The organism is Sphingomonas sp. CD22, from assembly GCF_034556155.1.
In the GTDB taxonomy this organism is placed as follows: Bacteria; Pseudomonadota; Alphaproteobacteria; order Sphingomonadales; family Sphingomonadaceae; genus Sphingomonas.
On record NZ_JAYDYX010000001.1, the window covers coordinates 165,941 to 223,611 of the forward strand.

Below are 57,671 nucleotides of genomic sequence, written 5' to 3' on the forward strand. Positions count from 1 at the left end.
CCCGAGGTGCTCGACACGCAATTGCGCGCGATTCTAGCCGTGCCCGAGGTCGAGCGCTGCCGGATCATGGTGCCGATGGTCGCGAGCATCGACGAACTGCTGGCGGTGCGCGAGGCGCTCGATCGGCTCCGCGGCGAGCTGGGCGTCGGCCCGGTGCAGCTCGGCGCGATGGTCGAGACGCCGGCGGCGGCGGCGACCGCCGACCTGATCGCCGCGCATGCCGATTTCCTGTCGATCGGCAGCAACGACCTCACCCAATATGTGCTGGCGATGGATCGCGGCAATCCCGCGGTCGCCGCGGGCATCGACGGACTGCACCCGGCGGTGCTGCGGCTGATCCGCATGACCTGCGAGGGTGCCGCGACGCGCAACGTGCCGGTCAGCGTGTGCGGCGGGCTCGCCGCCGATCCGCTCGCCGCGCCGATCCTCGTCGGGCTCGGCGTGCGCACGCTGTCGGTACCGCCGGCCCGCGTCCCCGCCACCAAGGCGCTCGTCGCCCGCCTGACGATGGCGGCGGTGCGCGACCATGCCGATGCCGCGCTCGTCGCGACGAATGCCGCCGGAGTGCGCGCGCTCGCCCGCCACTTCGCCGAGGAGATCAGCCGATGACCCGCCCCGCCTCCCGTTTCTCGGTGATGAGCTTCCTCCAGCCGCTCGGCCGCGCGCTGATGCTGCCGATCGCGGTGCTGCCGATCGCCGGGCTGCTGCTGCGGCTCGGCCAGCCCGACCTGCTCGACATCGCCTTCCTCAGCGCCGCCGGCGATGCGATGTTCTCCAACCTCGGCCTGCTGTTCGCGGTCGGCGTCGCCACCGGTTTCGCGCGCGATGGCAACGGCGCCGCGGCGATGGCGGGGATCGTCTGCTATCTCGTCTCGGTCAACGCCTCGCAAAGCTTCCTGGTGGTGCCCGCGGCGACGCTCGCCAACGTGCCCGAGGCATTGGTCGCCGGCGTCTCGGCGGCGTGGAAGACCGCGGCGGTCGACCGGCTGGAGGTGCCGATCGGCATCCTCTCCGGGCTCGTCGGCGGGCTGTTCTACAATCGCTTTGCGACGTTCAAGCTGCCCGATTACCTCGCCTTCTTCGGCGGGCGGCGGTTCGTGCCGATCATCGCCGGGATCGCCGGGCTGGTCATCGCGCTGGCGCTGGGGTTGAGCTACGCGCCGATCGACGCGGGCATGGACGCGCTCAGCCGCGGCGTCGTCGTCGCCGGCGGCTACGGTTATTTCGCGTTCGGTGTGCTCAACCGGCTGCTCCTCGTCACCGGCCTGCACCATATCCTCAACAACGTCGTCTATTTCGTCGTCGGCGATTACCACGGCAAGACCGGCGACCTGACCCGCTTCTTCGCCGGCGATCCGACCGCGGGCGGCTTCATGAGCGGCATGTTCCCGGTCATGATGTTCGGCCTGCCCGCCGCCTGTCTCGCGATGTACCACGCGACTGCGCCCGATCGGCGCAAAGAGGTCGGCGGCATGCTGTTCAGCCTCGCGCTGACCTCGTTCCTCACCGGCGTCACCGAGCCGATCGAGTTCAGCTTCATGTTCCTCGCGCCGGTGCTCTACGCGATCCACGCGCTGCTCACCGGCATCGCCGAGGCGATCATGAACGCACTCGGCGTAAAACTCGGCTACGGCTTTTCCGCCGGCCTGTTCGATTACATGCTCAACTACGGCAAAGCAACGCGCCCGCTGATGCTGCTGCCCGTCGGCGCGGCCTATGCGGCGATCTATTACGGCCTGTTCCGCTGGGCGATCGTGCGCTTCGACCTGCCGACGCCCGGTCGCGAGGCGCCCGAGGCGATACCGGCGGGGCCTGCGGTCGCCGCGGATGCCAAGGCGGCGGCGTTCGTCGCGGCGCTGGGCGGAGCGGCGAACCTGCGCGGCATCGATGCCTGCGCCACCCGGCTGCGGCTGGCGGTGGCGGACGCGCAGGCGATCGACGAGCCGCGGCTGCGCCAGCTCGGCGCGCGCGGCGTGCTGCGCCCGTCGCCGACCGCGGTGCAGGTGATCGTCGGCGGCATCGCCGACGGGCTCGCGATGGAGATGCGCGCGGCGCTCGACGCCGCCCCACCCGCCGCGGCGGCCCCGGCGGTGGCGCCACCCGTCGCTGCTGCGCCGGTCGATCTGTCCGACGCGCTGCTCGCCGCGCTCGGCGGCCGCGGCAATGTCGGCGCGGTGAGCCGCCACGGCGGGCGGCTGCGCGTCGTGGTCGGCGACCGGGTGCGCGTCGACGAGGCCGCGCTCGGCAGCGACGTGCGCGCCGTCGTCTGGCCCCGGCCCGACGTGGTGCATCTGCTGATGCCGGCCTGAGTCTGCGCGGCTCAGCCGATGATGCGATGCTGCCCCGGCGCCAGATCGGCGAGCGTCCATTCGCCGATCCGCCAGCGCACCAGCCGCAGCGTCGGATGCCCCACCGCCGCGGTCATCCGCCGCACCTGCCGGTTGCGGCCCTCGCGGATGGTCAGCGACAGCCAGCAATCGGGGATCTGCGCGCGGACGCGGATCGGCGGATCGCGCGGCCACAAGGCCGGATCGGCGATCTGCTCGACCTCAGCGGGGCGGGTCGGCCCGTCGTTGAGCATGACGCCGCCACGCAGTCGCGCCAGCGCGTCCTCGTCCGGTAGCCCCTCGACCTGCACCAGATAGGTCTTGGCGAGCTTGAACCGAGGATCGGCGATCCGCGCCTGCAACCGCCCGTCGTCGGTGAGCAGCAACAGCCCTTCGCTGTCGCGATCGAGCCGCCCCGCCGGATAAACGCCCGGCAGGTCTATATGATCGGACAGCGTCGCCCGCGTCGTCGGCGATCCGCGATCGGTGAACTGGCTGAGCACGCCGAACGGCTTGTTGAACAGCACGAGAGTCATGCGCGCGCGGTATCGACTGGACGCGCGCGTGTCGATGATCGCCGTTGCATTGCCCCGCCCGGCGGATTACGGCCTGTTGAGCCCATCGCTGCGGCCGACGCGGGTGTAGCTCAATGGTGGAGTAGAAGCTTCCCAAGCTATGGGAAATGGCAGATTTCGGCGGTTTTTGCTGAATGCGGCGATCCTGAATTCCACGACCTAGCGTCAGCGGTGTACCCCCCCCCACAAAGCGTTTTTCTTGTGTGCCGGAAAGCGGCTTTACCAAGCGCCATGCGGCAGCTCGGCCGATTGAATCACGATCCAATCGGCTGGAGCTTGCAAGTACGGCGGACTCGAAAAGATCGTTGCTGCATAGCCCGCTTGAACGTCCGCAACGGGGTCTGAACCGCTACCGACCTCAATGGCTGCCGATCCGAATGCGCCGATCGGACCCAGGGTCAGCCGGCGCCCGCTTGGAAGGTCGGCTCGCGCCGAGCGTAATCCGTCAGATGAGTACAATCGATGCGTAAATCGCCTGTTCGACGATGTTCCCGACTTTGAACACCGCCCGGCTGTCCGTATGATCCTGTGCGATGAATAGCTCAACGACCGCTCCCGCCGCCATTCCCCACGACGGCCGGCACTTCGCCGCATTCCTGTTCGACATGGACGGGACGCTGATCACCAGCATCGACTCCGCGAACCGGGCGTGGACGAGCTGGTCGCTGATGCGCGGCTTCGACCCGGCCCACGTCATCTCGATCATGCACGGCGTCCGGACGGTGGAGACGATGAAGGCGCTCGGCGTCGCTGATCCGGTGGCGGAGGCGGCCTGGATCACGCGAAGGGAAATCGAGGATACCGACGGCGTCGAGGCGATACCTGGCGTCTTCGCGTTCCTGGCCAATGTTCCGAAGGAGCGCTGGGCGATCGTCACCTCGGCCTCACGCGCACTTGCCGAGGCCCGTCTTCGTCGAGCGGGCATCGCCATTCCGCCGGTTCTGGTCACCTCGGAGGACGTGGAACGCGGCAAACCGGATCCTGCATGCTTCCTCCTCGGCGCGGAAAGGCTGGGGGTCGATGCTTCGGACTGTCTCGTGTTCGAAGACACGCTGGCCGGCCTTGGCGCTGCGGACGCCGCGGGCGCCGCCAGCCTCGCCATTACGTTCACCCATCACGATCCGATCGGCACCGTCCATCCGGCAATATACGACTATAAGGGCCTTACGGTCGCAGCGAAGGCCGAGGGGCTCCTGCTGACCAGAGCCATGCCAAGGTAGCGCCACTTCATGTCATGACGTGGAGCATCGCCGGAGCAACCTTATCCCGCCAATGGGATGTCCGGGCGCGGACCGGTTTTTCAACGCGGAAAGTCGCCACCGCATAAGCTCGACCGATGACCGACATCGAGCAACCAGCCCTCGCTCGCTGCAAGATTATTGAATTCTGTTCGGTCGATGTCCGAGCACCGGATCGAAAATCCGATACCGTGGAGCGGGGCTGGCGTGACCTGGCAGACCGCATTCCGCGAACGCGCAGACGCGGCCCGTCAGGCGCTAAACCAAGCCTAAATCAATAGCCCAGGTGCGAGAACGGGCCGCCGTATGAGCGTACAACACGATATGCCCGAGTCGGAGCCTCGTATCGGACATGCAGCCTTCGAGCCCGCCTCCCGCCCCCCCGTCGTAGGCGGGCTCCTTTTTGTAGCAGAGGTTGGCTAGGTGCTGATTGAACGACTGCGGTGCGGCTTCAGGCGGTACGCGAAGACGCCAGAGGTGCTTGCCTACAAGCTGCTCGTTCGCGGCCGGGTTTGTACGCTATCGTGCCAATCGTCAGCCGTTGGTCGCTTCACCGTTGCTAACGTTCGGTTTGTCGCCGAACAATCGCCGTTTCCATGAAGCGCAACGACCTTCCAGCTCGGCTTTCGGACCTCCCGCGTGACGAATGCATCCGGGCACTACATCAACGCGCGGCCGATGCTCGCGCAAGGTGGCAGGAGTTGCGCATCCAGCGACCATCATTTTGGGATCGACTGTTCGGCTGACATGCGGAAGGGCGTGGCGCCGGTCTGATCGAACTGTCGGCCGTCAATTGCGAGGTCTTCGAAGCCCTTCGAAGCTGGAAGAGAGCAAGGCCGATGTGTCTGAGAACCGGTGGTCGGCGTCATTCGGCGTCGCCGCTTACCGCTTGCATGATCGACTCGCCGAGGAGGCGGAACTCGCTTGTGCGTGGATGGCCTCCACGCCAGGCGAGCGCAATCTGTCGCTCTGCATGACGGCTTTGCGCCGGACGCGTTTCGACCCGCGTGCCACCGAGGATACCGGCGTCAATCGCCATTTGCGGTAGCAACGTGTAGCCGAGACCCGCATCGACCAGTTGAACCAGCGTGTGCAGCGTAGAGGCGACCAACAGGCTGTCGGCTTCGGCTGCCGTTCGATCGCACGCGGCGAGGGCATGCTCCTTGAGGCAGTGTCCGTCTTCAAGCAAAAGCAAACGGCTGTCGTCGGCATCACAGAGCGGCGATGCGAACGCATCCTGCCCTTTCGCCGTAACAAGGACCAAGGGGTCGACGGCGATGTCGATGCTTTCGATCTCGCCACATTCGATGGGCAGCGCGAGGAGCACGCAATCGATCTCGCCGCGCCCCATCGCTTCGCATGCGACGCCCGTCAGCATCTCACGCACATATAGCTGTAGCCGCGGCCAGTCGCGCGCGAGCGCCGGCAGGGTTCGGGAGAGCAGGAACGGGGCGATCGTGGGAATGACCGCGAACCGCAGCGATCCCACCAGCGGCTCGTGAGAGCGCTGCGTTACAAGGTGAAGATCCTCCGCAGCGCGCACCATCTGACGAGCGCGTGAGACGATTTCCTCGCCGATCGGCGTAAAGCGCACGTGGCGTTTGGAGCGCTCGACCAGGTTCGCCTCCAGCACCCGTTCGAGCTCGGCGATGCCCACCGAAAAGGCTGACTGCGAGACGAACAGGGCGGCAGCCGCACGCCCGAAATTGCCATGCTCGTGGAGCGCGAGGAGATACGACAACTGCCTGAGCGACGGGATCGGCTTCATCGACTCAGGTGATAGCAGAAATCGTTTCAATCCATTGGATAAATTTATCCGCCCTATTAGAATGCGGCGGATAGCATAAGAGGAGTGAGAAGATGGCTGACGAAGATCCCAGCGAGCGCTGCCCGATGGGCAGGAATGGCGGCGGCGCAGGCACGGTCCGCTCGCTTCTCGGCCGTACCAACAAGGATTGGTGGCCCGACGTTCTGCCGGTCGAGATCCTGCACCAGCATGGCGTGTCACCGAACCCGATGGGCGAGGATTACGACTATGCCGAAGCGTTCCGGACGCTCGACTACGATGCGCTGAAAGCCGATCTCACCGCGTTGATGACCGACAGCAAACCGTGGTGGCCGGCAGATTATGGGCATTACGGCCCCTTCATGATCCGCATGGCCTGGCACGCTGCGGGCACTTACCGGGTAACCGACGGGCGTGGCGGTTCGTCGTCGGGCCAGCAGCGGTTCGAACCGCTCAACAGCTGGCCGGACAACGGCAACCTCGACAAGGCTCGGCGCCTGCTGTGGCCGCTCAAGCAGAAGTACGGGAAGCATATCAGCTGGGCGGACCTGTTCATCCTGGCCGGCAACGTCGCCATCGAGAGCATGGGCGGCCCGACCTTCGGCTTCGCCGGTGGCCGCAAGGACGTCTATCAGTCGGAAGGCGACACTTATTGGGGTGCCGAGGAGCAGTGGATCGGACATGCGGAGCACAAGAGCCGCATTCGCCCGGACGAGGAGCTCGATCTGGAAGGCCCGCTCGCCGCGGACTCGATGGGTCTGATCTACGTGAACCCCGAAGGGCCCGGCGGCAATCCCGATCCGCTCGGCTCGGCGCGTGACATGCGGGCGACGTTCTCGCGCATGGCGATGAACTCGGAGGAGACCGTCGCGCTCACCGCCGGCGGTCACGCGTTCGGCAAGACGCACGGGGCGAAGCCCGCTGAGAATTTCGGCAAGGAACCCGCGTCGGAAGCCGTGCACATGCAGGGGCTCGGCTGGCTCACGGACAGCGAGGAGATCGGCAAGGGCCACATCACCACCTCGGGGATCGAGGGGTCGTGGTCGAACAATCCGACGAAGTGGACCGGCGACTATTTCCGCCTGCTGTTCAAGTACGAGTATGAGCTGACGTCCAGCCCGGCCGGTGCGAAGCAGTGGACGCCGATCAATCCCGAATGGGAAGACATGGCACCCGACGCACGCGATCCCAGCAAGCGCGTGCCGACGATCATGACGACCGCCGACATGGCGCTGAAGCTGGACCCCGAATTCCGCGCGATCTCCGAACGCTTTCGCGACGATCAAGCGGCGCTCGACGACGCTTTCGCACGCGCCTGGTTCAAGCTGACCCACCGGGACATGGGGCCGAAGGTCCGCTACCTCGGGCCAGAGGTGCCGGAAGAGACGCTCATCTGGCAGGATCCGGTGCCCGAGGGAACGGCGCCGAGCGATGCCGAAATAGCGGCATTCGCAGAGAGCGTGCTGAGCTCCGGCCTCAGCATCGGTCAGCTCGTCAAGACCGCCTGGGCCTCCGCCTCGACCTACCGCAAGTCCGACCATCGCGGCGGAGCAAACGGCGCACGGATCGCGCTGGAGCCGCAGAAGGACTGGGCAATCAATGAACCCGCGGAGCTTGAAACGGTACTTGCCAAGCTCAACGATCTCCGCGGTGCCATGTCGCTCGCCGACGCGATTGTCCTTGCGGGTTCGGTGGCGATCGAGAAAGCGTCAAAGGATGCCGGTTTCGAGGTCGAGGTGCCGTTTACCGGCGGACGCGGTGACGCGACGCAGGAGTGGACCGATGTCGAGAGCTTCGCATGGATGGAGCCGCAGGCCGATGGCTTCCGCAACTACCTGCGGACGCGGCAGACCGTGAAGACCGAGGAGCTGCTGCTCGACAAGGCTTCGCTGCTGGGTTTGTCTGCTCCTGAGATGACGGTCTTGCTCGGTGGTCTTCGCGTGCTTGGGGCCAATCATGGCGACAAGCCCGAGGGTGTCCTGACCGAGCGCAAGGGGCAGCTGACCAACGACTTCTTCGTCAACCTTCTCGACAACGAGACCTTCTGGGAGCTCGTCGATCCGTCGAGCGACGAGGAGTTCATCGGTCATGATCGCAGCGGAAAGGGCGAGAAGTGGCACGCCACCCGCACGGACCTGGTGTTCGGCTCGAACTCACAGCTGCGCGCGACGGCGGAAGTCTATGCCGAAAACGGCAACGAGGAGAAGTTCGTCAAGGACTTCATCAAGGCCTGGGTGAAGGTCATGGATGCCGACCGGTTCGACGTAACCGCCAAGCCGGTGAGCTCGAATATCGCAACCTGACCGAGGTTGTGTTTGGGAAAGAAGGCGGTCGCGAGAGCGATCGCCTTTTTTTATATGGAGGGCGTCGAGCGCCGCCTGCAGGATCACTGATCGTCGGCAGGTAGGGGGGTATGAGGTGCCCCCGTTTCCAATGCGCGATCGTTCGGTTTCTCGCGTCCTGGCGGCAGACGTCGTTCTCGCAGACGCCGCTGCCGCGAAGCTCACGATTGTAGACATGAACGAATGGCCGGTATCGGGCATCTTGTGTCAGGTCGTGGGTGTCGAGGTCCGGGTCAGCCGAACCGTATTAGCCGGGCCGGCAGTCAGGGTGTGACTTAAATCCGCAAGGGCGCCGTCACCGTCGTGCAATGTAGCCAACCTAGTGCGTCGCGCAGAGCCACGAAGGCCTGAACGTCCCTGGGGGAACAATGAAATTACTGAGTGTCAGCGTAGCCAGCGCGCTGCAGCTGCTCGCCTGTTCGTCTGCCTACGCCCAGACGCTTGCTCCTCAGCCTGTGGCAAATCCGTCGGCAAAGGGAATGTCTTCCACGGCACCGGACGATACGATCGTCGTCACCGGGACGCGTGACCGCGGGCGCACGCAGTTCGATACCCTCGCACCGGTGGACGTGCTGTCCAGGCAGGCGATCGGATCCACAATCTCGAACGACCTGTCGGACACGCTGGCGCAGTTGCTGCCGTCGTTCAACGTCCAGCGCCTCCCGGCAGCCGACGGGCAGGCCTTCGTCCGCCCGGCCACCCTTCGCGGCCTCTCCGCGGATCAGACGCTCGTGCTGATCAACGGCAAACGCTATCATCGTTCTGCCTTGCTGGGCACGCGCGGCGCGCAGGCTCCCGATCTTGCCGGCATTCCGCCGTTATCGATCGGGCGCGTCGAAGTGCTGCGCGATGGTGCGTCGGCGCAATACGGCTCCGACGCCATCGCCGGCGTCGTCAACATCGTGCTCGACGTCGAGTCTGGGATGGAGGCGTTCGGCCAATATTCCCGATACTACCGGGGCGACGGCAACGAGTATCAAACCGGCCTGCGCGGCGGGATCGCTTTGGGTGAGCGTGGCAGCGTGGTTTTCACCGGTCAGTATGATCATGCCGAAGCAACTTCGCGGTCGCGGCAGCGGCCCGATGCCATCGCCTTCCAGGCCGCACATCCGCAACTGACCCTGCCCAACCCCGTCCAACGCTGGGGGCAGCCCGACGAGGAGCGGGTCGAAGGTGCCGTCAACGCGCATTACGATTTTGAGGATGCCCTGACGTTGTACGCCTTCGGCACCGTCCAGCAGGGCGAGGGGCTGACGGACTTCAACTGGCGCAACCCCGACGGCACGGCGAGCGTGTATCGGGCGACACAGGCCTTTCCCGGTTTTTCCTTCAACAGCATCTATCCGCTGGGCTTCACGCCCCGGCTCGGCACCACCTTCAGCGACTTCCAGTCAGTGACGGGTGCCAAGGGTAACATCGCGGAGCCGCTGACCTACGACCTGAGCGCCTCCTTCGGCCGCAGCCGAATTGAATATACCTTGGGCGAAAGCCTCAACGCGTCGCTTGGACCCGTCAGCCCGACCAGCTTCTACCTGGGGCGGCTGGAGCAGCGCGAGTTCAACCTGAACGCCGACTTCGTCTATCGCCTGCCGGTCGGCACCGCGGAGCCCGTCAACGTGGCGTTCGGCGCCGAGCGGCGTGTCGAGACCTACCGGGTGGGCCTCGGCGATCCTGCCTCCTATGCGATTGGTCCCGGTGCAGCCTTCGGGCTTGCCCCGAGCGCAAACGGCTTTCCCGGCTTCGGCCCGCAGCGGGCAGGCGAGTGGGACCAGAAGAGCTATGCAGGATATCTCGATCTCGAATGGAAGCCGGTCACTGTGCTGACGTTGGGCGCAGCGGGGCGCTACGAGGACTTCTCTAATTTCGGCGATACCTTCAACTACAAGCTATCCGCGCGGGTCGAGCCGATCACCGGTCTGGCGGTGCGGGCGACCTACTCCACCGGCTTCCGTGCTCCCACTCCAGCGCAGCTCAACACCACATCCACAACGCAGGGCCTCGACACGGTCACGCTGCAGGTCTTCAACCAGGGGAGGCTGTCGCCATCCGATCCCCTGGCGATCGCGCTCGGTGCGAAGGCACTGAAGCCCGAGACGTCCAGAACGGCGACAGCGGGTATCACATTTCAGACCAAGATCGGGCTCAGCGGCAGCGTCGATCTGTATCAGATCGAGGTCGACGACCGGTTCAGCGAGTCCCGCACCTTCACGGTGCCGGCGTCTTTCGCCAATCCGCAGCGCTATACCTCGCTCAGCTACTTCACCAACGACTTCGACACGCGCACGCGCGGTATCGATGCGGTGCTCACCTACGTGCGCCAGATCGGGCCTGGTCGGGCCAACCTGAGCCTCGCCTACAACTACAACCAGACCAAGGTCACGAGCGGGGCGAGCGCGGCCATCGGCAACGACGCGCAGCGCCGCATCTTCGAGCAGCGTTTGCCGCAACACAATGGCGTGGCCACCGCCGGCTACGATATCGGCCCGGTCGGGCTGCTGGTACGCGGCCGCTACTATGGCGGCTGGGAAGACTCGACCGGCAACGCGACCGGCACGATCTTCCAGCGTTTCGGATCGATGACGATGGTGGACGTGTCCGCGATCATCCGGCTCGACGATCACTTCACGCTTCGCGGTGGGGCGGAGAACGTCTTCAACACCTATCCGGACGAAGCTGTGTTCCAGGCATCCCGCGGTCTCGTCTATTCCCGCAACGCGCCTTACGACACGGACGGCGGCAACTATTACGTCCGGATCGGAATGCGTTTCTGATGCGAGACCTGCGGATCGGACGCCGCGCCGTCCTGGGAGCGGGCTTCGCCTTGCCCGTCGTTCATGCCGCAGCGACCATGGCCCGGGTGGCACCGGCCGATACCGACGAGGTCTTCTGGAAAGGCATTGCGGCACAATACGATGTGCCATCCGACGTCATCCAGCTCGAGAACGGAAACTGGGGCGCCATGCCACGACCGGCGCTGGCCGAGTATTTGCGTCTCGTCGAACGGGTGAACCGCGACACCAGCTACTATGCGAGGCGGGGGTTGGTCGGGGATCTGATCGCCGCGAAGGCGGATCTGGCGATCGAGTTGGGGGTGCCTGCGGAGGATGTCGCTCTCACCCGCAACGCCACGGAAGCGTTGAAGGCGCTGATCCTCGGATATAACCGGCTCAAGGCGGGCGATGCGGTGCTCTACGCCGACCTGGACTACGATAGCATGCAGGCGTGCATGGAAAGCCTCCATGCCCGCCGCGGTGCGACGGTCATCAAGATCGCTCTGCCGGAGCCTGCCACCAGACAGTCGCTGATCGCCGCCTACACGGCGGCGTTCGACGCCTATCCCAGGATGCGGCTGGTGCTGCTGACGCATCTTAGTCACCGCACCGGCCTGGTAATTCCGGTAAGGGAGATCGCCGCGGCGGCTCGTGCACGCGGCATCGACACCATCGTCGATGCCGCGCACAGCTGGGGTCAGCTCGACTTCGTCCTTCCCGATCTCAACTGCGACTTCATTGGCCTCAACTGCCACAAATGGCTTGGCAATCCGCTCGGCGTCGGTGCCATGTACGTACGGCGCCCGGCGCTTGATCGCATCGATCCGGACCCCGCCAACGATGCCACGATGCGCGACGGCATCCATTCGCGGGTGCACACCGGCACCGTGGATTTTGCTGCGCAGCTGACACTGCCGGCAGCCCTGAGGTTCCAGCGCTCGATCGGCGCTGCACGCCGCGCTGCCCGGCTCAAAATGTTGCGCGACCGGTGGGTCAGTCGTGTGCGTCGCCTCTCGCAGATCGAAGTGCTCACGCCAGATGATGCAAATCTGCATGCGGGCATCACGTCTTTCCGCCTCCACGGCTTAACCAGCGATGCGGCGAACGCTGCGCTCGCGCGCCGACTGCTCGAGAGGTATCGGATCTTCACCGTCCACCGCAGCGGGGTGACGCGAGGCGCCTGTGTTCGCATAACGCCGGGCCTGTTCAACAATGCAGAGCAGATGGACGCGCTCGCAGCGGCGATCGAGGACGTCGCGAGCAAGCCGCCGACGGCCTGATCCGGCCAACAGCGATAAATCGCCATTGCGCTTTGAAGGCGAGACGGCGGCACTGGCGATGCGGAGAAGATCAACGTGAACAATGCCGGTCTTTGCTGAAACGCTCGTTTACAGCCATGCCATGACCAAGGCAGATGACGACCACGACCGACCTGGTCGACGAGGAGTTCGCCGATATCATGGGCTGGTCGCCCGACGAGGTCCGGCGAATCCGAACGATCTACGTTGACGACCACGCCAGGATTGTGGCACTCGGCCGTCGGATCGCATGCGGGATTGTAAACCGGAGCCCCGCAGGCGGTCAGATCAGCGCTAAGTCGTTGATATGCGGGTGTAGCTCAATGGTAGAGCAGAAGCTTCCCAAGCTTACGACGAGGGTTCGATTCCCTTCACTCGCTCCGCTCCCCCTCGTGCGAACCGGCTCAAGCCCGAAAGGTGCGGGCAATGGTCGCTATTCGGCGCTAGCGGATTGTTCCCATCTCGGGTGCTATTCACGTCCTCGACCGCATTAATGGAACTTGCCGACGCGCGTCCCGGTGCTAACCTCATGACGGTTCATCAAACCTTGTTCCCGCTTACGATGCGCAACCTCTGAGGTCTCGTCAGGATGCTTAATGTCTTTTCCGGCCTTATCTTAATCGCACTTTCATTGGGGATTGCCGCTAAGGACGAGAATGCGGCGCCCTGGCGAGAAACATCCATTGAAGATAGGTATTTCCACATTGAGGCATTCTACTGCGAAGCTCAGGAATGTGGAAAATCCCAGCCGAATTTTGGCGAGAATGTACAATTTGCAAAGGTTAACAGTCATAGCGTTTTTCGCGGAATACCAAGATTATCGCATGACTGGGGTCTGTCGCTTATATGCAATGTTGACAATCTTGGTTTCAAAAACTGTCGTGCCGCAAGGCCAAGAATGAGCACCAGTTTAGAAAAGGCAAGGGCACTCAGGATGCTGCAACGTGTCAAGCTGAGGCATTCACAAGAGTCTGTGAGGAATGCCTATGTAATAGTAATATATGAGCATTTAGGATGCCCGCAGTGGCTTTGTAATGGAATACCACCGGCCCCCAAACCAGTGCCTGAAATGTGAACTGCAAAAACAGCAATCGACGCGATGCAATCGGGTTAATCGGATAAGCCGACGTCCGCTATTGGTGGAAAGCGGATGTAACTTTACAGAAAGCCGAGGCATATCAACGCTGCGGAGGCGGCCGACCAGCTTAGTGCAAACAAAGCGACGTTGAGGCCGACGCTGTGCTTGGATAGCTTGAGACCAAAGAACAACGCCACCGGGGAGAGAAGGAGGCCGGTCTGTAAGGTCAAGCCAGCGACGTTTGACTCAGTCGTCCAAATCGAAAAGCCGGATGCCACAACGAGCATCAACCAAAAGAGCGCGATCACCGCCGCCGCAACCAGTAGCAGCCATAGGGACATTCTCATCAAGGGAACTGCGTTCACCGGCATAGTAGCAGACTACGGCATGCGGCGAGTGTCCGCAAATGGGGCGTAAGCGGCAGGTCCGCTTTTGGTGGAGAGCGGTCATACGGTCCAGTGACGAACCGCGATCGCAATTCCGAACACCCCGAAAAATGCCCACGATGCTGTGAACGCCCAGAATGTGGTTGGGGACGTCTCGCGGCTGGTATCCAACGCCTTATAGTTGAACGGCATTGCACCTGATGCAAATCCGGTCCCAAGCACAATGGCAGATATCAAGGTTAGCAGTATCCCACTCGCAGCCGCTTCGTTCATTCCTGGATGGTATCGCGTGCCCCGGTGTCTGCAAGTGGGCGGTAGCGGACGTCCCGCCCTCAGACGCGTGCCTTCAGGAATGTACGCTTATGGCGTGTTCCCTTCACCCGCTCCACCGCAATCTCCGCACAGCGCCGTCCGACCTCGGTGAAAAGGCATCCGGCGGCTTCTATGTGAGGCGGGCATGGGATACCGGCGGCTATGCTGTTTCTGACGCTGAAGGCCGTTGTCTCGGGGGCGTTGATCGCCGTCGCCTCGACGTTGGCGAAACGCCAGCCGGGCTTCGGGGCGCTGATCGCGTCGCTTCCGCTGGTTTCGGTGCTCGGCATGATATGGCTATGGAACGATAAGCCGGATGCGGACACCATGGCCGCCCATGCCTCGGCGACGTTCTGGTACGTCATCCCCTCGCTTCCCATGTTCCTGCTGATTGCGCCATTGTTGCGGCATGGCTTCGGCTTCTGGTCCGCGCTCGGGGCCGGGTGTGCGCTGACGATCCTGCTCTACGCCGCTTTGACCTGGTTCGGGCCGCGCTTCGGATTGCCCTTGTGATCGGTCGATGCCGGGGCGGAGCGGTTGCCGGGATCGGGTGAGCGCGGCTACCGCCTTCCACCCAGCATCGCCTGCCCCTACATAGCGGGCGTGGTCCGTGGCGTCGCCGGTGGCACCGGTATCGTCGCGACCGTTCGTCCTGCCGCGCGGCGGGGCATCACGCCTGACGAAAGCGGAACGTTATGACCGATACCTACGATACGCGCCTCGGCCTGTTCATCGACGGCGAGTGGGTCACCGCCGGTCGCGAGACGCAGCCGGTGCTCGATCCGGCGAGCGGCCGGACTTTGGGCGAACTGCCGCTGGCGACGCCCGCCGATCTCGATCGGGCGCTCGCAGCGGCGGATCGGGGCTTCAAGACGTGGCGCGCGACTGCGCCGCAGGAGCGGGCGGCGGTGCTGTCGCGGACCGCGGCGCTGGTGCGCGAGCGCGCCGATCTGCTCGCGCGGCTGGCGACGCTGGAGGAGGGCAAGCCGTATACCGAGGCCAAGGGCGAGGTGATGGCGACCGCGGCGCTGCTCGACTTCCACGCCGGCGAGGCGGTGCGCATCTATGGCCGCGTGCTGCCGCGGCCGACCGGCACGCGCTCGCTGGTGCTGCATCAGCCCGTCGGGCCGGTCGCGGCGTTCTGCGCGTGGAATTTCCCGGTGATGAACCCGGTACGCAAGCTGTCGCCGGCGATCGCCGCGGGCTGTTCGGTGATCCTCAAGCCGAGTGAGGAGACGCCGGGCGCCGCGGTCGAGATCCTGCGCTGCTTCCAGGATGCGGGGCTGCCCGACGGCGTCGCGCAATTGGTGTTCGGCGTGCCCGACGCGGTGTCGCGTCAGTTGCTCGCCTCGCCGGTGACGCGCAAGCTGAGCTTCACCGGATCGGTGCCGGTCGGCAAGCATCTGCTCAAGCTGGCGGCGGATACGGTGATGAAGTCGACGATGGAGCTGGGCGGGCACGGCCCGGTGCTGGTGTTCGACGATTGCGATCTGGAGCGGACGCTCGACACGTTGGTGGCGCACAAATTCCGCAACGCCGGCCAGGTCTGCGTCGCGCCGACCCGCTTCCATGTCCAGCAGGGCATCTACGAGCGGTTCGCCAAGGGCTTCGCCGAGCGGACCGCGGCGATCACGGTCGGCAACGGGCTGGAGAAAGGCATTCAGATGGGGCCGATGGCCAACCCGCGCCGGCCGGAGGCGATCGCCGGGATCGTCGCGGATGCGGTCGGCGCGGGCGCACGGCTGCTGACGGGTGGCGTACCGGGGGAGGGCGACGGCTTCTTCTTCGCGCCGACCGTGCTCGCCGACGTGCCGCTCGCCGCCAGCGCGATGAACGAGGAGCCGTTCGGTCCGATCGCGCTGATCGGATCGTTCGCCAACGCCGACGATGCGATCGCCGAGGCGAACCGCCTGCCTTATGGCCTCGGCGCTTATTGCTTCACCGAGAACGGCCGCCTGCAGAACCGGCTCGGCGACGAGATCGAGGCGGGGATGGTGGCGATCAACACCGTGCGGCTGAGCTGGGGCGATGCGCCGTTCGGCGGGGTCAAGGACAGCGGCTACGGGTCGGAGGACGGCCCCGAGGGGATCGCCGCGCATCTGATCACCAAGGCGGTGCATATCGCGTGAGGGGTGCGGGGGCTCGCGTGGCGAGCCCCCGTCTCCGGATTACCGCCCGCCGAGATCCATCGCGCAGGCGGAGGCGATGAGCACCGCGGCCAGCGGCAGGATGACGGTGAGCGCGGGAATGAGCGCGGCGGGAAGATCGACCATGGCCCCCGCTAGCCTTGCAACGTTAAATGTCTGTTACTGACATAAAAATTATCGTTGGGTCGCGGGCGTTTAGAAGAAGCGGATCAGCATCAGCAGCAGGCCGAACATCGCCGCGACCCAGGCGAGGCTGCGGACGTAGGGGATGCCGAGCAGGTAGAGCGGGATGTAGACGAGGCGCGCGACCAGCCAAAGGATCGCGCCGGCGGCACCGACCCCGCCGGTCTGGCCAGTAACCGCGAGGCCGAGCGCCAGCGCGATGAAGGCGGGATAGGTTTCCTGATAGTTCGACAATGCGCGTTCGGCGCGGCCGGCGAGCGGGCCGAGCGGCTTTTCGTCGGTGCCGTCGCGGGGGCCGGCGTTCCAGGCGAGGCCGCGCTCGCGGGTCGCCGTCTGGCCCTGCAGCATGATGTGGACGACGAGCAGGATGACGGACACGCCGAGGATGATGAGTTCGGTCGGCATGGGGCGGCTCCACTAGGTTGCGGGGGCAGAACGGTGGAGCGGGGTGGAAGGTCCGTGGGGACGGGAGGAGGATCGATCCACCCGTCACCCCGGTCAGCGCGAGAGCAGCGCGGCGATCTCGTAGAAGGCGGCACCGATCAGGCCGGCGGCGGGGAGGGTGACGACCCAGGCGACGACGATGCGGCTGGCGATGTTCCAGCGTACCGCGGACAGCCGCCGTGCGGAGCCGACGCCGACGATCGCGCCGGTGATGGTGTGCGTCGAGGACACTGGAATGCCGCCGACCGTCGCCACGAACAGGGTGATCGCGCCGCCGGTTTCGGCGCAGAAGCCCTGCGCGGGGGTGAGGCGGGTGATCTTCGACCCCATCGTATGGACGATCTTCCAGCCGCCCGACATCGTGCCCAGCGCCATCGCCGCCTGGCATGAGAGCACCACCCAGAACGGCACGTGGAAGCCGCCGTGGAGCAGCCCCTGCGAATAGAGCAGGACGGTGATGATCCCCATCGTCTTCTGCGCGTCGTTGGCGCCATGGCCGAGGCTGTAGAGCGCCGCGGAGACGAGCTGGAGCTTGCGATAGCGTTTGTCGACGCCCATCGGGGTGAGCCGCAGCGAGGTCCAGGCGACGACGAGGACGAGCAGCAGCGCGAGGATCATGCCGACGGTCGGCGACAGGAAGATCGCGCCGACGGTCTTGCCGACGCCCGCCCAGACGACGCCGTCGAAGCCCGCCTTGGTGATCCCGGCGCCGAGCAGACCGCCGATCAGCGCGTGGCTGGAACTGGACGGTATGCCGTAGCGCCAAGTGATGACGTTCCAGACGATCGCACCCATCAGCGCGCCGAAGATCACCTGCGGGTCGATCACCGTGGCGCTGACGATGCCCTTGCCGACGGTCTGCGCGACATTGTGGTCGAAGACCGCGAAGGCGATGAAGTTGAAGAAGGCGGCCCAGATCACCGCATGATGCGGCTTGAGCACGCGCGTCGAGACCACCGTCGCGATCGAATTGGCGGCGTCGTGCAGGCCGTTCAGGAAGTCGAACAGCAAGGCGACGCCGATCAGCGCGACCAGCAGCGTGAAGGAGATCGTCATGGATCAGGCGTGGTCGATGACGAGACCCTGGATCTCGTTGGCGATGTCCTCGAACCGGTCGGCGATGCGTTCCAGATGGCTGTAGATCTCGCGCTCGACGATGAAGCGCATCGGCTGATCGTTGCCGCAGGATTTGAACAAGGCGTGCAGCCCCTTGGCGTGATGATCGTCGACCTGCCCCTCGAGCTGCACCAGTCGCGCGGTGAGATCGTGCAGGCGCCCGGCATTGGCGTCGAGCTTGCGCAGCAGCGGGATCGCCTCGGCGGTGACGCGCGCGGCCTCGACGACGAGGTCGACCATCGCGCGCATGTCGGGCGCGAAGGTCTTCACCTCGTAGAGCGCGATGGTGGTCGCGGTCTGGTTCATCTGGTCGATCGAATCGTCCATGACGCCGATCAGGTCGGTGATCGCCGAACGGTCGAACGGGGTGACGAAGACGCGGCGCACGTCCTGCAGCACGTCGCGGGTGATATCGTCCGCCTCATGCTCGCGGTCGACGATCTCGGCGATATGGACCGCGATCGCACCGTCGCCGCTGAACAGCTTCTGCAAGGCGTCGGCACCGGCGACCAGCGTGGCGGCATGCGCCTCGAACTGATCGAAGAACCGACCTTGCTTCGGCATCAGCGCCTGGAACCAGGCTACCATAAGAGACCTTTCGTAGAGGGCGCGGCGCGCATGGGGCGGGACGCCCCGCCGCGCAAGCCGAAACTGGATGATGCACCATCCCGGGACGGCGACGCGCGACGGCGATGCGGACCGGCTCCGGACGAACGGCAGGAGATCGGGCGGTGCATGACGCTATCTTAGCATGCCCGGCGCAAAAGACGACACGGATGGGTGGTTAAGCGCATGGCGACGACTCAGGCGATGACGATGCGGTTCTTGCCGGCCCGCTTGGCGCTGTAGAGCGCGGCGTCGGCGGCGCGCATCGTCGCGGCGAGATCGTCGCCGAGCACCGCGATGCCCGCGGAGAAGGTGAGGCGGCCGATGCCGTCGCCGGAGGTCTGGTTGATAAGGCTGCGCGCGCCGACGCCGTCGCGCACCCGGTCGAGCGCGGCGAAGGCATGATCGGGCGGGCAATCCTCGAACAGGCAGGCGAATTCCTCGCCACCGTGGCGTGCGACGAGCACCTTGGCGCCGAGTCCGGCGGTCAGCTTGCGCGCGACCAGCTTGAGCACGCGGTCGCCGGTCTCGTGACCGTGGCGATCGTTGATCACCTTGAAATCGTCGACGTCGCAGAGCGCGACGCAATGTTCCGACCCCTGCCGACGCGACGCGACCAGCGCGACGAGCCGGCGGTCGTAGCAGCGGCGGTTGGGCAGGCCGGTGAGATGATCCTCGTCCGCCGCGCGCCGCGCCTCCTGCAGGTTGCGGCGCAGGCGGTTGGTCTCGCGATGCGTCTCGCGCAACTGGTCGGCGAGATGCCGGGTGCGGGCGATCGCGTCGTTGGTGAGCGCGAGCAGGCGCTTGATCGTGCCGTCCGCATCGCCGTCCATATCCGCGTCCGCCGCCGCGGCTTCGGCGGTGAGGGCGCTTTCATAGTCGGATACCGCCGCCTGACCCTGGCGGAAGGTCGTCTCCGATTCCGCCAGCCGCGCGGCGAGTGCGTCCGCCATTTCGGCGATCCGGTCAGGATGCAGCGGCCCCAGCAGCTCGCGGACCACCGGCAGCGCGAGGAAGGCGGCGTCGATCCGGCCGTGCTCGCGGATATGGTCGTCGACCGCGCGGGTCAGCGCGATATCCTCGCCGAGGATGTAGCAGCGGGCGACGTGGAAATGATCGACCGTCGGCGCGAGATCGTGATCGTCGAGGAAGGCGCCGACGCGTGCGAACGTCTCGCGCGCCGCGGCACGCCGGGCGCTGGTCGCCGCGGGCTCTTTCGCAGGCGGCACGGCGGGCGCGGCGGGCGCGACGGCAGCCGGAGCGGCCGAACCATGGCCCCACCACGCCGTCAGCCGCGCCCATCGCGAATCGGTTAACGACGTCATCGCCATCAGCCGTGGCGGCTCTGATGCATCGCCTTGTAATACCAAGTAAAAGTCATTCGAGCTGGTCCGCGATACATGATGTCGCGCACGGCCTAGCAAATGACGGTAAAGTTTTCCTTAGATTTCATTCCTTGGACGAAAACAACGTCCGGCACCGATCGTCAGACTTCCGCGATCGGCGCGGTCATGATCGCGCGCAGCCCGGGCGCGTTGTCGCCGAATTCAATGATCCCCGACAGGCGCTGGACCATGGCGTCCATCATCCGGCTGCCGAAGCCTTCGCCGTCGCCCTTGCCGCGGCCGTCGTCGGCGACGATCAGCCGCAGCTTGCCGCCATGCTGTTCCAGCGCGATCGCCACCGGCCCGGCGGCGCCGCCATAGGCATATTTGGTGGCGTTGATGACCAGTTCGGTGAGGATCAGACCGATGTTGACCGCGCGATCGGTCGGCACCAGCACCGGCGCGAGATCGAGCTTGATGTGCCGCCCCCATTCGGCACCCAGCGAGACGCGCATGTCGGCGATCAGTTCGTCGATGTAGCGCGACAAATCGACGCTCTCGACCTGATCGTCGCGGTACAAGCGGCGATGGACCAGCGCCACCGCGGCAAGGCGCGCCTGCGCCTCCGCCAGATGATCGGCGACGACGGTGCTGTTGGCGGTCTTGGCCTGCAGGCGCAGGAAGGAGGCGACCAGCTGCAGGCTGTTCTGCACGCGATGATTGACCTCCTTCATCAGGACGTCCTTCTGCGCGAGCAGCGCGTCCTTCTCCGCCAGCGCGCGATGATATTCGCGGTTGAGGATGCGGACCTGAAGGTGCTGGCGCGCCTCGTGGAAGCGGCGGCGCAGGCGATGCCCCGCCTCGACCTTTTCGAGCGTCCAGCGCTGCGAGCGGCCGCTCACCGTCTCGGTATAACTGGCGAACGAGGTGCGCGGGGTCAGCATCGCGCCCGGCGCGACCGCCACCGACTTGTGCGGATTGCCGGCCCATTCGATCGTCTCGATCGTCTCGGCGCGCAGCCAGAGCAGGATCGCATCCTCCTCGTGCAGAGGTACCGCGAGCAGGCCGCTCGCGGTCTGCTCGTGCCCGCGCGCGATCGGCAGCAACGCGCCCAGTTCGTGCGTCGCGATCGGCTCGCCGCGCTCGCGCACCCAGCGGGCGATGCCGCGCAACACATCATCCTCGGGGCAGCGGCCGAACCGCTCGACCTGATCGCCGGCGATCATCGCGAAGCCGTCGGCGTGGAGCATCGCGCACAATTCGTCCTTCACCGCGACGATCGCGGCACGCAATGGCTCCTCGCTGTTCAGCCGCGGCACGACGCTGTCCTCGGCGACGCGCAGCGCCAGCCGCTCGCGATAGGCCGCGGCCTCTTCCTTGGCGCGGATCTGGCGGGCGAGGCCGCTGGCGAGCGTCGCGCCGGTGCTGCGGACGTCGGGCGGCAACCGGCGCGGGCTGTTGTGGTGGCAGGCGACGAGGCCCCAGAGCAACCCGTCCTTGACGATCGAGATCGACGCCGACGCCTCGACGCCCATGTTGCGCAGATATTGGAGATGGATCGGCGAGACGTGGCGCACCGCGATGTCGCTGAGATCGACCTGCGCGAAGCCGGCCGGGCGCAGCGGCGCCGGATCGTAATCGATCGTCGGGATCACCCGCGTCCGGTTGCGAACGTACAGCGCCCGCGCCTGACGGGGGATGTCGGAGGCGGGAAAGCGATGGTTGCGGAAGGTGTCCAGCGCCGGGTCGCGATCCTCCGCCACCACCTGCCCGGCGTCGTCGTCGAGGAAGCGGTAGATCATCACCCGGTCGAAGCCGGTCAGGCGGCGGAAGGCGCTGGCGGCGCGATCGTAGAGCGTCTGCAAGTCGGCGGCGCGCTCGAAGCTGCCGGCGACCGCGTCGAGCCAGCCGAGCGTCGTCGCCACCGAGCTGGGCTCGTCGGCGACCGGCTCGAGTTCGACGAGCAGATGCGCACCCGCGCGGTGCAGCGTGGCGACGAACCGTTCGCCGATCCCCTCGACCGGCAACTGGCCGACCGCGTCGAGGCCGCCCGGAAGATGGTGGAGCAGCGGCGCGATATCCTGCCCGAGCAGCACGGCGAGCGGGCGACCCTGCCAATCCGCCGCCAGCCGCGACTCAATCGCCCCGGCGCCGGCCAGCACCGCATGGTCGCCATCCGCCGCAGCGACGAGCAGCAGGCCGTGGGGCTGGATCGCGCCGGGGATATGGATCGGTTCGCGATCGCAGACCGTCAGGTCCAGGGTCGGGTCGGTCTCGAGAGGAATCGCCATTGTCACCGTACAAATAGTCAGTCCGACATGACCCGACCCATGGCGCATTACAAATTAACGTGTGTTGATACAAATCAATACCATAATACGATCCGGCCGAACTAGCACCGGACCGATGGCCGCGACCGACGTTCGAGGTTCTCGCCGTCTCCGGATGATGAACGCTCGCCCAAGCCCCACACTTTCGTCACCGCGGGCTCGACCCGGGGTCCCGTTTCCTATGGCAAGCGCGAAGGACGCAGCGGAAACCGGTCTTGATCGGACCTCCGCAAAACTTACCAGTGCTCCTGCGAAAGCAGGAGCACAGGAGTCTTGATGGTCGTAAGACCTTGTTTTGCTTCGCCCTAGGCGGCGGCTGCGTTCGCAGGAGCATCGTGCTGCTCCACCAGGGACGTGCACTTTCGCAGAGGTCCCGACTTGATCCGCAGTCCCGCTACGTGCTTGAAGACGCCGATCGGGAGGAAGCAAGGCCAGTGTGACGACAGGGTGAAGTTTCGGCAACCATCATCGGCCGAAACGGCGGGGATATCGAATGTCGATCCGGCCCGGCAGCTTTCGGGCGACAGCAGCGTTCGGGAATCATGATCAAGTTATTCCACGTCAGCGACGTTCATTTCGGTGCCGAAGACCCGGAGGCGATAGCTTGGTTCGGCGAACGCGTCGCCGCGGAACGACCCGATGCGGTGATCATGACCGGCGACCTGACGATGCGCGCGACACGCGGCGAATTCCAGCGCGGCGGCGACTGGCTGCGCAGCCTGGGCGTGCCGGTGACGCTGGAGGTCGGCAACCACGACATACCCTATTATTGGGACCCGTTCCGCCGGCTGCTGGCGCCGTATCAGCGTTATGCCGCGGTCGAGAAGATGATCGAGCGCGAACTCGACCTGCCCGGGGTGACGATCGTGCCGCTCAAGACGACGGCGCGGGCGCAATGGCGCTGGAACTGGTCGAAGGGGCGGGTGAGCCCCGGCTCGTTGCGCAAGGCGCTGGCGATGATCGCCGCGGCGCCTAAGGACCGGCTGATCTTCGTCGCCGCGCATCATCCGCTGATCGAGGGTGGCACCAAGGGGACGGCGAGCACCCGGCACGGCGACAGCGCATTGACCGCGCTGGCCGAGGCGGGCGCGCATGCGGTGCTGTCAGGCCACGTCCATGACCCCTTCGACGTGCCCGTCGAGCGGGCGGGCCGGACGATTCGGATGATCGGCGCGGGTACGCTGTCGAAGCGGGTGCGCAATTCGCCGCCGGCGTTCAACGAAATCCGCATCCGCAACGGCGCCTTCGAGACGATCGCGCGAACGATGCCCGATGATGCGACGCCCGCGGTCGAGACGGCGCGCTTCGCGGACGTCGCGGAAGACCCCGCAAGCGTCTGAACGCCGCCCGCCGGGTGGCGGGCGCGTCGTTTAGTTGAGGACGCTCATCGTGCCCCAGGAATCCTGCCACAGCGGATTGCTGCCGTGCGGATCGCGCGCGACCATCAGCGCCTCTTCGATCCGGATCGCGGCAAGGTCCAGGCCGAGCGCATCGGCGATCTGGCATGCCTGGCTCAACAAGGCTTCCAACGTTTCGAGAGGCTGCGACTGCGAGGACATATCAGGGCACCGTATCCGTGATCCACGGCGGATGATCATCACCGCCTTCATAATCATATACGATATAATTGGAAACATCACCATAGTGGTGCAAGTTTTTATTGCATGTCGAAAAGTGGCTGGTCGCATCTGCAACCAATAACGTCCGTGCGGCATAGCCGCGGGAATCATGTTTAGCATTCGCGGACTCGGCGACGCGGTGGCGTCATTGCGATCAACATACAAGATCGACGCCGGTGCATGCGAAACCTTGATGTCGATCAAGGTCTCGCCTTGCGGCCGTTATGATGGCGGCGATCTCCTCTTCATTATAGTTGATGTCGAAGCATTCGATCTCGCAATACGCATCTTTCTTGCTACCGGCCTCGGCTCCTTCGCAGAGATGGATGTCGTCGCGATCTGGCGAATGCGAGCCTCGGCAAACCCTAACCGGCGGCTGCCGGGGTTCTCCCCGTCTACACGCCTGCCGACAACCGCCACCCCCCAACGAAAAACCGCCGCCCGGTGGCCCGGACGGCGGCTCTTCATTCGGTCAGGCCTGAACCCGAACCCGGAGATCACTCCTGGTTCAGATACTCGCCCGCGGCCTCGTCGCTGCCGTCGCCCGAGGGGACGACCTCGGCGAGCGGGTCGGGACCCGTGCCGACGTCCTCGCGCTTCGAGCGCAGCGCCTCGGCGGCGCGGAGCTCGGCGGCCGACGCCGGGGCGACGATCGCCGCGGCCATCGCACGCTGCTGGACGCGCATCGCCGCATCGCGCGACGAGGCCGCGACCCGCAGGCGGTTCATGCCCGCACCCGTACCCGCCGGGATCAGGCGGCCGACGATGACGTTCTCCTTGAGACCCATCAGCGTGTCCTGCTTGCCCTGGACCGCCGCCTCGGTGAGGACGCGGGTGGTCTCCTGGAACGACGCCGCCGAGATGAAGCTGCGGGTCTGCAGCGACGCCTTGGTGATGCCGAGCAGGACGGGCTTGCCCTGTGCCGGTGCCTGGTTCTTCTCCAGCTTCTCGTTGGTCGCGTCCATTTCCTCGCGATCGACCTGCTCGCCTTTCAGCAGCGTGGTGTCGCCGCCGTCGGTGATCTCGACCTTCTGCAGCATCTGACGAACGATCGTCTCGATGTGCTTGTCGTTGATCTTCACGCCCTGCAGTCGATAGACTTCCTGGATTTCGCTGACGAGATATTCGGCCAGCGGCTCGATCCCCATCGTCTCCAGAATGTCGTGCGGGTTGGGCGAACCGCCGATCAGATTGTCGCCACGCTTGACGTAGTCACCTTCCTGAACGTCGATCACCTTCGACTTCGGCACCAGATACTCGACGACGTCGCCGCCATCCTCGGGCTGGATGCCGATCTTGCGCTTCGCCTTATAGTCCTTGCCGAACACGACCCGGCCGGAAACCTTGGCGATGATCGCCGCTTCCTTGGGGATGCGTGCCTCGAACAGTTCGGCAACGCGCGGCAGACCGCCAGTGATGTCGCGGGTCTTGGCGGACTCGCGGCTGACACGGGCGAGGACGTCGCCGGCTTGGACTTGGGCATTGTCGTCGACGGAGAGCACCGCGCCGGTTGTCAGCATATAACGCGCCGCTTCGCCGTCTTCGGTCGTGGTGAGGGTCAGGCGCGGACGCAGATCCTCCTTCGACTTGGTCGAGGTGCGATATTCGATGACGACGCGCTGGGCGATGCCCGTCGCCTCGTCGGTCTGCTCGGTGAGCGTCTTGCCCTCGGTCAGGTCGACGTACTTCACGATGCCCGAATTCTCGGTGATCACCGGCATGGTGAACGGATCCCACTCCGCCATGCGATCGCCCTTCGACAGCACATGGCCGTCGTCGAACATCACATAGGCGCCGTAGGGGATACGGTGCGTCGACAGTTCGCGGCCGTCCATGTCGAGGATCGCGATCTCGCCCGAGCGCGACAGCGTCACGCGGCGACCACGCTGGTCGACGATGAGGCGCAGGTCGCGGAACTGGGCGGTACCGTCGACCGGTGCCTCCAGGTTCGACTGCTCGTTGAGCTGCGCCGCGCCGCCGATGTGGAACGTCCGCATCGTCAGCTGCGTGCCGGGCTCACCGATCGACTGGGCGGCGATGACGCCGACCGCTTCGCCGATGTTGACCGGCGTACCGCGGGCGAGGTCGCGCCCGTAGCACTTGCCGCAGACGCCGATCTTGCTCTCGCAGACCAGCGGCGAGCGGATCTTCATCCCCTGGATGCCGATCTTCTCGATCTGCGTGATCATCGCCTCGTCGAGCAACGTGCCCGTCGGGATGACGACCTCGCCGGTCTTGGCGTCGACCACGTCCTCCGCCGTCGTGCGGCCGAGGATGCGCTCGCCGAGCGAGGCGATCGTCGAACCGCCCTGCACGATCGCCTTCATCTCCAGCGCGCGCTCGGTGCCGCAATCCTCCTCGACGATGACGCAATCCTGCGACACGTCGACGAGACGGCGGGTGAGGTAGCCCGAGTTCGCCGTCTTCAACGCGGTGTCCGCGAGGCCCTTGCGGGCGCCGTGGGTCGAGTTGAAATATTCAAGGACGGTCAGGCCTTCCTTGAAGTTCGAGATGATCGGCGTCTCGATGATCTCGCCCGACGGCTTGGCCATCAGGCCGCGCATGCCGGCGAGCTGCTTGATCTGCGCCTGCGAACCGCGGGCACCCGAGTGGGCCATCATGTAGATCGAGTTGATGTCCTTCTCGCGGCCCTTGTTGGGACCGTCTTCGTAATGACGGACAGCCTTGATCTCGTTCATCATCGAGTTGGCGACCTGGTCGCCGCAGCGGCTCCAGGCGTCGATCACCTTGTTGTACTTCTCCTGCTGCGTGATCAGGCCGTCCTGATACTGCTGCTCGAAGTCCTTCACCTGATCGCGCGTCTCGTCGACCAGCACGTCCTTGTCGGGCGCGATGATCATGTCGTCCTTGCCGAACGAGATGCCGGCGCGGAACGCGTGACGGAAACCCAATGCCATGATCGCATCGGCGAACAGCACGGTCTCCTTCTGGCCGGTGTGACGATAGACCTCGTCGATCACGTCGCCGACGTCCTTCTTGGTGAGGAGGCGGTTGACGGTCTCGAACGGCACCTTGTGGCTGTGCGGCAGCGTCTCGCCGAGCAGCATGCGGCCCGGCGTCGTCTCGTAGCGCTTGAGGTACTGCTTGCCGCTCTCATCGGTCTGCGGAACGCGGCTGATGATCTTGGTGTGCAGCGTCACCGCCTTGGCTTCGAGCGCTTGATGCACCTCGGCCATGTCGCCGAGCAGCATGCCTTCGCCCGGCTCGCCTTCCTTCAGCATCGACAGATAATAGAGGCCCAGCACCATGTCCTGCGACGGCACGATGATCGGCTTGCCGTTGGCGGGGGACAGGATGTTGTTGGTCGACATCATCAGGACGCGCGCTTCCAGCTGCGCCTCGAGGCTCAGCGGAACGTGCACGGCCATCTGGTCGCCGTCGAAGTCGGCGTTGAACGCCGAGCAGACCAGCGGGTGAAGCTGGATCGCCTTGCCCTCGATCAGCACCGGCTCGAACGCCTGGATGCCAAGACGGTGCAGCGTCGGGGCGCGGTTGAGCATCACGGGATGCTCGCGGATCACCTCGTCCAGGATGTCCCAGACTTCCTTGCGCTCCTTCTCGACCCACTTCTTCGCCTGCTTGAGCGTCATGCTCAGGCCCTTGGCGTCGAGGCGCGCGTAGATGAACGGCTTGAACAGCTCGAGCGCCATCTTCTTCGGCAGGCCGCACTGGTGCAGCTTTAGCTCCGGACCGGTCACGATGACCGAACGACCCGAATAGTCGACGCGCTTGCCGAGAAGGTTCTGACGGAAGCGGCCCTGCTTGCCCTTCAGCATGTCGGACAGCGACTTGAGCGGGCGCTTGTTGGCGCCGGTGATCGTCCGGCCGCGACGGCCGTTGTCGAACAGGGCGTCGACCGCCTCTTGCAGCATACGCTTTTCGTTGCGGACGATGATGTCCGGCGCACGCAGCTCCATCAGCCGCTTCAGGCGGTTGTTGCGGTTGATGACGCGGCGATAGAGGTCGTTGAGATCCGACGTCGCGAAGCGGCCGCCGTCCAGCGGCACCAGCGGGCGCAGCTCGGGCGGGATGACCGGCACGACTTCGAGGATCATCCACTCGGGACGGTTGCCCGATTCGAGGAAGCTCTCGACAACCTTCAGGCGCTTGATGATCTTCTTGGGCTTCAGCTCCGACTTGGTCGTCGCCAGCTCTTCGAGCAGCGCGACCTTCTCGCCTTCGAGGTCGAGGCTTTCGAGCATGATGCGCACGGCCTCGGCACCGATACCGGCCGAGAACGCGTCCTCACCATACTGGTCCTGCGCCTCGAGGAGCTCGTCCTCGGTCATCAGCTGGAACTTCTCGAGCGGGGTCAGGCCCGGCTCAATGACGATATACGCCTCGAAGTACAGCACGCGCTCGAGCTGCTTGAGCTGCATGTCGAGCAGCAGGCCGATGCGGCTGGGCAGCGACTTCAGGAACCAGATGTGCGCGACCGGGGCGGCGAGCTCGATATGGCCCATCCGCTCGCGGCGGACCTTCGAGACGGTAACCTCGACGCCGCACTTCTCGCAGACGATGCCCTTGTACTTCATGCGCTTGTACTTGCCGCACAGGCATTCGTAATCCTTGATCGGACCGAAGATGCGCGCGCAGAACAGGCCGTCACGCTCGGGCTTGAACGTGCGATAGTTGATGGTTTCGGGCTTCTTGATCTCGCCGAACGACCACGAGCGGATCTTGTCGGGCGAGGCGATGCCGATCTGGATCTGGTCGAAGGTCTCGGGCTTTGCGATCGGGTTCGCGAAGTTGGTCAGTTCGTTCATGGGGATGAACCTCTCAGAATTCTTTTCTCCTCTCCCAGCGGGAGAGGAAGGGGCCCGCCAGCGAAGCTGGTGGGAAGGTGAGGGCAGGGCAGCGAACCGAACCGTCCTCACCCTTCCGCGGCCTACGGCCGCTCCCTCCCTCTCCCGACGGGAGAGGGAGAGTGGTGGCTTACTCCGCGGCGATCGCGATGCCGTCCTCGTCGACCTGGTCCTGCATCGTCTTGAGATCGACGTTGAGGCCCAGCGAGCGCATTTCCTTGACGAGCACGTTGAAGCTCTCGGGAATGCCGGCCTCGAACGTGTCGTCGCCCTTGACGATCGCCTCGTAGACCTTGGTGCGGCCGACGACGTCGTCGGACTTCACCGTGAGCATTTCCTGCAAGGTGTAGGCGGCGCCATAGGCCTGCAAGGCCCAGACCTCCATCTCGCCGAAGCGCTGACCACCGAACTGCGCCTTGCCGCCCAGCGGCTGCTGGGTGACGAGGCTGTACGGCCCGATCGACCGGGCGTGGATCTTGTCGTCCACGAGATGGTGCAGCTTCAGCATATAGATGATGCCCACGGTCACCTTGCGGTCGAACTTGTCGCCGGTGCGGCCGTCGAACAGCTCCGACTGGCCCGACGTGTCGAGGCCCGCCAGCTCCAGCATCGCCGACACGTCGCTTTCACGCGCGCCGTCGAACACCGGGGTGCCCATCGGGATGCCGGTGCGGATGTTGTGCACCAGCTCGACGATCTCCTCGGGCTCGCGGCTCTGGATGTCCTCGGCATAATGATCGCCATAGACCTCCACGAGACGCTCGCGCACCGCGTCGGGCATCTCGCCCGCCGTGGCATCGGGGTTGGCTTCGCGCCAATCCTCGAGCGCGGTCGCGACCTGCATACCCAGATTGCGGGCGGCCCAGCCGAGATGCGTTTCGAAGATCTGCCCGACGTTCATGCGCGACGGCACGCCCAGCGGGTTGAGCACCAGATCGACCGGCGTCCCGTCGGCGAGGAACGGCATGTCCTCCTGCGGCAGGATGCGGCTGATGACGCCCTTGTTGCCGTGACGGCCGGCCATCTTGTCACCCGGCTGCAGCTTGCGCTTCACCGCGACGAAGACCTTGACCATCTTGAGCACGCCGGGCGGCAGCTCGTCGCCACGCTCCAGCTTCTCGCGACGATCGTGGAACTTGTCCGTGATCCGCTTGGCGGCTTCGTCATACTGCTGCTTGACGGCTTCCAGATCGCCCTGGACCTTGTCGTCGGCAATCGCGAACTTCCACCATTCGTGGCGGTCGACGCTGTCGAGCAGGTCCATGTCGATCGTCGCGCCCTTCTTCAGGCCCTTCGGCACCGCCGTGGCGACCTGATCGAGCAGCATCTCGCGCAGACGCGACCAGGTCGCGCGGTTGAGGATGGTGCGCTCGTCGTCCGAGTCCTTCTTCAGGCGCTCGATCTCCTCGCGCTCGATCGCCATCGCGCGCTCGTCCTTGTCGATGCCGTGGCGATTGAAGACGCGGACGTCGACGATCGTGCCGGCAACGCCCGGCGGCAGACGCAGCGAGGTGTCGCGGACGTCGGACGCCTTTTCGCCGAAGATGGCGCGGAGGAGCTTTTCTTCCGGCGTCATCGGGCTTTCGCCCTTCGGCGTGATCTTGCCGACGAGGATGTCGCCCGGCTCGACCTCGGCACCCACGTAGACGATGCCCGCCTCGTCGAGGTTGCGCAGTGCTTCCTCGCCGACGTTGGGGATGTCGCGCGTGATGTCCTCCGGCCCGAGCTTCGTGTCGCGGGCCATCACCTCGAACTCGTCGATGTGGATCGACGTGAACACGTCGTCCTTCACGATCCGCTCGCTGATGAGGATCGAATCCTCGTAGTTGTAGCCGTTCCAGGGCATGAACGCGACGAGCGCGTTGCGGCCCAGCGCCAGCTCGCCGAACTCGGTCGACGGGCCGTCGGCGATGACGTCGCCGGCGTTGACCACGTCGCCCACCTTCACCAGCGGACGCTGGTTGATGCAGGTCGACTGGTTCGAGCGCTGGAACTTCATCAGCGTGTAGATGTCGACGCCCGACTTGGCCGAATCGACCTCGCCGGTGGCGCGCACGACGATGCGGCTGGCGTCGACCTGGTCGACGATGCCGGCGCGCTTGGCGGCGATCGCGGCGCCCGAGTCACGGGCGACCGTCTCTTCCATGCCGGTGCCGACGAACGGCGCTTCCGCCTTCACCAGCGGAACGGCCTGGCGCTGCATGTTCGAGCCCATCAGCGCGCGGTTGGCGTCATCGTTTTCCAGGAACGGAATGAGCGATGCGGCGACCGAGACGAGCTGCTTGGGGCTGACGTCCATCAGCGTGACGTTGTCGGGCAGCGCCATCAGGAACTCGCCCGCCTGACGCGACGACACCAGTTCCTCGGTGAAGCCCTTGTCGGGGCCGAGCTCCGCCGACGCCTGCGCGATCGTGTGCTTGGCCTCTTCCATCGCCGACAGATACACCACGTCGTCGGTGACCTTGTGGTCGACGACCTTGCGGTACGGCGTCTCGATGAAGCCGTATTTGTTGACGCGGCTGAACGAGGCGAGGCTGTTGATCAGGCCGATGTTCGGGCCTTCCGGCGTCTCGATCGGGCAGATGCGGCCGTAATGCGTCGGGTGGACGTCGCGGACTTCGAAGCCCGCACGCTCACGCGTCAGACCGCCCGGTCCGAGCGCCGAAACACGACGTTTGTGCGTCACTTCGGACAGCGGATTGGTCTGATCCATGAACTGCGACAGCTGCGACGAGCCGAAGAATTCACGCACCGCGGCGACCGCCGGCTTGGCGTTGATCAGGTCGTTCGGCATCACCGTCGACACGTCGACGGAGGACATGCGCTCCTTCACGGCGCGCTCCATGCGGAGCAGGCCGACGCGATACTGGTTCTCGAGCAGCTCGCCCACCGACCGCACGCGGCGGTTGCCGAGATTGTCGATGTCGTCGATCTCGCCCTTGCCGTCCTTCAGGCCGACGAGCGTCTTGATCACCGCGAGGATGTCCTCGCTGCGCAGCGTCGTCACCGTATCCTCGGCGTCGAGGTCGAGGCGCATGTTGAGCTTGACGCGACCGACGGCCGACAGGTCGTAGCGGTCGGGATCGAAGAACAGGCCGGCGAACAGCGCTTCGGCGGTTTCGAGCGTCGGCGGCTCGCCGGGGCGCATCACGCGATAGATGTCGGACAGGGCCTGCTCGCGCTCTTCGGCCTTGTCGGCCTTCAGCGTGTTGCGGATCCATGCACCGGTCGACACGTGGTCGATGTCGAGCAGCTCGATCGTGTCGATGCCCGCCTTGTCGAGCGCCTCGAGGTTCTCGGCGCCGATCTCGTCGCCGGCCTCGACGTAGATCTCGCCCGTCGTCTCGTTGATGAGGTCATAGGCCGAATAGCGGCCGAAGATCTCTTCGGTCGGGATCAGCAGCTGGGTGAGGCCGTCCTTGGCCGCCTTGTTGGCGGCACGCGGGCTGATCTTCTGCTGCGCGGCGAACACGATCTCGCCCGACGAGGCGTCGACGATGTCGAACAACGGCTTGACGCCACGCCAATTCTCGGGCGCGAACGGGATGATCCAGCCGCCCTGGCCGCGCACATAGGTGACGCGGTTGTAGAAATAATTGAGGATGTCCTCGCTCGTCATGCCGAGCGCATAGAGCAGCGCCGTCACCGGCAGCTTGCGCTTGCGGTCGATGCGGACGTTGACGATGTCCTTGGCGTCGAACTCGAAATCGAGCCACGAACCGCGATAGGGGATGACGCGCGCGGCGAAGAGATACTTGCCCGACGCGTGGGTCTTGCCGCGGTCATGATCGAATAGCACGCCCGGCGAGCGATGCATCTGGCTGACGATGACGCGCTCGGTGCCGTTGATGAAGAAGGTGCCGTTCTCGGTCATGAGCGGCATGTCGCCCATGTAGACGTCCTGCTCCTTGATATCGATGACCGACTTGGCCTCGGTATCCGGATCGACCTCGAACGCGGTCAGGCGCAGCGTGACGCGCATCGGCGCGGCGTAGGTGATGCCACGCTGGCGGCATTCCTCGACGTCGAACTTCGGCGGCTCGAGGACGTAATCGTCGAAATCGAGATAGGCGGTGCCGGCGAAATCCTGGATCGGGAAGACGCTGCGCAGCGTCTTTTCGAGACCCGACACGTGGCCGGTGCTCTTGTCCGAACGGAGGAACTGCTCGTAGCTCTCGCGCTGAACCTCGATCAGGTTCGGCATCTGGATGACTTCGTGGATGTCGCCGAAGATCTTGCGGATGCGCCGCTTGGCAGTGCTGCCCTGGATCGCCTTGCTGGCCATGGTGTTATGCCCTCAGTCGTGGCCGGCCAGTCGGGAAACTGGCGCGGGCCGGAATATCGTGCCCGGGAACCCCCGGAGCGGGACGCGAGGTGCGACGCAAAAAAGCCGAGCGCATCACAGTGCGTCGGCCTTCAGCGTCTATGAACCAGAACCCTCTATTCGTACGATGCACTGCGCGACGGCGCATCATGTCCCGAAAGCTGTGGTGAGACGCGGATATAGGCGCAGGAGCGGGCACTGTCAAAGGGGGTGTATCCAACACGTCCAAACCCCGTGCCTTCGCCCCGTCGCCGCGCCGGGGCGGTTCGTCGCAGCGGGGGTGGCGGTCGCGAACCGTTCACTAAGGAACGCCCAAGCGTTTTGGGTGAGATCAGGGTACATGAACATGAAGCGGGGCGCGCGGCTCAGCGCGATCGCCCTTTTGGTGGCGGGCGCGGCTGCGGCTCCCGCCGTGGCGCAGACGTCGAACACGACCGCGCCGCAGACGATCCCGGGGCTGGACAATTTCAGGCTGGCGCCATCGCAGCAGACCCCGCTTCCCGTACCGGAGCCCGAACCGATCCCCGTGCCGGTGGTGACGCCGACGCCGCGGGCGACGGCGACGCCCGCCGCGCGGCCCACGCCGCGACCGAGCGCGACGCCGACACCGCGCGCCACGCCGAGCCCGGCGCCCACTCCCGACGTAACGCCGACGCCGGCTGTCGAACCGTCGCCGACGCCTGCACCGACGCCGACGCCGACCCCGGTTCCGGTGGCGACGCCATCGGCGGTGCCGGTCGATGTGGCGGCGCCCCCGTCGGACTCATCCACCGGCTGGTGGCTGGGCGGGGCGGCGCTGCTGGCCATCGCCGCGGCGGTCGGCTGGTGGCTGTTGCGGCGCCGGGCGAGCGGCGGGGCTGCGGAGGTCGCGGTCGCCGAGCCGGCGCCGCGGCCCCGTGCCCCCGCGCCCGTACCGGCAGCGCCGCAACCGACGATGCCCGCTCCCGCGCTGCCGCCGGCGGATCGCGCGCGGCTGGCGCTGACGCTGAATCCGCGCCGCGCCGGGCTCAACCTGCTCAGCGCCACGGTCGAGGCGGAGCTGGAGGTGCGCAACCTCGGCACCGTGCCGGCCACGGCGATCCGCGTCGGCGTCGCGCTGACCGGAGCCGGTCCGGGGCAGGAAAGCGACGTCGCGGCGGTGTTCGCGGCGCCGGTCGGGCGCACCGCGGTGCCGCCGTTCGCGCTCGCGCCGGGCGAGACGCGGCGCGTACGCGTCGTCGCCGCCTTGCCGCGCACCGAGATCCGGCCGCTCGAAGCGGGTGGCCGGGCGATGTTCGTGCCGGTCGTGGCGATAAACGCGCTCTACGATGCGGGCGGCATCGACGCGCAGACCGCGGCGGCATTCGCGGTCGGTGTCGAGCGCGTCGATTCCGCCAAACTGGTCCCGTTCTGGTTCGATCAGCCCGCGCGGATGTACGATGCGCTCGGCGTTCGCCCCTATGCTGCTGCGGTGGAACGATGATTTGCGCGGGTTGCATAATGGTCGGGAGCGGTTAACGGCAGTCGGCGTGTCCACTTTGGTCCGATCCTCGGGCCGGGAGAATATATGGCAGCCGAACGTCATGGTGCCGAGATCTGGGCAGCGGTGTGCCGTGCGACCAACGTCGCCCAATTCGACCATGTCGGTCACGTCATCTGGGCCAGCGAGCGGTTCTGTACGACGATGGGATATAGCCTGGTCGAGATGAAGGGCCTGCATCATCGCGCCTTCTGCTCGCCGCAGGAGCAGGTCTCGCCCGGCTATCGGCGGCTGTGGCACGATCTCGAACGCGGCCGCGCCGCCTCGGGCGAATGTACGCGGATCACCAAGGACGGACGCGAGGTCCGCCTGCATGCGGCTTATGATCCGCTGACCGACGACGACGGCGCCATCTCAGGCTTCGTCAAGGTCGCCACCGACGTCACCGAACGCCGGCGCGGCGAGGCGGAGCGCAGTGCGCGGCTGGCGGCGCTCGACCGCAGCCAAGCGGTGGTCGAATTCGCTCCCGACGGCATCCTCCTCCATGCCAACGAGCGGTTCCTCGGCCTGACCGGCTATCGGCTGGAGGATGTCGTCGGGCGGCATCATCGCAGCTTCTGCGATCCGGCGTATGCTGCGTCGGCCGACTATGCCGCCTTCTGGTCGCGGCTGGCCGGCGGCCGGATCGACAGCGGCGTCCGGTGCTGGCGTGCCCGCGACGGCGAGGAATGCTGGCTGCAGGCGAGCTATACGCCGGTGTCCGATGCGATGGGCCGGCCGTTGCGCATCGTCGCGATCGCCAGCGACGTCACCCGGCAGGTGCGGCTGGAGCGCGCCGTCGCCACCCGGCGCGACGAGCAGCAGCGCTTCCAGTCGGCGCTCGAGGCCAAGACCGCGGAGGTGCAGACGGCGATGACGCAGCTCGCCGGCGTCGTCGACACGATCAGATCGCTCTCCGCGCAGGCCGATCTGATGAAACTCAACGCGGCGATCGATGCGGCGCATGCCGGCGAGGCGCCGTCGGGCGTGATCGGCACGGGCGCGTGGCGCGCGCGCCGACGCGGCTGACCGCAGCGGGCGCGGACACGAAAAAGGGCGGCCTCCCTGCGGGGGCCGCCCTCTTCCTGTCGCTGGCTGGCCGATGGTCGGCCGGCCCTGTGGAGGAGCAGGCAGCGTGCTGCCCGTCTCCTCCGCTGCGGCTTACTTGAGCTCGACGGTCGCGCCGGCGTCTTCGAGCTGCTTCTTGACCTTCTCGGCCTCGTCCTTGTTCACGCCTTCCTTGACGGCCTTCGGCGCGCCTTCGACGAGCGCCTTGGCTTCGGTCAGGCCGAGACCGGTGATGGCGCGGACTTCCTTGATGACGTTGATCTTCTTGCCACCGTCGCCGGTGAGGATCACGTCGAACTCGGTCTTCTCTTCGGCGGCCGGAGCAGCGGCGCCACCGGCTGCCGGGGCAGCGGCGACGGCAGCGGCGGCCGAAACGCCCCACTTCTCTTCGAGCAGCTTCGAGAGCTCGGCGGCCTCGAGGACGGTCAGTTCGCTCAGCTGGTCAACCAGCGCGTTCAGGTCTGCCATGATACTTCCTTCATATGTCGGGGCCGACGGCCCCAAGTGTCAGTTGAAAATTCGCTTGTCCAAAAGCGCCTGAAGTTCAGGCGGCTTCCTTCTCGGCGTAAGCCGACAGCACGCGCGCGATCTGCGCCGCGGGAGCCTGGGTGATGGTCGCGAGCTTCGTTGCCGGGGCAACGATGAGGCCGACGATCTTCGCCCGGAGTTCATCCAGCGAGGGCAGGGTGGCGAGCGCTTGCACGCCGGCAACGTCGAGAGGGGTCGCACCCATCGCACCGCCCACGATTTCGAACTTGTCGTTCGTCTTCGCGAATTCGACCGCTACCTTGGCAGCGGCGACGGGGTCGATCGAGGTGGCGAGGCCGACGGGGCCGGTGAGCATGTCGCCCACGGAGCCGTAATCGGTGCCATCGAGTGCGATCTTGGCAAGCTTGTTCTTCGAGACCTTGTAGGTCGCGCCGGCATCACGCATCGCGTTGCGCAGTCGGGTGGACTGGGCAACCGTCATTCCGTTGTTGCGGGTAACGACTACCACGCCGACTTCGGAAAAGGTGCGATTCAACTCGGCAACGGCCGCGGCCTTTTGAGCACGATCCATGCCATTCTCCACGTTTTGAGAGTGCCGCACGAAGCGACCCTCCCGGTTACAAACCGGAGGGGAAAACCCCGCCGGGGTTGTCCATCGATGGGGAAGGCACCCGTGAAGGGCGGCAGACCGGCGCACCACGAGGCGGACCGATCGTCAAATTCCTGTCCCCGTCTCGGCAGGACATTAAGCCGCGGCAAATCCGTGGCACCTGCTGTCTTGGACGGATGCACGACGGGCGAACCCGCCGGCAAGCGCGTGCCAGTAGTGGAATGCGGGGAGGAGTCAAGAGTCGTCCTGCATTGCTCCACCCGCTGGGTGGTTGGGACATCCGTCACAATCCTCCCCCGCCAGGGGGAGGTGGCATGCCGAAGGCATGACGGAGGGGGAGGTAAGTGACACGTCCGTTCCGTGTCCTCCCCCTCCGTCACGGCTTCGCCGCGCCACAGTGCCGGGTCGGTCATGCCCCCGGCATGACCTTGAACGGCCGGGGGCCGTTCACCCCGGCACTCCCTGGCGGGGGAGGAATTAGCGATGTCATTTTCATGTCATCCTCGTTTCATCTTCCCGTCACCGCGCTGCAACCCCGCTGCCGCTTTTGTCGGCCAATGACAGCCGCATAGCGGCACGGCGCCGCGTAGCGGGGGAACCAATATGACGATCGAGAGCCTGTCCACCATCGGCTATGACGATGGTGATATCGACACAAACGTCAGTGCCAATCCGCATATCGGCGAGCTGATCGCCAGCCGCTATTCGCGTCGCCAGACGTTGCGCGGCGGCATCTCGGCGATGACCGCGGCGGTGTTCGGGGCCGGCATGCTCGCCGGCTGCGACCAGGACGACGAGCGTCGCGCGACCACGGTGACCGCCGGCGGGGCGATCACCACCTCGGTCGGCAAGACGGTGACGCTGAACGGCGCGGTGACGAGCGGCAATTCCGCCTCGACCGCATGGACGCAGACCAGCGGTCCGATCGTCAGCCTGGCCAATGCGACGGGCGCGGCCGCCAGCTTCACCGCACCCGCGGTGACCGCCGCGACGCCGCTCGCCTTCCAGTTCACCAGCACCTCGACCGACGGCATCCGTTCGGTCGCCGACACGATCGTGACGGTGGCGCCCGCGACGCTCGACTTCACCGCGGTGCCCAAGAGCCTCGCCGACGTCGTCGCGGTGCCGTCGGGCTATCAGGTCACCGTGCTCTACCGGCTCGGCGATCCGATCAACGGCAGCGTCGGTGCCTATGCCAACGACGGCAGCGACACGAATTTCTCGGCACGCGCCGGCGATCATCATGACGGCATGAGCTTCTTCGGCCTCGCCGCGACCGGCACCACGCCCGACCCGACCAACAGCAGCCGCGGGCTGCTCGTGCTCAACCACGAGAACATCACGCAGAGCTATCTGCATCCCAACGGTCCGACGACGGTCGCCGGCGCGCGCCCGACCGCCGAGGTGCTCAAGGAGATCGAGGCGCACGGCGTCAGCGTGGTCGAGATCAACCGCGGCACCAGCGGCTGGAGCTACGTCAACAGCAGCAGCCTCAACCGCCGCATCACGCCGTTCACGCCGATGGACTTCTCCGGTCCGGTGAAGGGCAATGCGCTGCTGTTCACTGGTTATTCGCCGACCGGCGTCGCGGCGCGCGGCACGATCAACAATTGCGCCAACGGCACGATGCCGTGGAACACCTATCTGACCAACGAAGAGAATTGGGCCGGCTATTTCCGGCGCGAGGCCGGCGACAACGCCCGCCGCACCGCCGCGCTCGGCGCCCGGTCGGTCGTCGCGTTCAGCCGCTACGGTCTCAACACCGGCAGCAACGATGCGCTGAAGGCGGGCAATTACAATTGGGCGACCGCCGCCGCACCGGCGGCCGGCGACACCCGCATCGCCAAGTTCAACGCCACCGTCGACGCGACCAAGGCCGCCAACGGCACCGGCGACTTCCGCAACGAGCCCAATCAATATGGCTGGGTGGTCGAGATCGACCCGTTCGATCCCGCCTCGACGCCGCGCAAGCGCACGGCGCTCGGCCGGATGAACCACGAAGGCTGCGTGATCGGCCGGACGATCGCCGGCGTGCGACCCGCCTTCTACATGGGCGACGATGCGCAGAACGAATATGTCTACAAGTTCGTCTCGTCGGCGACCTGGTCGGCGGCGGATGCGAGCGCGACCAACCGGCTCGCGATCGGCGACAAATATCTCGACACCGGCACGCTCTACGTCGGCAAGTTCAACGCCGACGGCAGCGGCCAGTGGTTACCGCTGGTGTTCGGCCAAGGCGCGCTGACCGGCGCCAACAGCGCTTATGCCTTCACCGATCAGGCCGATGTGCTGACCCACGCCCGGCTTGCCGGCGACGCGCTGGGCGCGACCAAGATGGACCGGCCGGAATGGACCGCGGTCAATCCGGTGACCGGCGAGATGTATCTGACGCTGACCAACAATTCGTCGCGTACCGTCGCCACCACCGATGCCGCCAACCCGCGCGCCTATAGCGACCCCAAGACCACCGGCGGGGCGAGCAACGGCAATCCCAACGGACATGTCATCCGCCTGCGCGAGACCGGCGACAGCAGCGAGGCGCTGGCCTTCACCTGGGACATCTATGCCTTCGGTGCGGGCAGCGATCTCAACCCGGCCAACATCAACCTGTCCAACCTCGATGCCACCAACGATTTCTCCTCGCCCGACGGGCTGTGGTTCGCCCGGCCGAGCAACGTCGCGGGGCAGGGGACGCCGCTCCTGTGGATCGAGACCGACGACGGCGCCTATACCGACGTGACCAATTGCATGCTGCTCGCCGCGATCCCCGGCACGGTCGGCGACGGCGGCACGCGCACCTTCACCAACAGCCTCGGCGGCCAGACCGCGTCGCAGACCACCCGGATCGGCAAGGCACCGGGCACCGCGCTCAAGCGCTTCCTGGTCGGCCCGAAGGAATGCGAGATCACCGGCATCGATTCGACGCCGGACGGCCGCTCGATCTTCGTCAACATCCAGCATCCCGGCGAGGGCGGCGGACCGTCGGGCATCACCAGCAACTGGCCGCAGAGCCAGGCGAGCGGCACCGGCAGCGGCCGGCCGCGCTCGGCGACGATCGTCATCATCAAGACCGACGGCGGCATCATCGGCCTGTGATCCATCGGGTGCCGCGCCACGCACCGGCGCGGCACCCGCTTGGTCGAAAACGGATTTGTCGATTACGGACGTTTAAGATTTCGCGGGCATAACGATCGTCATGCCCGCGACCGCTTCCTTTCCGATTGATCGGTCCCGGCGATGAAGACGCGGGAGCCGCGGGTGAAGGTGCTGGTCCGCGCGCGGATGCGCGCCGGCGCCGACTGGACCGACGTGGTGATCCACAACATGTCGTCGCGTGGCCTGCTCGCATCGTCCAGTCCGGTGTGCCGGCCGGGTACGGTGGTCGAGATCCGCCGCATCCATCATGTCGTCGTCGGTCGCGTGGTCTGGCAGAACGGCGCCTTCTTCGGGGTGCGGACGCAGGACCCGATCGATATCCAGGGTATCGTCACCGCGCAGCCGCCCGCACACAAGCCGCAGCGGAGCGACGCGGGCGACGACGACCGTCGCGCGGTGCGCCGCGTGCCGGCCGCCGAACGCGAGGCGCAGAGCCGGCGCTTCGCCTCGGCGTTCCAGTTCGTCGTGTTGATCGTCGCGGTCGGCGCCGCCGCCGTGTTCGCGGCGCAGGAGGTCGGATCGGTGCTGTCGCGGCCGTTCGCGGCGGTGGGCGTGGCGCTGACGGGCAATGCCGATGCGACGGGAAGCACCGCGGGAAACTGACCGCGGCGAGGAACCGGGACCGGGCTGCGGCATTGCCGATGTTCAATCCTTTCTTTTGGTCCAAGGCTTTCCGCTCATGACGCTGCCATCCTCCCCCGTCTGGTTCATCACCGGCTGTTCGACCGGCTTCGGCCGCGATCTCGCGCGGCTCGTCCTCGATCGCGGCTGGCGCGTCGTCGTTACCGCGCGCGATGCGTCGCGGGTCGCCGATCTGGTCGAGGGTGCCGAGGATCGTGCGCTGGCGCTGGCGCTCGACGTCAACGATGCCGGACAGGTCGACGCGGCGGTCGCGGCGGCGCAGGAGCGGTTCGGGCGTATCGACGTGCTCGTGAACAACGCCGGCTATGGCTATCAGGCGAGCGTCGAGGAAGGCGAGGAGGCGGCGATCCGCGCGCAGTTCGACACCAACGTCTTCGGCCTGTTCGCGCTGACCCGGGCGGTGCTGCCCGGCATGCGCGCGCAGCGGGCCGGCCACGTCATCAACTTCACCTCGGTCGCCGGGCTGATCGGCTTTCCGGGATCGGGCTATTACGCCGCGTCCAAACATGCCGTCGAGGGCTGGTCGGACAGTCTCGCCGCGGAGGTCGGGCCGCTCGGCATCGCGGTGACCTGCGTCGAGCCGGGGCCGTTCCGCACCGATTGGGCGGGGCGGTCGCTTCAGCAGACGCCGGTGCGGATCGCGGATTATGCCGAAACCGCGGGCAAGCGGATGGAATCGACCAAGCAGATCAGCGGCGAACAGGCCGGCGACCCGGTGCGCGCGGGCGAGGCGATCATCGCCGCCGCCGAAGCCGAAACGCCGCCGCGCCATCTGGTGCTCGGCAAGTTCGGCTTCGACGCGGTGACTGCCAAGCTGAAGGCGCGACTGGCGGAGATCGAGGGTCTGCGCGAGCAGGCGCTGGGGGCGGATTTTCCCGAGTAATCGCCGGTCCGCTTTCCCGAGGCTCGTTCGAGGCTTTTGCGAAAGCCAGCCGGATATCCTCCCAGGCTGTACCCCGGCGGAGGCCGGGGCCCAGTCGGGTGGAGGTTAGCGACGACGTACTACCGCCTTCTCACCTCGGCCCGGTCCGGGGCGACCAAGCCATCCGCACCAACAAAAAGGGCCGGGATTGCTCCCGGCCCTTTTCGTATTCGCGTGTTGCGAAAGGCTTACGCGCCCGCGACCTCGGCGGTGTCGACGCGGATGCCCGGGCCCATCGTCGAGCTGACGGCGACCTTGCGGACATATTTGCCCTTGGCGCCCGACGGCTTGGCACGCACCACGGCGTCGACCAGCGCGTCGAAGTTGCGACGCAGGTCTTCCTGCGTGAACGACGCCTTGCCGATCCCCGAGTGGATGATGCCGGCCTTCTCGACGCGATACTCGACCTGACCGCCCTTGGCGGCCTTGACCGCTTCGGCGACGTTCATCGTCACGGTGCCGAGCTTCGGGTTCGGCATCAGGCCCTTGGGGCCGAGCACCTTACCGAGGCGCCCGACGACGCCCATCATGTCCGGGGTCGCGATGCAGCGATCGAAATCGATCGTGCCACCCTGGATCGTCTCCATCAGGTCTTCCGCACCGACGACGTCGGCCCCGGCGGCGAGCGCCTCCTCGGCCTTGGCGCCGCGGGCGAAGACGCCGACGCGGACGGTCTTGCCGGTGCCGGCGGGCAGCGTGACGACGCCGCGGACCATCTGGTCGGCGTGGCGCGGATCGACGCCCAGGTTCAGCGCGACCTCGATGGTCTCGTCGAACTTGGCGGTGGCGTTCTGCTTGGCCATCGCGATCGCCTGATCGACGCCATGCAGCGTCTCAGGGTTCACGGCGTTGGACTTCTGCTTCTTGGTCAGCTTGGCCATGATCTCAGCCCTCCGTCACTTCGAGGCCCATCGCGCGGGCGGAGCCTTCGATGATCTTGGTCGCAGCCTCGATGTCGTTGGCGTTCAGATCCTTCATCTTGGTCTGGGCGATCTCGGCGAGCTTGCTGCGCGCGATCTTGCCAGCGACGACCTTGCCCGGCTCCTTCGAACCCGACTTCAGGCCGGCGGCCTTCTTGATCAGGAACGACGCCGGCGGCGTCTTGATCTCGAAGCTGAACGAACGGTCGGCATAGACGGTGATCTTGGTGGGCAGCGGCGTGCCCTTGTCCATGTCGGTCGTCTGCGCGTTGAACGCCTTGCAGAATTCCATGATGTTGACGCCGCGCTGACCCAGTGCCGGGCCGATCGGCGGGGCGGGCTTGGCGTCGCCTGCAGGAACCTGCAGGTTGATGTAACCTGTGATCTTCTTTGCCATGTCACTCTCGTTTCAAGTTTAGCGGTCCAAGCGGGCGTCTCCGCCCTCCCGCAAGCATCCAGCCAAAGCGTGGAAGCGGCGGCCGTTAGCGGAAACGGCGACGCAGGGCAAGCGCGGCGGGTATCGAACGATCGTATACGGCCGCGGATTCGTGCGATACCACGTCCGCAACAGCAAAAGGGGAAGTTCGAAGACGATGCGCAAAGCCCTGATCCTCGCCGGCCTCGCGACCCTGTCGCAACCCGTCGCCGCCGCGATCCAGTCGGCGCCGCTGACGCTGGAGCGCATCTTCGGCGACAAGGCGATCCCGATCGACCAGGTCGAGGGCGGCGAGTGGACCGCCGATGGCAGCGGCTATGACGCGATCGAACCGTCCAAGGCGGTCGCCGGCGGCACCGACCTCGTCCGCTACGACGTCGCGCGCAACGCCCGCACCGTGCTGGTCGCGGCAGGCGACCTCGTCGTGCCGGCGACGGGCAAACCGATCGCGATCCAGAGCTATGCCTGGTCCGCCGACGGCAAGCGGCTGTTGATTTTCACCAACGGCACGCGCTTCCGCCGCACCCGGGCGCTCGGCGATTACTGGCTGTTCGATGTCGCGGCCAGGACGCTGCGCCGGGTCGGTGGCGACGCGCCGCCCGCCAGCCTGATGTACGCGGCATTCTCACCCGACGGCAGCCGCATCGCCTATGTCCGCGCCAACAATCTGTACGTCGAGCCGAGCGCGGGCGATGCGCCGCCGCGGCAACTGACCCGCGACGGCAACGACCTGATCGTCAACGGTCTGGGCGATTGGGTGTATGAGGAGGAATTCTACCTCCGCAAAGCCTGGTCGTGGAGCCCGGATTCGCGGACGATCGCCTTCTGGCGGTTCGACACGTCCGGGGTCGGCACCTTCTACATGATCAGCAACACGATGGGGCAATATTCCAAGCCGATCCCGCTCCAATATCCCAAGGTCGGCACCACCAATTCGGCGGTGCGCGTCGGCACGATCGACGTGGCGAGCGGCGCGACACGGTGGATCGGCCTGACCGGCGATCCGCGCCAGAATTACGTGCCGCAGATGAGCTGGGCGGGGACCAGCGGCAAGGTGTTCCTGCAATATGCCAACCGGCTGCAGAACACGTATAACCTGCTGCTCGCCGATCCCGCCAGCGGGACGACGAAGCCGGTGTTCGTCGAACGCGACGCCGCCTGGGTCGAGGCGAATGGCGATCCGACCTGGCTCGACGGCGGCAAACGCTTCACCTGGCTGAGCGAGCGCGACGGCTGGCGGCATCTGTACGTCGCCTCGTCCGACGGCAAGACGCCGAGCCTGCGCACCCCCGGGCGGTTCGACGTCGTCAGCCTGCTCCTCGTGGACGAGGCGCGGGGCTGGGCGTGGTTCACCGCCTCGCCCGACAATCCGACGCAGCGCTACCTCTACCGCGCCACGCTGACCGGCAAGCCGCGGGTCGAGCGGGTGACTCCGGCGGGGCAGGCGGGGACGCACGGCTATGACATCGCCCCCGGCGCGCATTGGGCGCGGCACACCGTCTCGGCGATCGACCGCGCACCGGTGACCGAGATGATCGACCTCACCACCCAGGCCCCGGTGCGCGTGCTCGCCCGCAACGCCGCCTTGCAGGACGAGATCGCGCACGAACCGATCGGGCCGACCGAATTCACCCGGCTCGACCTCGGCAAGGGCGTGTCGGTCGACGCGTGGATCATGAAGCCCGCGGGCTTCGATCCCGCCAAACGCTATCCGGTGCTGTTCCAGGTCTATGGCGAGCCGTGGGGGCAGACGGTCGCCGACGCCTGGGGCGGCAACACCGCTCTGTGGCATCGCATGCTCGCCGAGCGCGGCTATATCGTCGCCAGCATCGATCCGCGCGGCACCAACACGCCGCGGGGGCGCGACTGGCGCAAGAGCATCTATCGCCGGCTCGGCGTCGTCGGGCCGGAGGATTATGCCGCCGGCGTGCGCAAGCTGATCGCCGAGCGGCCCTATATCGATCCGGCGCGGATCGGCATCTGGGGCTGGAGCGGGGGCGGATCGAGCACGTTGCACGCGATGTTCCGCTTCCCCGAGCTGTTCAAGACCGGCATCGCCGTCGCCGCCGTCTCCGACCAGATGCTCTATGATACCATCTATCAGGAGCGCTACATGGGTCTGCCGGCGGACAATGCGGCGGGCTACAAGGCGGGGTCGCCGATCACGTATGCCGCGGGGCTGGCGGGCAATCTGCTCGTCATCCACGGCACCGGCGACGACAACGTCCATTACCAGAACCTCGAACAGCTCGAGGATCGGCTGATTGCCGCCAACAAGCCGTTCACGATGATGGCCTATCCCGATCGCACGCACGGCATCTACGAAAAGCCCGGCACCAGCCTGCACCTCTATTCGCTGATGACGCGCTACCTCGAGACCAATCTGCCGCCGGGTGGCCGGTGATCCGCGCTCACAGCGGCAGGCTGGGCTGAACCTCCTCCGCGTCGGCGGCGTCGCGCAGGATGCCCGACAGCGTCAGGCCGAGCAGCCGCACGCCGTCGGGCACGGGCAGCTGCGCATCGAGCAATTCGTCGCCGATGCGCAGGAAGTCGGCCTCGCTCGTCACCGGCAGCGCGAGCGAGCGCGCCCGCGTCATCGTGCGGAAGTCGGCGTGGCGGAGCTTCAGCGTCACCGTCCGGCCCCGCACCCCCGATCGTTCGATCCGCACCCAGGCCGCCTCGGCGACACGGGCGAGCGCGGCGTGCAGGTCGTCGGGCGCGGACAGATTGGTCTCGAACGTCCGCTCGGCACCGACCGATTTGGCCTCGCGATGGGCGCGCACCGGGCGATGATCGACGCCGCGCGCCGCCGCGAAGAGATAGTCGGCATAGGAACCAAAATGCGCCTGCAGGAAGGGCAGAGGGCGGTCGCGCAGGTCGGCGCCGGTGAGGATGCCGAGCTGCTCCATCCGCTTGGCGGTGACCGGTCCGACGCCGTGGAAACGCTTGACCGGCAGCGAGGCGACGAACGCCGCGCCCTTGTGCGGCGGGATGACGCAGAGCCCGTCGGGCTTGTTCTGGTCGGAGGCGAGCTTGGCGATGAACTTGTTGTAGCTCACCCCCGCCGAGGCGGTGAGGCCGGTATCGGCGCGGATGCGGGCGCGGATCTCCTCGGCGATCGCGCTCGCCGAGCCGAGGCCGCGCACGTCGGTGGTGACGTCGAGATAGGCCTCGTCGAGCGACAGCGGCTCGATCGCGTCGCTGTAATCGGCGAAGATCGCGCGGATCTGCTGCGAGACGGCATGATAGACGTCGAAGCGCGGCCGGACGAAGACGAGGTCGGGGCAGCGGCGCAAGGCGGTGACCGACGGCATCGCGGATCGCACGCCGAACGCGCGCGCCTCGTAGCTCGCCGCGGCGACGACGCCGCGCGCGCGCGACCCGCCGACCGCGACCGGCTTGCCGCGCAGCGTCGGGTCGTCGCGCTGCTCCACCGACGCGTAGAAGGCGTCCATATCGACATGGATCACCTTTCGCTGAGGAGGCGTCTCGCCATCGATCATGATCCCGTTTCGTTCCAAACGCATCACAGATCAAGGCGCTGCTGCGGCAAAAACGGTACGAAGGTTTCATGGCGCAACAGCAGCTTCCTCCTGCCGCGGGGCATACCGCGCTCATCATCATCGACATGGTCAACGCCCTCGACTTCGACGGCGGCGATCGGCTGAAGGGGTCGGCTGAGGCGACGATCGCGCCGATCCTCGCGCTGCGCGATGCGGCGGACGCTGCCGGCGTGCCGGTGATCTACGTCAACGACAACAATGGGCAATGGCATTCCGATCGCGACAAGCTGATCGAGGAGACGCTGTCGCGCGCGACGCCGGGGCAGGCGCTGACCGAGGCGCTGCGGCCGCGCGAAACCGACTATTTCATCATCAAGCCGCAGTTTTCCGGTTTCTACGCGACCAATCTGCCGGTGCTGCTGCCGCAATTGGGTGCGCGCCGGCTGGTGCTCACCGGGGTCGCCGCCGACATCTGCGTGCTGTTCACCGCGGCGGAGGCGCATATGCGGCAATACGATCTGTGGGTGCCGTCCGACGGGGTGGCGGGCGACCATGATGCGCGGACGCGCTGGGCGTTGGAGATCATGGCGAACAGCATGCAGGCGGACATCCGGCCGACCGGCGAACTGACGCTGGCCGAATGGATCGACGCCGCCGGTTAGGACGGATCGGCATAGCGGTTTGAGAGAATTCCTTCCCCTGGCGGGGGAGGAATTTGGCTGAATGTCGGTTCCAGCAACACGATTGCTCGCGCTGCAACCGGCACGACCGAGGTTGCAATTGTCGACGCGGGCGGCGCGGCACATAGGCGCGCCACCGAGCCGCACCCCTGCGGCATTGCCGAGGTGTTCCGTGCTGAGCCTGATCGTCCACATCATCGCCTACCGTCGCCAGCGCGCGGCCTGATCGGCGGGGCAGGGGCCGTCAGTCGGTCTCCGCGAGCGCCGCCTCGACCTCTTCCACCGAAATGCCGAAGGCGCCGGCGAGGCCGGTGAGCGAGGCGCCGCGCTTGGCCAGCTCGCGCATCCGCGCGATATCGACCACCGTCGCATAGCCGCGCGTATCGCGTTGCTCGCGCACCACGTCCTTGCGGCCCGAGCCGCGGCGGCGCTGCGCGGCGGCGGCGTGGGGATCGCCCTCCGCCAGTCGCTGCTCCTCCTCGCGGCGGGCTTCGCGGGCCTGTTCGCGCTCGCGCATCTCGACCTCGCGGCTAGCGAGCCGCTCTTTGAGGCGCTGTTCGGTGTCGCCGGCCCGCTCGCGCGTCCGCGCCTCGCGGGCTGCGGCACGTTCGGCGGCGCGCTGTTCGAGGGTGAGGTTGCTGCGGACGCGGAAGTCCGCCGATGGCGAGGGCGTGCCCCAGCTCTTGTCCACCACGATCGTGGCTCCGGCTTGCTATGGAAAGGCTTGGAAAAGGTGGTGCACCCAGAGCGATTCGAACGCCCGACCCTCAGATTCGTAGTCTGATGCTCTATCCAGCTGAGCTATGGGTGCATATGCCACGGCGGGAGCCGTAGCGGATATATATGGTCGGGAAGAGAGGATTCGAACCTCCGGCCCCTGCCTCCCGAAGACAGTGCTCTACCAGGCTGAGCTACTCCCCGACGGAGTACGTCCAGGCCCTTCAAGGGTCCGTCCGTGCTTGGAGGCGCGCCTATACCCACGCCGGATAGCGGATGCAAGCACCGGAATCGTGCACTTGCGAAATCCTCGTGCAACGTCCTAGGCAGAGGCGGTGAATATGGTCGAAGCGCTCGCCGCCGCACTCGTCATCGTCAACGTCGCGCTGGTCGCGGCGCGCAGCGTGTGGAACTATCCGGTCGCGCTCGCGGCGGTGGCGATCTACGGCTGGGTGTTCCTCGGCGCGCACCTCTACAGCGATGCGCTGCTGCAGGTCTTCTTTTTCGCCGCCAATCTCTACGGCTGGGCGAATTGGGCGCGCAGCCGGGCGAGCGCGGGCGAAGTGGTGGTCGAGCGGCTCGATCCGCTCGCCCGGCTGACGTGGCTGGGCGGCGGCGTCGCGGCGTGGCTCGTCTGGAGCGCGCTGATGCATCGTTATACCGACGCGTCCTATCCCTGGTGGGACGGCGGCATCGCGATCGCCTCGGTCGCGGCGCAGGTGATGCAGGCGCGGCGCGCGATCGAGAGCTGGTGGGTGTGGATCGCGGTCGATGTCGCCAGCGTGCCGCTCTATGCGGCCAAGGGTTTGGTGTTCACCACCGGCCTGTATCTGGTGCTGCTCGGCCTTTCGATATGGGGGCTGATCGATTGGCGGCGCGCACGGGGGCGGCAGGGCAGGATGGCATTGGCATGACGTTGCGTTCGATCTGCCTGCACGGGCCGGAGAGTACCGGCAAGTCGACGATGATGCCGCGGCTGGCGCAGCATTTCGGCGGCGTGCCCTGCGTCGCCGAGTTCGGCCGCGCCTATTGCGAGGCGTTCGGCACCGACCTGACGATGGCCGACCTCGTCGAGATCGGGAAGGGCCACGACGCCAAGGTCCGCCACGCGCTCGCCGAGCGCAGCTATCCGGTGATCATGGACACCGATCCGCTGATGACCGCGGTATGGGCCGACATGATGTTCCGGCGGCGCGACGCGTGGTTCGCGACGTGGAACAACACCGCCGACATCTATCTGCTGTTCGACATCGACCTGCCGTGGGAGGACGACGGCACGCGGATGTTCGGCGGCGAAGCGGCGCGGCGGCGCTTCTTCGAGCTGAGCAAGGCGGTGCTGGAGGAGCGCGGCGTGCGCTGGGCATTGGTGTCGGGGCAGGGCTCGACGCGCTACCTCAACGCGCTGCGCGCGATCGAGACGCTGAGCCGCGATTGAGGGGACGGCCTGCCGCGTGGCGGGCCGTCCCCCGGCGCATCAGCTCGACGGCGCGAGCTTGGTGTTGAGCACCCAGCCGACATTGTCGTTCTCGTCGGCGACCTCCCACCACAGGCCGTCCTTCTTGCCGGTCGGATAGACGATCGCGCCGGTCGGCAGTGTCCGCAGCACCTTGCTCGTCGCGAGCCCGCTGACGCGCAGCGCGAGCGGCGCCTGGGCGGTGAAGGTCTTGGCGGGGGCGGCCTGCGCGGTGCCGGCGTCGCCCGGGGTGACGAGGCCGAGGCCGGTGACCATCTTCGAATAGGCCTGGATGAACGACAGGGTCACGATCCGGCCGATCTCGGTATTGTCGTAGCCGCCGCCCGCCGCGCCGGCGACCGACAGGAAGCCGCCGCCGCCGAAGGCGAGGTTGTTCTTGGCGGCATAGCCTTCCTCGGTGGCGAGCGTCTCGGTGGTGCGGACGTTGGTCAGCGAGAGGACGGTGTTCGCCTCCATCTTCTTGCTCTTGAGGCCGCCGATCAGGCCGCCGACCGCGCCGCCGAGCAGGCCACCGGCGACGCCGGCGACGCCGTTGCCGCTGACGTTGCTGTTGGCGCCCTGGATTTCGGCGACCATCACGTAATCGGCCGCCTTGATCTGGCCCTGGCCGACGTTGGCGCCGCGCTGCAGCCCGAGGTTGCCGCCGATGTTGCGCTCGATCTGCGCGGCGTTGAGGCCGGTGCCGCGATCGACGAGGTTGAAGCAGCCCGATCGCTGGACGAGCACCTTGAGCAGCTTCGACGGCGGCGCGAGATTGTATTGCGTCCACCAATGCGGGTCGTCGCCGTCGGCGATCGAGAGCGTGCCGAGCTTGCGGACGCAATGCGGCACCTCGGCGGCCAATTGCGTCTGGAGCTTCTGCCCGCTCGACTCGCGGGCGAGCTTCTGCGCGTCCGCCGCGCCGGACACGACGAGCGCCGCCCCCGCCAAAGCGGCGATAAATGTCTGCTTTCTCATTTCCACTGTTCCTCCCAAGCGATCCGCTCGTTCGGGACGTCGTCGCGGAAGCCCCCTCGATCGGGGTCCCGGAGCCGTCGGCATCTAGCACCCGGCCCCTGGGTGCGCTAGGCGCGTGGCGATATGGCTACTCCTCCCGACACGATCCGTAACTTCTCGATCATCGCGCATATCGACCATGGCAAGTCGACCCTCGCCGACCGTCTGATCCAAAGGACAGGGGGGCTGACCGACCGTGAGATGTCGAGCCAGGTGCTTGATAACATGGACATCGAGAAGGAGCGCGGGATCACGATCAAGGCGCAGACGGTGCGCCTGTCCTACCCCGCCAAGGACGGCATCACCTATACGCTGAACCTGATGGACACGCCCGGCCACGTCGACTTCGCCTATGAGGTCAGCCGCAGCCTCGCCGCCTGTGAAGGCGCGCTGCTGGTGGTCGACGCGGCGCAGGGGGTCGAGGCGCAGACGCTGGCCAACGTCTATCAGTCGATCGAGCACGATCACGAGATCGTGCCGGTGATCAACAAGATCGACCTGCCCGCCGCCGAACCCGAACAGGTGCGCAAGGAGATCGAGGACGTCATCGGCATCGACGCCTCGCAGGCGGTGCTCGCCAGCGCAAAATCGGGGATCGGCATCGACGAGATCCTGGAGGCGATCGTCACGCGCATCCCGCCGCCCAAGGGCGATGCCGATGCGCCGTTGAAGGCGATGCTGGTCGACAGCTGGTACGACCCGTATCTCGGCGTCGTCATCCTCGTCCGCGTGATGGCGGGCGTGCTGAAAAAGGGGCAGCAGGTCAGCTTCATGCAGGCCGGCACGACGCATCTGGTCGATCGCGTCGGCTGTTTCCGCCCGAAGATCGAGCAGCTCACCGATTTAGGCCCCGGCGAGATCGGCTTCATCACCGCACAGATCAAGGACGTCGCGCAGGCGCGCGTCGGCGACACGCTGACCGACACCAAACGCCCCGCCGCCGAGGCGCTGCCGGGGTTCAAGGAAGTCCAGCCGGTGGTGTTCTGCGGCCTGTTCCCGGTCGACGCCAACGACTTCGAAAAGCTGCGCGAATCGATCAGCAAGCTGCGCCTCAACGACGCCAGCTTCAGCTTCGAGATGGAGACGTCGGCGGCGCTGGGCTTCGGCTTCCGCTGCGGCTTCCTCGGCCTGCTCCACCTCGAGATCATCCAGGAGCGGCTGACCCGCGAATACGACCTCGACCTCATCACCACCGCGCCGTCGGTGGTCTATCAGATCGAGCTGACGCATCCCGATCCGGCGGGGATCACGCAGATCGACCTGCACAATCCCGCCGACATGCCCGACGTCAACAAGATCAAGACGATCAGCGAACCGTGGATCAACGCGACGATCTACGTCCCCGACGAATATCTCGGCTCGATCCTCAAGCTCTGCCAGGATCGCCGCGGCATCCAGAAGAACCTGACCTATGTCGGCGGGCGGGCGCAGGCGACCTACGAACTGCCGCTCAACGAAGTCGTGTTCGATTTCTACGACCGGCTGAAATCGCTGTCGAAGGGCTATGCGAGCTTCGACTATCAACAGATCGGCTATCGCGAGGGCGATCTGGTCAAGATGAGCATCCTCGTCAACGAAGAGCCGGTCGACGCGCTCAGCATGATCGTCCATCGCGGTACCGCGGAGGTGCGCGGGCGCGGCATGGTCGAGCGGCTCAAGGAGCTGATCCCGCGGCATCTGTTCAAGATCCCGATCCAGGCGGCGATCGGCGGCAAGGTAATCGCGCGCGAGACGATCAGCGCGATGCGCAAGGACGTCACCGCGAAATGCTATGGCGGCGACGCCACCCGCAAGCGCAAGCTGCTCGACAAGCAGAAGAAGGGCAAAGCGAAGATGCGCGAATACGGCTCGGTCAGCATCCCGCAGGAAGCGTTCATCGCCGCGCTGCGGATGGGCGACGAGGGGTAGGCGGACTCGCAGTGATCCTGCCCGCCTGTGATCTCGCGGCGGGTCGGACCTTGGTGGAAGGCCGTGCGCTGCGCCCTATGTCGTACCCCGGCGGAGGCCGGGGTACATCGGGCTGCGGCGTTGCGCCTTGAGCCTCGACTCCGCCTCCTCGATACCTTTGCAAAGTCCGCATCACCGGGGGAGCACTGGGGTAGCTTTGCAGAGGTCTCGAACAGGTCAGGGGGCGGCGGGACCTTTGGGGTGGAGGCGTCCCTTGCCGCGAGGCGTCACGAGGCCGTCCTATCACATATAATTCGCGGGGTTCGGGCTCGGCATGCGGCAGGCGCGGGTGCGGCCGCGTTTGCAGGCGGCGACCTGATCGCGCCAGTCGGACATCGCCATCGCATAAGCGCGCTCGCGGTCGGCCTGAAGCGCCGCATCGGCGGCGATCGTGCGTCGGTGCGCCCGCATCGCGGCGCGATAGCGGCGGACGTCGGCCTGATACCGCGCCTGATTGGCGGCGTTGACCGCGGTGACCGCGCCATTGTCGAACTGTGCGACCGCGCCGACCTCGCGGTTGGCAGCGACGACTTCGGGTGCGGTCTCGGCGGCGACGGCATCGTCGCGCTGCGCGGCGGTGGGGGCCGCAGGCGCCGAGGCGGTGGTCTGCGCGAAGACCGGCGCGGCGATCAGCGCGGCGCCGATCAGGATGGGGCGAAACATGGCATACTCCTCGTTACGGTCGCGACAATGGGCGGGAGGAGTGATGGTTCCGGAACGGGAGAGGCCGGTCAATCATCGTGGCCTTGACCCTGTCACGCTCCTGCACCGAAGGCGGCAGCGGCAGACTTTCGAGTTCGGCGAGCGTTTGCCGCCAAGACATGTGATCTTCGATGGGGCAGTCGTCGCCGATCGTGCGGACCAAGGACAAGGGCGCTACGCAGTTGCTCCGATGGCTTGACCAGCAAATTCTGCAATTCTCCTCGCAATCTGATCTTCAAGTTTGTAGATGTCGGTTACCGCTTGCACCGAATGCCTAGTTTCAGCTTTCCCGTCAAATGTCCCGACGTATCGAGTTGTCGGGCTGTTAAAATGCAGGCGAACCAGCGTCCGGCGGTTGTTATCATCCAAAAGTACGGCGCAATAAGACTTGGAGTCGCGGATGACCACGCGCTTAGGATCAACATGCCGGGAAGCGATGGCCTGTACGATCCTGAACCCAGCGATCTCGTCTTCGGTAGTGATGATGCCGTCGGCGTCAGACATATCGTCCGACGCCCCGTCTTCGATCGGTTCGGCTGGCGGATTTGCGACGTTTAAAGCCGAGGTGATACGCTCATTGACTCGATCTCGAATGATCGATGCGATCGCTGTCGCAAGGATGCTCTGGAATTGCTCTCGCGCGGCAGCGGTCAATCGACCCGGCACGACTCGCGCCGCGATCATCCGTACAAACTCCTCCGACGGCGAACTAAACTCCTTTTCGATTTCACCTCTCGTGAGTGACTCGGTCTTGAGCCGGCCAGCTTCGGCAACAATGCCTTCGACGCTGAAAGCGCTTGGGGAGAAACGTTCAAGCGTCGCAGGATCTGATCGTTTGATGGCGTCGAGCGAAAAAACGTAAAATGGCTTTTCGTCCATTTTATTCGGCTGCTCGGTATCCGAGTAGAATTGGTAAACCACACCGTTGGTCAGGATCGCTACGCGGGCATCTGTAGTCGCGAAATAGCGGAAAAGCTGCGACGCATGCTTGAGGTCCAGGTCAACCGACGATGGCTTGCATTCCACCAGGATACTGAGCCTGCCATCTATGCAAAGCGCGTAATCGACCTTCTCGCCTCGTTTAATGCCGACGTCGGCGGTAAATTCCGGTATCACTTCATGCGGGTTGAAGACGTCATAACCTAAAGCTTGCAGGAACGGCATGACGAGGGCTGTCTTGGCAGCCTCCTCCGTGAGCAGAAGCTCGCGGTGTTGCAACGTCCGCTTTTCCAATTCTACGAGTTTGGTCGATAAATCCATAACGCTGTAGTCTCCCAGCAGCACTGTGGCATAAACCTACAAAAAAACAGTAAACTTCCAGATGAAGGCGTCGCATGTCTGTTGAGATGTGTTGGCTGATTAAGATGTCGCACCAGTTCCATACCCTCGTCATGCCGGACTCGATCCGGCATCCCGCTGCTTCGCGCCGTCCAGATCAGCGGGACCCCGGCGCAAGGCCGGGGTGACGGCGTGGGTTTGGCAACACGAGCGGATCACACGAGCGTTCCGGTGCGATGGTCCTGCGGTTGGCCCGGCCAACGCTCCGCTTGGCACTGGCTAGCCGCGTTGCAGCTTCGCCAGCGCGGTATCGAGCGCCTGCAAGAAGCGGCTGCGGTCCTGGGCGGCGAAGGGTTTGGGGCCGCCCAATTGGTCGCCGCCGGCGCGCAGGTCGGCCATGATCGCGCGCGTCGCGATCGCGCCGCCGATCGAGGCGGTGGTGAAGGGCTTGCCGGTCGGGGCGAGGACGGTCGCGCCCGCCTTCAGGCAGCGGTCGGCGAGCAGGATGTCGGCGGTGATCACCACCGCCTGCGCATCGGCGGTCTCGGCGATCCAGTCGTCGGCGGCGTCGAACCCGTCGCTGACGACGACGCGGGTGACCAGCGGGTGCTGGGGAATGCGGAAATGGCTGTTGCTGACGATCGTCACCGGCACCGCGCGGCGCCAGGCGACCTTGTAGATTTCGTCCTTTACCGGACAGGCGTCCGCATCGACGAGAATGCGGACGCCTTCAGCCATCAGCCGCGCGGGCCCTTGCGATAGGGCTTCGCCTGATGGCGCGCGGGGGCGCCGCCGGGTGCGCTGCGGCTGCGCGGGGCGCCCGAGCCGGTGCGCGGAGCGCGGTCGGAACGGTCGCCGCGATCGGCGCCGCCGGCCTCGCGCGGGTTGCCGGTGAAGGGGACGATCTGCAGGCTGCCCTCGTCGCTCTCTGGGTTGGCGGTGCGCTGGACGCTGGCGAGGACGCGGTCGGCGACGGTGCGCGGCACCTCGAAGATCGTGTCGTTCGGGTTGATGCGGATCGCGCCGATCTCCGCCTTGGTGATGTGGCCGCGGCGGCAGATCAGCGGCAGCAGCCAGCGCGGATCGGCATTCTGGCGGCGGCCGATGTCCATCCTGAACCACACCGTGTCCTCGAAGCCGGGGCGGTGGCCCTGGGTGCGATCGGACTGTTGCGGGGCGGCGGAATCGAGCAGGTCCTCGGCCTGCGGCATCAGCGCGCGATGCGCGTGGACGAGCGCGGCGGCGATGTCCTCGGCCGACTTCTCCGCCATCAGGCGCGTCGCCAGCTCGCGATCCTCGTCGTCGAACTCGATCGGCGCGAGCAGCGTGGCGATCAGCCGTTCGCGATCCTGCTTGCGGATGTCGTCGGCGCTGGGGGCGGGGATCCACTCGCAGGCGATCTTGGCCTGCTTGAGCATCATGTCGACGCGGCGGCGGCGCGGATAGGGGACGATGAGCACCGCGGTGCCCTTCTTGCCGGCGCGGCCGGTGCGGCCCGAACGGTGCTGGAGCGTCTCGGCATCGCGCGGCATCTCGACGTGGACGACGAGGCTGAGGCTGGGCAGATCGATGCCGCGCGCGGCGACGTCGGTGGCGACGCAGACGCGGGCGCGGCGGTCGCGCAGCGCCTGGAGCGCCGAGTTGCGCTCGCTCTGGCTGTGCTCGCCCGACAGCGCGACGGCGGCGAAACCGCGCTCGACGAGGCTGGCGTGGAGGTGGCGGACGTTGTCGCGGGTGGCGCAGAACAGCATCGCCGTCTCCGCCTCGTGGAAGCGGAGCAGGTTGATGACCGCATGTTCGATATCGGCCGGCGCGACGGTGACCGCCTGATAGGCGATGTCGCCGTGGCCGCGGTCCTCGCCGACGGTCGAGATGCGCAGCGCGTCACGCTGGTAGCGCTTGGCGAGCGCGACGATCGGGCGGGGCATCGTCGCCGAGAACATGAGCGTGCGGCGCTCGGTCGGCGAGGCGTCGAGAATCTGTTCGAGATCCTCGCGGAAGCCCATGTCGAGCATCTCGTCGGCCTCGTCGAGGACGGCGACGCGCAGCGACGACAGGTCGAGCGCGCCGCGCTCGAGATGGTCGCGCAGGCGGCCGGGCGTGCCGACGACGATATGCGCGCCGTGGGAGAGCGAGCGGCGCTCCTTGCTGGCGTCCATGCCGCCGACGCAGGTGGCGATGCGGGCATGCGCCTCCTTGTACAGCCACATCAGCTCGCGGCTGACCTGCAGCGCGAGTTCGCGGGTCGGCGCGATGATCAGCGCGAGCGGCTTGCCCGGCGGCGGCAGCGCGCCGTCGGCCATCAGCTCGGCGGCCATGGCGAGGCCGAAGGCGACGGTCTTGCCCGAACCGGTCTGCGCGGAGACGATGAGGTCGCGGCCGACGGCCTCCGGCTCGATCACCTGCGCCTGGACGGCGGTGGGGGCTTCATAGCCACGGGCAACGAGCGCTTCGGCGAGAAGCGGGGGGAGCGAAGAAAAGGGCATCGGGTAACCTAAATGGAAGCGGCGCCCCGACAGCATGGCTCGAGGCCAGACTGGGGCGCGGCAGAGGACAGTACAGTCGCGAGTCCGTTGGAAACGCGGGCCAATCGCGGGCGGCAATACGGACGCAACGTGGCGCTTGTATCGCGCGCATCATGGCCGTTTCCGTGACCCCAGAGACCCTGCACCGCCTAATCCGCGAAGCCGAGGCCGAGCGAGGCCGCGCCGCATCCCCTACGCTGAAACGCTGCTTCGCGCAACTCGCCGCGGCCTATGCGCTGGAACTGGCGCGGCGGGAGGCGCGATCGGCAACATTGCGTAACATTTATCAGTCCGAAGCGGGATCATCCGCAACTTACCTACGTTAAGCGCCCACGCGGAGAGACGGACCATAACGGTCCGAACGCGGTGGAGCACGTTCATGGCCAGCCTTGCCCCCTCCGCACTGCCCCGTGCACCCGATGCCGGGCCGGCCCCCGACGCGGGGCGGACGCTGGATGCGCTCAACTTCTTCCTCGCCGACGTGCGCGACGGGCTGGGGCCGTATCTGGCGATCTACCTGCTCGCGGTGCGCGGGCCGGCGCACGGCTGGAACGAGGCGACGGTGGGGCTGGTGCTGACCATCGCCGGGATCGTCGGGCTGGTGTCGCAGACGCCGGCGGGCGGGCTGATCGACCGCAGCCGCAACAAGCCGCGCATCGTCATCATCGCCGCACTGCTGGTGACGCTGAGCAGCGTGTCGCTGCCGTTCGTCACCGGCTTCACGATGGTCGCGGCGACGCAGTCGATCGCGGCGGTGGCGGGCGCGGTGTTCGCGCCGGCGATCAGCGCGATCACGCTCGGCCTGTTCGGGCCGAAGCTGTTCTCCAAGCGGGTCGGGCGCAACGAGGCGTTCAACCATGCCGGCAACGCCGTCTCGGCGGCGCTGGCGGGCGCGCTGGCGTGGAAGTTCGGGCCGGTGGTGGTGTTCTGGCTGATGGGCGGGCTGACCGTCGCCAGCGTCTTCGCGGCGCTGCGCATCAAGAACGACGACATCGACAATGCGGTGGCGCGCGGGCTCGACTGCGAGCCCGAGGAAGGCTGCGAGGAGCCGGGCGGGTGGAAGGTGCTGGTCGAG

Annotated in this window: 42 protein-coding genes, 3 tRNA genes and 1 pseudogene (2 of these 46 running past the window's edge); 22 read left to right on the forward strand and 24 right to left on the reverse strand. The window is 66.3% G+C overall.

Annotation, left to right across the window (positions count from 1 at the left end):
- Positions 1-609, forward strand: the 3' end of a protein-coding gene (gene ptsP / locus SFC76_RS00795) for a phosphoenolpyruvate--protein phosphotransferase (RefSeq protein WP_322847596.1). 1,881 nt of this gene lie to the left of the window's left edge; the window shows 609 of its 2,490 coding nt (coding positions 1,882-2,490); the start codon falls outside the window, past its left edge; its stop codon occupies positions 607-609.
- Positions 606-2,309 (forward strand): N-acetylglucosamine-specific PTS transporter subunit IIBC, encoded by a 1,704-nt coding sequence (nagE, locus tag SFC76_RS00800; protein ID WP_322847597.1) that lies wholly within the window; start codon positions 606-608, stop codon positions 2,307-2,309. Before ptsP ends, nagE begins: the two co-directional genes overlap by 4 nt.
- Before the next feature lie 11 nt (positions 2,310-2,320).
- Here nagE and SFC76_RS00805 read toward each other — a convergent pair whose 3' ends face one another.
- A complete protein-coding gene (locus SFC76_RS00805) occupies positions 2,321-2,863 on the reverse strand; it encodes a pseudouridine synthase (protein ID WP_322847598.1) in 543 nt (180 codons plus the stop codon).
- A 572-nt stretch (positions 2,864-3,435) separates the two neighbouring features.
- Here SFC76_RS00805 and SFC76_RS00810 point away from each other — a divergent pair.
- Positions 3,436-4,122 (forward strand): HAD-IA family hydrolase, encoded by a 687-nt coding sequence (locus SFC76_RS00810; RefSeq protein WP_322847599.1) that lies wholly within the window; start codon positions 3,436-3,438, stop codon positions 4,120-4,122.
- 883 nt (positions 4,123-5,005) lie between these two features.
- Here the strand turns inward: SFC76_RS00810 and SFC76_RS00815 are convergent.
- Positions 5,006-5,908: a hydrogen peroxide-inducible genes activator gene (locus SFC76_RS00815; RefSeq protein WP_322847600.1), complete on the reverse strand. Its 903-nt coding sequence runs from the start codon at positions 5,906-5,908 to the stop codon at positions 5,006-5,008.
- 92 nt (positions 5,909-6,000) lie between these two features.
- Between SFC76_RS00815 and katG the strand changes: the two genes are divergently transcribed.
- The 4 genes from katG (at position 6,001) to SFC76_RS00835 (ending at position 12,717) form a co-directional block, all read left to right on the forward strand.
- Positions 6,001-8,229: a catalase/peroxidase HPI gene (gene katG / locus SFC76_RS00820; RefSeq protein WP_322847601.1), complete on the forward strand. Its 2,229-nt coding sequence runs from the start codon at positions 6,001-6,003 to the stop codon at positions 8,227-8,229.
- 407 nt (positions 8,230-8,636) lie between these two features.
- Entirely contained in the window at positions 8,637-11,039 is a 2,403-nt protein-coding gene (locus SFC76_RS00825) for a TonB-dependent receptor (RefSeq protein WP_322847602.1), read from the forward strand.
- Positions 11,039-12,319, forward strand: coding sequence for an aminotransferase class V-fold PLP-dependent enzyme (locus tag SFC76_RS00830; protein ID WP_322847603.1), 1,281 nt, complete (start codon positions 11,039-11,041; stop codon positions 12,317-12,319). Before SFC76_RS00825 ends, SFC76_RS00830 begins: the two co-directional genes overlap by 1 nt.
- Before the next feature lie 327 nt (positions 12,320-12,646).
- A tRNA-Gly gene (locus SFC76_RS00835) sits at positions 12,647-12,717 on the forward strand.
- Positions 12,718-13,495: 778 nt separating this feature from the next.
- Here the strand turns inward: SFC76_RS00835 and SFC76_RS00840 are convergent.
- Entirely contained in the window at positions 13,496-13,756 is a 261-nt protein-coding gene (locus SFC76_RS00840; RefSeq protein ID WP_322847604.1) for a hypothetical protein, read from the reverse strand.
- A gap of 519 nt (positions 13,757-14,275) precedes the next feature.
- Here SFC76_RS00840 and SFC76_RS00845 point away from each other — a divergent pair.
- Together SFC76_RS00845 and SFC76_RS00850 are read left to right on the forward strand one after the other, a co-directional pair.
- A complete protein-coding gene (locus SFC76_RS00845; protein ID WP_322847605.1) occupies positions 14,276-14,626 on the forward strand; it encodes a DUF3147 family protein in 351 nt (116 codons plus the stop codon).
- A 182-nt stretch (positions 14,627-14,808) separates the two neighbouring features.
- Entirely contained in the window at positions 14,809-16,242 is a 1,434-nt protein-coding gene (locus SFC76_RS00850) for an NAD-dependent succinate-semialdehyde dehydrogenase (protein WP_322847606.1), read from the forward strand.
- Between the two features lie 213 nt (positions 16,243-16,455).
- Here SFC76_RS00850 and SFC76_RS00855 read toward each other — a convergent pair whose 3' ends face one another.
- The 5 genes and pseudogenes from SFC76_RS00855 to SFC76_RS00875 all read right to left on the reverse strand — a co-directional run bounded on the left by SFC76_RS00855 (position 16,456) and on the right by SFC76_RS00875 (position 22,225).
- Positions 16,456-16,848: an MAPEG family protein gene (locus SFC76_RS00855; RefSeq protein ID WP_322847607.1), complete on the reverse strand. Its 393-nt coding sequence runs from the start codon at positions 16,846-16,848 to the stop codon at positions 16,456-16,458.
- Positions 16,849-16,941: 93 nt separating this feature from the next.
- Entirely contained in the window at positions 16,942-17,943 is a 1,002-nt protein-coding gene (locus SFC76_RS00860; RefSeq protein WP_322847608.1) for an inorganic phosphate transporter, read from the reverse strand.
- Between the two features lie 3 nt (positions 17,944-17,946).
- A pseudogene (locus SFC76_RS00865) lies at positions 17,947-18,603 on the reverse strand (DUF47 domain-containing protein); the annotation flags it as partial.
- Positions 18,604-18,806: 203 nt separating this feature from the next.
- Positions 18,807-19,934, reverse strand: a complete 1,128-nt coding sequence (locus SFC76_RS00870; RefSeq protein ID WP_322847609.1) for a GGDEF domain-containing protein — start codon at positions 19,932-19,934, stop codon at positions 18,807-18,809.
- 161 nt (positions 19,935-20,095) lie between these two features.
- The gene (locus SFC76_RS00875; protein WP_322847610.1) at positions 20,096-22,225 is read right to left on the reverse strand and encodes a histidine kinase dimerization/phosphoacceptor domain -containing protein; all 2,130 of its coding nucleotides are present in this window, start codon (positions 22,223-22,225) and stop codon (positions 20,096-20,098) included.
- A 581-nt stretch (positions 22,226-22,806) separates the two neighbouring features.
- Here SFC76_RS00875 and SFC76_RS00880 point away from each other — a divergent pair.
- On the forward strand, positions 22,807-23,604 hold the full coding sequence (locus SFC76_RS00880) for a metallophosphoesterase (RefSeq protein WP_322847611.1): 798 nt from the start codon (positions 22,807-22,809) through the stop codon (positions 23,602-23,604).
- A 30-nt stretch (positions 23,605-23,634) separates the two neighbouring features.
- Here the strand turns inward: SFC76_RS00880 and SFC76_RS00885 are convergent, their stop codons facing one another.
- From SFC76_RS00885 to rpoB, 3 genes are all read right to left on the reverse strand, one after another.
- The gene (locus SFC76_RS00885) at positions 23,635-24,087 is read right to left on the reverse strand and encodes a hypothetical protein (protein WP_322847612.1); all 453 of its coding nucleotides are present in this window, start codon (positions 24,085-24,087) and stop codon (positions 23,635-23,637) included.
- A 293-nt stretch (positions 24,088-24,380) separates the two neighbouring features.
- The gene (gene rpoC / locus SFC76_RS00890; RefSeq protein WP_322847613.1) at positions 24,381-28,670 is read right to left on the reverse strand and encodes a DNA-directed RNA polymerase subunit beta'; all 4,290 of its coding nucleotides are present in this window, start codon (positions 28,668-28,670) and stop codon (positions 24,381-24,383) included.
- Between the two features lie 169 nt (positions 28,671-28,839).
- Positions 28,840-32,994, reverse strand: coding sequence for a DNA-directed RNA polymerase subunit beta (gene rpoB / locus SFC76_RS00895; RefSeq protein WP_322847614.1), 4,155 nt, complete (start codon positions 32,992-32,994; stop codon positions 28,840-28,842).
- A 379-nt stretch (positions 32,995-33,373) separates the two neighbouring features.
- Here rpoB and SFC76_RS00900 point away from each other — a divergent pair, with 379 nt between their 5' ends.
- Both SFC76_RS00900 and SFC76_RS00905 read left to right on the forward strand, forming a co-directional pair.
- Positions 33,374-34,495, forward strand: a complete 1,122-nt coding sequence (locus SFC76_RS00900; RefSeq protein ID WP_322847615.1) for a hypothetical protein — start codon at positions 33,374-33,376, stop codon at positions 34,493-34,495.
- Positions 34,496-34,579: 84 nt separating this feature from the next.
- The gene (locus SFC76_RS00905) at positions 34,580-35,560 is read left to right on the forward strand and encodes a PAS domain-containing methyl-accepting chemotaxis protein (protein WP_322847616.1); all 981 of its coding nucleotides are present in this window, start codon (positions 34,580-34,582) and stop codon (positions 35,558-35,560) included.
- 132 nt (positions 35,561-35,692) lie between these two features.
- On the opposite strand, the gene rplL is transcribed toward SFC76_RS00905, so the two are convergent.
- The gene (gene rplL / locus SFC76_RS00910) at positions 35,693-36,067 is read right to left on the reverse strand and encodes a 50S ribosomal protein L7/L12 (RefSeq protein WP_322847617.1); all 375 of its coding nucleotides are present in this window, start codon (positions 36,065-36,067) and stop codon (positions 35,693-35,695) included.
- Between the two features lie 76 nt (positions 36,068-36,143).
- Positions 36,144-36,659, reverse strand: a complete 516-nt coding sequence (gene rplJ, locus SFC76_RS00915) for a 50S ribosomal protein L10 (protein ID WP_322847618.1) — start codon at positions 36,657-36,659, stop codon at positions 36,144-36,146.
- A 642-nt stretch (positions 36,660-37,301) separates the two neighbouring features.
- On the opposite strand from rplJ, the gene SFC76_RS00920 reads away from it, so the two are divergent.
- The 3 genes from SFC76_RS00920 (at position 37,302) to SFC76_RS00930 (ending at position 41,379) form a co-directional block, all read left to right on the forward strand.
- Entirely contained in the window at positions 37,302-39,794 is a 2,493-nt protein-coding gene (locus SFC76_RS00920) for a PhoX family protein (RefSeq protein WP_322847619.1), read from the forward strand.
- Positions 39,795-39,935: 141 nt separating this feature from the next.
- The gene (locus SFC76_RS00925) at positions 39,936-40,457 is read left to right on the forward strand and encodes a PilZ domain-containing protein (protein WP_322847620.1); all 522 of its coding nucleotides are present in this window, start codon (positions 39,936-39,938) and stop codon (positions 40,455-40,457) included.
- 76 nt (positions 40,458-40,533) lie between these two features.
- Positions 40,534-41,379: an oxidoreductase gene (locus SFC76_RS00930; protein ID WP_322847621.1), complete on the forward strand. Its 846-nt coding sequence runs from the start codon at positions 40,534-40,536 to the stop codon at positions 41,377-41,379.
- 227 nt (positions 41,380-41,606) lie between these two features.
- Here the strand turns inward: SFC76_RS00930 and rplA are convergent, their stop codons facing one another.
- A complete protein-coding gene (rplA, locus tag SFC76_RS00935; RefSeq protein ID WP_322847622.1) occupies positions 41,607-42,299 on the reverse strand; it encodes a 50S ribosomal protein L1 in 693 nt (230 codons plus the stop codon).
- Between the two features lie 4 nt (positions 42,300-42,303).
- Entirely contained in the window at positions 42,304-42,735 is a 432-nt protein-coding gene (gene rplK, locus SFC76_RS00940; protein ID WP_017978227.1) for a 50S ribosomal protein L11, read from the reverse strand.
- A 196-nt stretch (positions 42,736-42,931) separates the two neighbouring features.
- Here rplK and SFC76_RS00945 point away from each other — a divergent pair, with 196 nt between their 5' ends.
- Positions 42,932-45,178 (forward strand): S9 family peptidase, encoded by a 2,247-nt coding sequence (locus SFC76_RS00945; protein WP_322847623.1) that lies wholly within the window; start codon positions 42,932-42,934, stop codon positions 45,176-45,178.
- Between the two features lie 7 nt (positions 45,179-45,185).
- On the opposite strand, the gene dinB is transcribed toward SFC76_RS00945, so the two are convergent.
- A complete protein-coding gene (gene dinB, locus SFC76_RS00950; protein ID WP_322847624.1) occupies positions 45,186-46,277 on the reverse strand; it encodes a DNA polymerase IV in 1,092 nt (363 codons plus the stop codon).
- Between the two features lie 68 nt (positions 46,278-46,345).
- Between dinB and SFC76_RS00955 the strand changes: the two genes are divergently transcribed.
- Positions 46,346-46,939 (forward strand): isochorismatase family cysteine hydrolase, encoded by a 594-nt coding sequence (locus SFC76_RS00955; protein ID WP_322847625.1) that lies wholly within the window; start codon positions 46,346-46,348, stop codon positions 46,937-46,939.
- Between the two features lie 262 nt (positions 46,940-47,201).
- Here SFC76_RS00955 and SFC76_RS00960 read toward each other — a convergent pair whose 3' ends face one another.
- From SFC76_RS00960 to SFC76_RS00970, 3 genes are all read right to left on the reverse strand, one after another.
- Positions 47,202-47,651, reverse strand: a complete 450-nt coding sequence (locus tag SFC76_RS00960; protein WP_322847626.1) for a hypothetical protein — start codon at positions 47,649-47,651, stop codon at positions 47,202-47,204.
- Positions 47,652-47,691: 40 nt separating this feature from the next.
- A tRNA-Arg gene (locus tag SFC76_RS00965) sits at positions 47,692-47,768 on the reverse strand.
- Positions 47,769-47,801: 33 nt separating this feature from the next.
- Positions 47,802-47,878 (reverse strand) — tRNA-Pro (locus tag SFC76_RS00970).
- A gap of 137 nt (positions 47,879-48,015) precedes the next feature.
- On the opposite strand from SFC76_RS00970, the gene pnuC reads away from it, so the two are divergent.
- Both pnuC and SFC76_RS00980 read left to right on the forward strand, forming a co-directional pair.
- A complete protein-coding gene (gene pnuC / locus SFC76_RS00975) occupies positions 48,016-48,588 on the forward strand; it encodes a nicotinamide riboside transporter PnuC (protein ID WP_416222373.1) in 573 nt (190 codons plus the stop codon).
- Complete coding sequence (locus SFC76_RS00980; protein ID WP_322847628.1) at positions 48,585-49,109, forward strand: AAA family ATPase; 525 nt, start codon at positions 48,585-48,587, stop codon at positions 49,107-49,109. Before pnuC ends, SFC76_RS00980 begins: the two co-directional genes overlap by 4 nt.
- A gap of 39 nt (positions 49,110-49,148) precedes the next feature.
- Here the strand turns inward: SFC76_RS00980 and SFC76_RS00985 are convergent, their stop codons facing one another.
- On the reverse strand, positions 49,149-50,105 hold the full coding sequence (locus SFC76_RS00985) for a CsgG/HfaB family protein (protein ID WP_322847629.1): 957 nt from the start codon (positions 50,103-50,105) through the stop codon (positions 49,149-49,151).
- Positions 50,106-50,228: 123 nt separating this feature from the next.
- Between SFC76_RS00985 and lepA the strand changes: the two genes are divergently transcribed.
- Positions 50,229-52,052: a translation elongation factor 4 gene (gene lepA / locus SFC76_RS00990; RefSeq protein ID WP_322847630.1), complete on the forward strand. Its 1,824-nt coding sequence runs from the start codon at positions 50,229-50,231 to the stop codon at positions 52,050-52,052.
- A 282-nt stretch (positions 52,053-52,334) separates the two neighbouring features.
- On the opposite strand, the gene SFC76_RS00995 is transcribed toward lepA, so the two are convergent.
- The 4 genes from SFC76_RS00995 to SFC76_RS01010 all read right to left on the reverse strand — a co-directional run bounded on the left by SFC76_RS00995 (position 52,335) and on the right by SFC76_RS01010 (position 56,557).
- Entirely contained in the window at positions 52,335-52,754 is a 420-nt protein-coding gene (locus SFC76_RS00995) for a hypothetical protein (protein WP_322847631.1), read from the reverse strand.
- 213 nt (positions 52,755-52,967) lie between these two features.
- A complete protein-coding gene (locus SFC76_RS01000) occupies positions 52,968-54,053 on the reverse strand; it encodes a type I restriction endonuclease (protein WP_322847632.1) in 1,086 nt (361 codons plus the stop codon).
- A 297-nt stretch (positions 54,054-54,350) separates the two neighbouring features.
- Positions 54,351-54,809 (reverse strand): YaiI/YqxD family protein, encoded by a 459-nt coding sequence (locus tag SFC76_RS01005; protein ID WP_322847633.1) that lies wholly within the window; start codon positions 54,807-54,809, stop codon positions 54,351-54,353.
- Positions 54,809-56,557 carry a DEAD/DEAH box helicase gene (locus SFC76_RS01010; RefSeq protein WP_322847634.1) on the reverse strand — a complete coding sequence of 583 codons (1,749 nt, stop codon included), beginning with the start codon at positions 56,555-56,557 and terminating at the stop codon, positions 54,809-54,811. Before SFC76_RS01010 ends, SFC76_RS01005 begins: the two co-directional genes overlap by 1 nt.
- Positions 56,558-56,709: 152 nt before the next feature.
- Between SFC76_RS01010 and SFC76_RS01015 the strand changes: the two genes are divergently transcribed.
- A complete protein-coding gene (locus SFC76_RS01015; RefSeq protein ID WP_322847635.1) occupies positions 56,710-56,922 on the forward strand; it encodes a hypothetical protein in 213 nt (70 codons plus the stop codon).
- A gap of 53 nt (positions 56,923-56,975) precedes the next feature.
- Positions 56,976-57,671: the 5' portion of an MFS transporter gene (locus SFC76_RS01020; RefSeq protein ID WP_322847636.1), read on the forward strand. 564 nt of this gene lie beyond the right edge of the window; 696 of the gene's 1,260 nt are visible here — the first part of the coding sequence; the start codon lies at positions 56,976-56,978; the stop codon falls past the right edge of the window.

What these genes read in the sequence shown, in the direction of transcription:
- nagE (WP_322847597.1), top strand. Translation starts at nt 606, where the DNA reads ATGACCCGCCCCGCCTCCCGTTTCTCGGTGATGAGCTTCCTCCAGCCG.
- SFC76_RS00805 (WP_322847598.1), bottom strand. Translation starts at nt 2,863, where the DNA reads ATGACTCTCGTGCTGTTCAACAAGCCGTTCGGCGTGCTCAGCCAGTTC.
- SFC76_RS00810 (WP_322847599.1), top strand. Translation starts at nt 3,436, where the DNA reads ATGAATAGCTCAACGACCGCTCCCGCCGCCATTCCCCACGACGGCCGG.
- SFC76_RS00815 (WP_322847600.1), bottom strand. Translation starts at nt 5,908, where the DNA reads ATGAAGCCGATCCCGTCGCTCAGGCAGTTGTCGTATCTCCTCGCGCTC.
- katG (WP_322847601.1), top strand. Translation starts at nt 6,001, where the DNA reads ATGGCTGACGAAGATCCCAGCGAGCGCTGCCCGATGGGCAGGAATGGC.
- SFC76_RS00825 (WP_322847602.1), top strand. Translation starts at nt 8,637, where the DNA reads ATGAAATTACTGAGTGTCAGCGTAGCCAGCGCGCTGCAGCTGCTCGCC.
- SFC76_RS00830 (WP_322847603.1), top strand. Translation starts at nt 11,039, where the DNA reads ATGCGAGACCTGCGGATCGGACGCCGCGCCGTCCTGGGAGCGGGCTTC.
- SFC76_RS00840 (WP_322847604.1), bottom strand. Translation starts at nt 13,756, where the DNA reads ATGTCCCTATGGCTGCTACTGGTTGCGGCGGCGGTGATCGCGCTCTTT.
- SFC76_RS00845 (WP_322847605.1), top strand. Translation starts at nt 14,276, where the DNA reads ATGCTGTTTCTGACGCTGAAGGCCGTTGTCTCGGGGGCGTTGATCGCC.
- SFC76_RS00850 (WP_322847606.1), top strand. Translation starts at nt 14,809, where the DNA reads ATGACCGATACCTACGATACGCGCCTCGGCCTGTTCATCGACGGCGAG.
- SFC76_RS00855 (WP_322847607.1), bottom strand. Translation starts at nt 16,848, where the DNA reads ATGCCGACCGAACTCATCATCCTCGGCGTGTCCGTCATCCTGCTCGTC.
- SFC76_RS00860 (WP_322847608.1), bottom strand. Translation starts at nt 17,943, where the DNA reads ATGACGATCTCCTTCACGCTGCTGGTCGCGCTGATCGGCGTCGCCTTG.
- SFC76_RS00870 (WP_322847609.1), bottom strand. Translation starts at nt 19,934, where the DNA reads ATGACGTCGTTAACCGATTCGCGATGGGCGCGGCTGACGGCGTGGTGG.
- SFC76_RS00875 (WP_322847610.1), bottom strand. Translation starts at nt 22,225, where the DNA reads ATGGCGATTCCTCTCGAGACCGACCCGACCCTGGACCTGACGGTCTGC.
- SFC76_RS00880 (WP_322847611.1), top strand. Translation starts at nt 22,807, where the DNA reads ATGATCAAGTTATTCCACGTCAGCGACGTTCATTTCGGTGCCGAAGAC.
- rpoC (WP_322847613.1), bottom strand. Translation starts at nt 28,670, where the DNA reads ATGAACGAACTGACCAACTTCGCGAACCCGATCGCAAAGCCCGAGACC.
- rpoB (WP_322847614.1), bottom strand. Translation starts at nt 32,994, where the DNA reads ATGGCCAGCAAGGCGATCCAGGGCAGCACTGCCAAGCGGCGCATCCGC.
- SFC76_RS00900 (WP_322847615.1), top strand. Translation starts at nt 33,374, where the DNA reads ATGAACATGAAGCGGGGCGCGCGGCTCAGCGCGATCGCCCTTTTGGTG.
- SFC76_RS00905 (WP_322847616.1), top strand. Translation starts at nt 34,580, where the DNA reads ATGGCAGCCGAACGTCATGGTGCCGAGATCTGGGCAGCGGTGTGCCGT.
- rplL (WP_322847617.1), bottom strand. Translation starts at nt 36,067, where the DNA reads ATGGCAGACCTGAACGCGCTGGTTGACCAGCTGAGCGAACTGACCGTC.
- rplJ (WP_322847618.1), bottom strand. Translation starts at nt 36,659, where the DNA reads ATGGATCGTGCTCAAAAGGCCGCGGCCGTTGCCGAGTTGAATCGCACC.
- SFC76_RS00920 (WP_322847619.1), top strand. Translation starts at nt 37,302, where the DNA reads ATGACGATCGAGAGCCTGTCCACCATCGGCTATGACGATGGTGATATC.
- SFC76_RS00925 (WP_322847620.1), top strand. Translation starts at nt 39,936, where the DNA reads ATGAAGACGCGGGAGCCGCGGGTGAAGGTGCTGGTCCGCGCGCGGATG.
- SFC76_RS00930 (WP_322847621.1), top strand. Translation starts at nt 40,534, where the DNA reads ATGACGCTGCCATCCTCCCCCGTCTGGTTCATCACCGGCTGTTCGACC.
- rplA (WP_322847622.1), bottom strand. Translation starts at nt 42,299, where the DNA reads ATGGCCAAGCTGACCAAGAAGCAGAAGTCCAACGCCGTGAACCCTGAG.
- rplK (WP_017978227.1), bottom strand. Translation starts at nt 42,735, where the DNA reads ATGGCAAAGAAGATCACAGGTTACATCAACCTGCAGGTTCCTGCAGGC.
- SFC76_RS00945 (WP_322847623.1), top strand. Translation starts at nt 42,932, where the DNA reads ATGCGCAAAGCCCTGATCCTCGCCGGCCTCGCGACCCTGTCGCAACCC.
- dinB (WP_322847624.1), bottom strand. Translation starts at nt 46,277, where the DNA reads ATGATCGATGGCGAGACGCCTCCTCAGCGAAAGGTGATCCATGTCGAT.
- SFC76_RS00955 (WP_322847625.1), top strand. Translation starts at nt 46,346, where the DNA reads ATGGCGCAACAGCAGCTTCCTCCTGCCGCGGGGCATACCGCGCTCATC.
- pnuC (WP_416222373.1), top strand. Translation starts at nt 48,016, where the DNA reads ATGGTCGAAGCGCTCGCCGCCGCACTCGTCATCGTCAACGTCGCGCTG.
- SFC76_RS00980 (WP_322847628.1), top strand. Translation starts at nt 48,585, where the DNA reads ATGACGTTGCGTTCGATCTGCCTGCACGGGCCGGAGAGTACCGGCAAG.
- SFC76_RS00985 (WP_322847629.1), bottom strand. Translation starts at nt 50,105, where the DNA reads ATGAGAAAGCAGACATTTATCGCCGCTTTGGCGGGGGCGGCGCTCGTC.
- lepA (WP_322847630.1), top strand. Translation starts at nt 50,229, where the DNA reads ATGGCTACTCCTCCCGACACGATCCGTAACTTCTCGATCATCGCGCAT.
- SFC76_RS00995 (WP_322847631.1), bottom strand. Translation starts at nt 52,754, where the DNA reads ATGTTTCGCCCCATCCTGATCGGCGCCGCGCTGATCGCCGCGCCGGTC.
- SFC76_RS01000 (WP_322847632.1), bottom strand. Translation starts at nt 54,053, where the DNA reads ATGGATTTATCGACCAAACTCGTAGAATTGGAAAAGCGGACGTTGCAA.
- SFC76_RS01005 (WP_322847633.1), bottom strand. Translation starts at nt 54,809, where the DNA reads ATGGCTGAAGGCGTCCGCATTCTCGTCGATGCGGACGCCTGTCCGGTA.
- SFC76_RS01010 (WP_322847634.1), bottom strand. Translation starts at nt 56,557, where the DNA reads ATGCCCTTTTCTTCGCTCCCCCCGCTTCTCGCCGAAGCGCTCGTTGCC.
- SFC76_RS01015 (WP_322847635.1), top strand. Translation starts at nt 56,710, where the DNA reads ATGGCCGTTTCCGTGACCCCAGAGACCCTGCACCGCCTAATCCGCGAA.